At 68.3% G+C, this 54,163-nt stretch carries 58 protein-coding genes and 1 pseudogene (1 of these 59 cut by a window edge); 35 read left to right on the top strand and 24 right to left on the bottom strand.

The features are described 5' to 3' along the window. A protein-coding gene (locus ACSVC7_RS26805; protein ID WP_483508864.1) for a diacylglycerol/lipid kinase family protein crosses the window boundary here: on the bottom strand, window positions 1-234 show its beginning. 708 nt of this gene lie to the left of the window's left edge; the window shows 234 of its 942 coding nt (coding positions 1-234); the start codon lies at window positions 232-234; its stop codon lies off the left edge, out of view. Window positions 235-450: 216 nt separating this feature from the next. On the opposite strand from ACSVC7_RS26805, the gene ACSVC7_RS26800 reads away from it, so the two are divergent. The 12 genes from ACSVC7_RS26800 (at window position 451) to ACSVC7_RS26745 (ending at window position 8,988) form a co-directional block, all read left to right on the top strand. Further along, window positions 451-1,260: a UDP-2,3-diacylglucosamine diphosphatase gene (locus tag ACSVC7_RS26800; protein ID WP_448207618.1), complete on the top strand. Its 810-nt coding sequence runs from the start codon at window positions 451-453 to the stop codon at window positions 1,258-1,260. Then, window positions 1,257-2,255: a glycosyltransferase family 4 protein gene (locus ACSVC7_RS26795; RefSeq protein WP_448207619.1), complete on the top strand. Its 999-nt coding sequence runs from the start codon at window positions 1,257-1,259 to the stop codon at window positions 2,253-2,255. The genes ACSVC7_RS26800 and ACSVC7_RS26795 overlap by 4 nt, the downstream gene beginning before the upstream one ends. 127 nt (window positions 2,256-2,382) lie before the next feature. After that, entirely contained in the window at window positions 2,383-3,666 is a 1,284-nt protein-coding gene (locus ACSVC7_RS26790) for a 3-deoxy-D-manno-octulosonic acid transferase (protein ID WP_448207620.1), read from the top strand. Next, window positions 3,663-4,652, top strand: a complete 990-nt coding sequence (gene lpxK, locus ACSVC7_RS26785; protein ID WP_448207621.1) for a tetraacyldisaccharide 4'-kinase — start codon at window positions 3,663-3,665, stop codon at window positions 4,650-4,652. Before ACSVC7_RS26790 ends, lpxK begins: the two co-directional genes overlap by 4 nt. Then, window positions 4,645-5,544, top strand: coding sequence for an LpxL/LpxP family acyltransferase (locus tag ACSVC7_RS26780; protein ID WP_448207622.1), 900 nt, complete (start codon window positions 4,645-4,647; stop codon window positions 5,542-5,544). Before lpxK ends, ACSVC7_RS26780 begins: the two co-directional genes overlap by 8 nt. Window positions 5,545-5,582: 38 nt before the next feature. Next, window positions 5,583-6,254 carry a LysE family translocator gene (locus tag ACSVC7_RS26775; RefSeq protein ID WP_448207623.1) on the top strand — a complete coding sequence of 224 codons (672 nt, stop codon included), beginning with the start codon at window positions 5,583-5,585 and terminating at the stop codon, window positions 6,252-6,254. 126 nt (window positions 6,255-6,380) lie between these two features. Continuing rightward, complete coding sequence (locus ACSVC7_RS26770; RefSeq protein ID WP_448207624.1) at window positions 6,381-6,773, top strand: NADH:ubiquinone oxidoreductase subunit NDUFA12; 393 nt, start codon at window positions 6,381-6,383, stop codon at window positions 6,771-6,773. Window positions 6,774-6,804: 31 nt separating this feature from the next. Beyond that, entirely contained in the window at window positions 6,805-7,293 is a 489-nt protein-coding gene (gene mlaD, locus ACSVC7_RS26765; protein ID WP_448207625.1) for an outer membrane lipid asymmetry maintenance protein MlaD, read from the top strand. A 128-nt stretch (window positions 7,294-7,421) separates the two neighbouring features. After that, complete coding sequence (locus ACSVC7_RS26760; RefSeq protein WP_448207626.1) at window positions 7,422-7,592, top strand: hypothetical protein; 171 nt, start codon at window positions 7,422-7,424, stop codon at window positions 7,590-7,592. 19 nt (window positions 7,593-7,611) lie between these two features. Then, window positions 7,612-7,884 carry a type II toxin-antitoxin system RelE/ParE family toxin gene (locus ACSVC7_RS26755; protein ID WP_448207627.1) on the top strand — a complete coding sequence of 91 codons (273 nt, stop codon included), beginning with the start codon at window positions 7,612-7,614 and terminating at the stop codon, window positions 7,882-7,884. Window positions 7,885-7,989: 105 nt separating this feature from the next. Beyond that, on the top strand, window positions 7,990-8,499 hold the full coding sequence (locus tag ACSVC7_RS26750; protein ID WP_448207628.1) for a hypothetical protein: 510 nt from the start codon (window positions 7,990-7,992) through the stop codon (window positions 8,497-8,499). Between the two features lie 75 nt (window positions 8,500-8,574). After that, entirely contained in the window at window positions 8,575-8,988 is a 414-nt protein-coding gene (locus ACSVC7_RS26745) for a DUF2155 domain-containing protein (RefSeq protein WP_448207629.1), read from the top strand. Between the two features lie 198 nt (window positions 8,989-9,186). On the opposite strand, the gene aat is transcribed toward ACSVC7_RS26745, so the two are convergent. Next, complete coding sequence (gene aat, locus ACSVC7_RS26740) at window positions 9,187-9,837, bottom strand: leucyl/phenylalanyl-tRNA--protein transferase (protein ID WP_448207630.1); 651 nt, start codon at window positions 9,835-9,837, stop codon at window positions 9,187-9,189. A gap of 138 nt (window positions 9,838-9,975) precedes the next feature. On the opposite strand from aat, the gene ACSVC7_RS26735 reads away from it, so the two are divergent. From ACSVC7_RS26735 to ACSVC7_RS26725, 3 genes are all read left to right on the top strand, one after another. Then, on the top strand, window positions 9,976-10,629 hold the full coding sequence (locus tag ACSVC7_RS26735) for a ribonuclease T2 family protein (protein ID WP_448207631.1): 654 nt from the start codon (window positions 9,976-9,978) through the stop codon (window positions 10,627-10,629). A 120-nt stretch (window positions 10,630-10,749) separates the two neighbouring features. Then, window positions 10,750-11,736, top strand: coding sequence for an SRPBCC family protein (locus ACSVC7_RS26730; RefSeq protein WP_448207632.1), 987 nt, complete (start codon window positions 10,750-10,752; stop codon window positions 11,734-11,736). A 16-nt stretch (window positions 11,737-11,752) separates the two neighbouring features. Beyond that, window positions 11,753-12,922: a zinc-dependent alcohol dehydrogenase gene (locus ACSVC7_RS26725; RefSeq protein ID WP_448207633.1), complete on the top strand. Its 1,170-nt coding sequence runs from the start codon at window positions 11,753-11,755 to the stop codon at window positions 12,920-12,922. A 106-nt stretch (window positions 12,923-13,028) separates the two neighbouring features. Here ACSVC7_RS26725 and accC read toward each other — a convergent pair whose 3' ends face one another. From accC to ACSVC7_RS26700, 5 genes are all read right to left on the bottom strand, one after another. After that, entirely contained in the window at window positions 13,029-14,369 is a 1,341-nt protein-coding gene (gene accC, locus ACSVC7_RS26720; protein ID WP_448207634.1) for an acetyl-CoA carboxylase biotin carboxylase subunit, read from the bottom strand. Between the two features lie 20 nt (window positions 14,370-14,389). Continuing rightward, entirely contained in the window at window positions 14,390-14,836 is a 447-nt protein-coding gene (accB, locus tag ACSVC7_RS26715; RefSeq protein ID WP_448207635.1) for an acetyl-CoA carboxylase biotin carboxyl carrier protein, read from the bottom strand. Between the two features lie 23 nt (window positions 14,837-14,859). Next, entirely contained in the window at window positions 14,860-15,309 is a 450-nt protein-coding gene (gene aroQ / locus ACSVC7_RS26710; RefSeq protein WP_448207636.1) for a type II 3-dehydroquinate dehydratase, read from the bottom strand. A gap of 136 nt (window positions 15,310-15,445) precedes the next feature. Next, window positions 15,446-16,225: a substrate-binding periplasmic protein gene (locus tag ACSVC7_RS26705; protein ID WP_448207637.1), complete on the bottom strand. Its 780-nt coding sequence runs from the start codon at window positions 16,223-16,225 to the stop codon at window positions 15,446-15,448. A 126-nt stretch (window positions 16,226-16,351) separates the two neighbouring features. After that, entirely contained in the window at window positions 16,352-17,833 is a 1,482-nt protein-coding gene (locus ACSVC7_RS26700; RefSeq protein WP_448207638.1) for a dynamin family protein, read from the bottom strand. A gap of 130 nt (window positions 17,834-17,963) precedes the next feature. Here ACSVC7_RS26700 and ACSVC7_RS26695 point away from each other — a divergent pair, with 130 nt between their 5' ends. Next, a complete protein-coding gene (locus ACSVC7_RS26695) occupies window positions 17,964-18,548 on the top strand; it encodes a hypothetical protein (protein WP_448207639.1) in 585 nt (194 codons plus the stop codon). A gap of 318 nt (window positions 18,549-18,866) precedes the next feature. On the opposite strand, the gene ACSVC7_RS26690 is transcribed toward ACSVC7_RS26695, so the two are convergent. Beyond that, window positions 18,867-19,178, bottom strand: coding sequence for a hypothetical protein (locus ACSVC7_RS26690; RefSeq protein ID WP_448207640.1), 312 nt, complete (start codon window positions 19,176-19,178; stop codon window positions 18,867-18,869). Window positions 19,179-19,298: 120 nt separating this feature from the next. Beyond that, a complete protein-coding gene (locus ACSVC7_RS26685) occupies window positions 19,299-21,686 on the bottom strand; it encodes a methyl-accepting chemotaxis protein (protein ID WP_448207641.1) in 2,388 nt (795 codons plus the stop codon). Window positions 21,687-22,195: 509 nt separating this feature from the next. On the opposite strand from ACSVC7_RS26685, the pseudogene ACSVC7_RS26680 reads away from it, so the two are divergent. The 3 genes and pseudogenes from ACSVC7_RS26680 to ACSVC7_RS26670 form a co-directional block, all read left to right on the top strand. Beyond that, window positions 22,196-22,454 (top strand): annotated as a pseudogene (locus ACSVC7_RS26680) (helix-turn-helix domain-containing protein); the annotation flags it as partial. A 540-nt stretch (window positions 22,455-22,994) separates the two neighbouring features. Then, window positions 22,995-23,267: a ribbon-helix-helix domain-containing protein gene (locus ACSVC7_RS26675; protein WP_448207642.1), complete on the top strand. Its 273-nt coding sequence runs from the start codon at window positions 22,995-22,997 to the stop codon at window positions 23,265-23,267. Then, entirely contained in the window at window positions 23,254-23,601 is a 348-nt protein-coding gene (locus ACSVC7_RS26670; RefSeq protein WP_448207643.1) for a hypothetical protein, read from the top strand. The genes ACSVC7_RS26675 and ACSVC7_RS26670 overlap by 14 nt, the downstream gene beginning before the upstream one ends. 94 nt (window positions 23,602-23,695) lie before the next feature. On the opposite strand, the gene ACSVC7_RS26665 is transcribed toward ACSVC7_RS26670, so the two are convergent. Together ACSVC7_RS26665 and mepK are read right to left on the bottom strand one after the other, a co-directional pair. Continuing rightward, complete coding sequence (locus ACSVC7_RS26665; protein WP_448207644.1) at window positions 23,696-24,874, bottom strand: baeRF3 domain-containing protein; 1,179 nt, start codon at window positions 24,872-24,874, stop codon at window positions 23,696-23,698. A 165-nt stretch (window positions 24,875-25,039) separates the two neighbouring features. Further along, a complete protein-coding gene (gene mepK / locus ACSVC7_RS26660) occupies window positions 25,040-25,630 on the bottom strand; it encodes a peptidoglycan L,D-endopeptidase MepK (RefSeq protein WP_448207645.1) in 591 nt (196 codons plus the stop codon). 351 nt (window positions 25,631-25,981) lie between these two features. Here mepK and ACSVC7_RS26655 point away from each other — a divergent pair, with 351 nt between their 5' ends. Continuing rightward, the gene (locus ACSVC7_RS26655) at window positions 25,982-27,169 is read left to right on the top strand and encodes a L,D-transpeptidase family protein (protein WP_448207646.1); all 1,188 of its coding nucleotides are present in this window, start codon (window positions 25,982-25,984) and stop codon (window positions 27,167-27,169) included. Window positions 27,170-27,401: 232 nt separating this feature from the next. On the opposite strand, the gene ACSVC7_RS26650 is transcribed toward ACSVC7_RS26655, so the two are convergent. Next, on the bottom strand, window positions 27,402-27,986 hold the full coding sequence (locus ACSVC7_RS26650; RefSeq protein ID WP_448207647.1) for an HPF/RaiA family ribosome-associated protein: 585 nt from the start codon (window positions 27,984-27,986) through the stop codon (window positions 27,402-27,404). Window positions 27,987-28,069: 83 nt separating this feature from the next. Continuing rightward, window positions 28,070-28,447, bottom strand: a complete 378-nt coding sequence (locus ACSVC7_RS26645; protein ID WP_448207648.1) for a DUF2934 domain-containing protein — start codon at window positions 28,445-28,447, stop codon at window positions 28,070-28,072. Window positions 28,448-28,661: 214 nt separating this feature from the next. Between ACSVC7_RS26645 and ACSVC7_RS26640 the strand changes: the two genes are divergently transcribed. Together ACSVC7_RS26640 and ACSVC7_RS26635 are read left to right on the top strand one after the other, a co-directional pair. Beyond that, window positions 28,662-29,837: a bacteriohemerythrin gene (locus tag ACSVC7_RS26640; protein WP_448207649.1), complete on the top strand. Its 1,176-nt coding sequence runs from the start codon at window positions 28,662-28,664 to the stop codon at window positions 29,835-29,837. Window positions 29,838-29,953: 116 nt separating this feature from the next. Continuing rightward, a complete protein-coding gene (locus tag ACSVC7_RS26635; RefSeq protein WP_448207650.1) occupies window positions 29,954-31,264 on the top strand; it encodes a polysaccharide deacetylase family protein in 1,311 nt (436 codons plus the stop codon). Between the two features lie 51 nt (window positions 31,265-31,315). On the opposite strand, the gene ACSVC7_RS26630 is transcribed toward ACSVC7_RS26635, so the two are convergent. The 5 genes from ACSVC7_RS26630 to treZ form a co-directional block, all read right to left on the bottom strand. Then, window positions 31,316-31,669 (bottom strand): hypothetical protein, encoded by a 354-nt coding sequence (locus ACSVC7_RS26630; RefSeq protein WP_448207651.1) that lies wholly within the window; start codon window positions 31,667-31,669, stop codon window positions 31,316-31,318. Window positions 31,670-31,772: 103 nt separating this feature from the next. Then, a complete protein-coding gene (locus tag ACSVC7_RS26625; RefSeq protein WP_448207652.1) occupies window positions 31,773-32,102 on the bottom strand; it encodes a hypothetical protein in 330 nt (109 codons plus the stop codon). A gap of 581 nt (window positions 32,103-32,683) precedes the next feature. Further along, on the bottom strand, window positions 32,684-33,862 hold the full coding sequence (locus tag ACSVC7_RS26620) for a sensor histidine kinase (RefSeq protein ID WP_448207653.1): 1,179 nt from the start codon (window positions 33,860-33,862) through the stop codon (window positions 32,684-32,686). Window positions 33,863-34,120: 258 nt separating this feature from the next. Further along, entirely contained in the window at window positions 34,121-36,166 is a 2,046-nt protein-coding gene (locus ACSVC7_RS26615; RefSeq protein ID WP_448207654.1) for an amylo-alpha-1,6-glucosidase, read from the bottom strand. Continuing rightward, window positions 36,159-38,126: a malto-oligosyltrehalose trehalohydrolase gene (gene treZ, locus ACSVC7_RS26610; RefSeq protein ID WP_448207655.1), complete on the bottom strand. Its 1,968-nt coding sequence runs from the start codon at window positions 38,124-38,126 to the stop codon at window positions 36,159-36,161. Before treZ ends, ACSVC7_RS26615 begins: the two co-directional genes overlap by 8 nt. 204 nt (window positions 38,127-38,330) lie before the next feature. On the opposite strand from treZ, the gene ACSVC7_RS26605 reads away from it, so the two are divergent. After that, window positions 38,331-39,053: a ThuA domain-containing protein gene (locus ACSVC7_RS26605; protein ID WP_448207656.1), complete on the top strand. Its 723-nt coding sequence runs from the start codon at window positions 38,331-38,333 to the stop codon at window positions 39,051-39,053. A gap of 176 nt (window positions 39,054-39,229) precedes the next feature. Here the strand turns inward: ACSVC7_RS26605 and ACSVC7_RS26600 are convergent, their stop codons facing one another. From ACSVC7_RS26600 to ACSVC7_RS26580, 5 genes are all read right to left on the bottom strand, one after another. Further along, entirely contained in the window at window positions 39,230-39,481 is a 252-nt protein-coding gene (locus ACSVC7_RS26600; RefSeq protein WP_448207657.1) for a hypothetical protein, read from the bottom strand. A gap of 15 nt (window positions 39,482-39,496) precedes the next feature. After that, window positions 39,497-40,672, bottom strand: coding sequence for a zinc-dependent alcohol dehydrogenase (locus tag ACSVC7_RS26595; protein WP_448207658.1), 1,176 nt, complete (start codon window positions 40,670-40,672; stop codon window positions 39,497-39,499). Beyond that, window positions 40,669-41,466 carry an SRPBCC family protein gene (locus ACSVC7_RS26590; RefSeq protein WP_448207659.1) on the bottom strand — a complete coding sequence of 266 codons (798 nt, stop codon included), beginning with the start codon at window positions 41,464-41,466 and terminating at the stop codon, window positions 40,669-40,671. Before ACSVC7_RS26590 ends, ACSVC7_RS26595 begins: the two co-directional genes overlap by 4 nt. Then, window positions 41,466-41,894, bottom strand: coding sequence for a DUF3775 domain-containing protein (locus tag ACSVC7_RS26585; RefSeq protein WP_448207660.1), 429 nt, complete (start codon window positions 41,892-41,894; stop codon window positions 41,466-41,468). The genes ACSVC7_RS26590 and ACSVC7_RS26585 overlap by 1 nt, the downstream gene beginning before the upstream one ends. Before the next feature lie 119 nt (window positions 41,895-42,013). After that, window positions 42,014-42,235 (bottom strand): hypothetical protein, encoded by a 222-nt coding sequence (locus ACSVC7_RS26580; RefSeq protein WP_448207661.1) that lies wholly within the window; start codon window positions 42,233-42,235, stop codon window positions 42,014-42,016. A gap of 122 nt (window positions 42,236-42,357) precedes the next feature. On the opposite strand from ACSVC7_RS26580, the gene ACSVC7_RS26575 reads away from it, so the two are divergent. From ACSVC7_RS26575 to ACSVC7_RS26530, 10 genes are all read left to right on the top strand, one after another. Beyond that, window positions 42,358-43,002: an alpha/beta hydrolase gene (locus ACSVC7_RS26575; protein WP_448207662.1), complete on the top strand. Its 645-nt coding sequence runs from the start codon at window positions 42,358-42,360 to the stop codon at window positions 43,000-43,002. Window positions 43,003-43,204: 202 nt separating this feature from the next. After that, entirely contained in the window at window positions 43,205-43,567 is a 363-nt protein-coding gene (locus ACSVC7_RS26570; protein ID WP_448207663.1) for a CidA/LrgA family protein, read from the top strand. Then, window positions 43,564-44,286 carry an LrgB family protein gene (locus ACSVC7_RS26565; protein ID WP_448207664.1) on the top strand — a complete coding sequence of 241 codons (723 nt, stop codon included), beginning with the start codon at window positions 43,564-43,566 and terminating at the stop codon, window positions 44,284-44,286. Before ACSVC7_RS26570 ends, ACSVC7_RS26565 begins: the two co-directional genes overlap by 4 nt. 339 nt (window positions 44,287-44,625) lie before the next feature. After that, the gene (leuA, locus tag ACSVC7_RS26560; protein ID WP_448207665.1) at window positions 44,626-46,332 is read left to right on the top strand and encodes a 2-isopropylmalate synthase; all 1,707 of its coding nucleotides are present in this window, start codon (window positions 44,626-44,628) and stop codon (window positions 46,330-46,332) included. Window positions 46,333-46,548: 216 nt separating this feature from the next. After that, the gene (rfaD, locus tag ACSVC7_RS26555; protein ID WP_448207666.1) at window positions 46,549-47,535 is read left to right on the top strand and encodes an ADP-glyceromanno-heptose 6-epimerase; all 987 of its coding nucleotides are present in this window, start codon (window positions 46,549-46,551) and stop codon (window positions 47,533-47,535) included. A gap of 155 nt (window positions 47,536-47,690) precedes the next feature. Then, complete coding sequence (lgt, locus tag ACSVC7_RS26550) at window positions 47,691-48,497, top strand: prolipoprotein diacylglyceryl transferase (protein WP_448207667.1); 807 nt, start codon at window positions 47,691-47,693, stop codon at window positions 48,495-48,497. A gap of 13 nt (window positions 48,498-48,510) precedes the next feature. Then, window positions 48,511-49,626 (top strand): class I SAM-dependent methyltransferase, encoded by a 1,116-nt coding sequence (locus tag ACSVC7_RS26545; protein WP_448207668.1) that lies wholly within the window; start codon window positions 48,511-48,513, stop codon window positions 49,624-49,626. 32 nt (window positions 49,627-49,658) lie between these two features. Beyond that, a complete protein-coding gene (pgeF, locus tag ACSVC7_RS26540; protein ID WP_448207669.1) occupies window positions 49,659-50,426 on the top strand; it encodes a peptidoglycan editing factor PgeF in 768 nt (255 codons plus the stop codon). A 125-nt stretch (window positions 50,427-50,551) separates the two neighbouring features. Further along, window positions 50,552-50,974: a bacteriohemerythrin gene (locus tag ACSVC7_RS26535; protein ID WP_448207670.1), complete on the top strand. Its 423-nt coding sequence runs from the start codon at window positions 50,552-50,554 to the stop codon at window positions 50,972-50,974. 222 nt (window positions 50,975-51,196) lie between these two features. Further along, window positions 51,197-52,132 (top strand): ribose-phosphate pyrophosphokinase, encoded by a 936-nt coding sequence (locus ACSVC7_RS26530; RefSeq protein ID WP_448207671.1) that lies wholly within the window; start codon window positions 51,197-51,199, stop codon window positions 52,130-52,132. Between the two features lie 157 nt (window positions 52,133-52,289). Here ACSVC7_RS26530 and ACSVC7_RS26525 read toward each other — a convergent pair whose 3' ends face one another. After that, a complete protein-coding gene (locus tag ACSVC7_RS26525; protein WP_448207672.1) occupies window positions 52,290-52,628 on the bottom strand; it encodes an endonuclease domain-containing protein in 339 nt (112 codons plus the stop codon). Between the two features lie 166 nt (window positions 52,629-52,794). Between ACSVC7_RS26525 and ACSVC7_RS26520 the strand changes: the two genes are divergently transcribed. Beyond that, a complete protein-coding gene (locus tag ACSVC7_RS26520; RefSeq protein WP_448207673.1) occupies window positions 52,795-53,403 on the top strand; it encodes a 50S ribosomal protein L25/general stress protein Ctc in 609 nt (202 codons plus the stop codon). A gap of 73 nt (window positions 53,404-53,476) precedes the next feature. Next, window positions 53,477-54,052 carry an aminoacyl-tRNA hydrolase gene (gene pth, locus ACSVC7_RS26515; RefSeq protein ID WP_448207674.1) on the top strand — a complete coding sequence of 192 codons (576 nt, stop codon included), beginning with the start codon at window positions 53,477-53,479 and terminating at the stop codon, window positions 54,050-54,052. The last annotated feature ends 111 nt before the right edge of the window (window positions 54,053-54,163 follow it).

Raw genomic sequence — 54,163 nt, 5'->3', positions numbered from 1 at the left:
CGCATCGACCGCACCGTCGACGACCGCGCGGGCGATGGATTCAGCGTCGCCCCGGCCGGTCGTCGCGCGGACGGTCACCTCAGTCCCGAAGCGCTGCTCCAGCACCTCCAGCACCGTGCGCAACCGCCGGGCCCGGCGCGCGCCGGCCACCGGGTTGTGGATCACCAGGAACCGCCGACGCGGGATCGCCGTCGGGTCGGTGTGGCCGAAGGGCTCGACGGGAATAGCCTGCAACAGTCATCCCTTTCCCTGAACGTCACGCTCATTGTTACGCCGACATGACAGATGTTATGCAGAAAACTTTCCGTATTATTTCAGCGACAAGAAGACTTACCAAAATCACCGCAACACACCACATGCGCCGCTCACAAAGCATTGTCAACACCAACAGCCATGGATATACGGACAACAGCTTGACTATCTCTTGTCTCAACGGCGATGGAGCGGGGCATGAGCGCCTCATCCGAGGTGAAGCGGTACCGCAGCATCTGGATCTCCGACGTTCACCTGGGAACCCGCGGGTGCAAGGCGGAGTTCCTGCTGGATTTCCTGAGGCACAACGAGTCCGAGCACTTGTACCTCGTCGGCGACATCGTCGACGGCTGGCGCCTGAAGAAGACCTGGTACTGGCCGCAAGCGCACAACGACGTGGTGCAGAAGATCCTGCGACGGGCGCGCAAGGGCGTGCAGGTCCACTACATCCCCGGCAACCATGACGAGGCCGCCCGCGACTACATCGGCCTGCAGTTCGGCGGGGTGAACGTCGTGGACGAACACATCCACGTCACCGCCGACGGCCGGCGCTTCCTGGTCACCCACGGCGACCGCTTCGACGTGGTGGTGAAATACGCCAAGTGGCTGGCCTTCGTGGGCGACAACGCCTATGTGGCGCTGCTCCACGCCAACACGCTGTTCAACTGGGTCCGGCGCAAGCTCGGCTTTGATTACTGGTCGCTGTCCGCCTTCCTGAAGCACAAGGCGAAGACAGCCGTCGACTTCATCGGCAGCTACGAGACCGCGCTGGGCGACGAGGCCCGGCGGCGGCGGGTGGACGGCATCATCTGCGGACACATCCACACCGCCGAGATGCGCGAACTGGAAGGGGTCCTCTATTGCAACGACGGCGACTGGGTCGAATCCTGCACCGCGTTGGTCGAGCACGCCTGCGGCCGGCTGGAAATCATCAACTGGGCGGAGGAAATCCGGCAGCGCTCGACGTTGCGCCTGACAGACAAAACGACGGCGAAGGCGGCGGCGTGAATATCCTGATCGTTTCCGACGCCTGGTTCCCGCAGATCAACGGCGTCGTCCGCACCATCAGCACCGTCCGTGCGGAGCTGGAGGCCATGGGTCACACGGTGGAGGTCATCGGCCCCGACCGCTTCCCCACCGTTCCCATGCCCACCTACCCCGAAATCCGGCTGGCGCTGGGGGCCGGGCGGCGCCTGTGGGCGATGATCGACGCCCTGCATCCCGACTGCATCCACATCGCGACGGAAGGGCCGCTGGGCTTCGCCGCCCGGCGCTACTGCCTGAAGCGCGGAAAGCCCTTCACCACCGCCTATCACACCCGCTTCCCCGAATATGTGCGCGACCGTGCGCCGGTGCCTCTGGCGCTCAGCTACGCGGTGGTGCGCCGCTTCCACAAGCCTTCCTCGGCGGTGATGGTCGCCACCCAGTCCATCGAGAACGACTTGACGGCGCGCGGCTTCACCAACATCAGGCGCTGGACGCGCGGCGTGGACACGGAGTTGTTCCGCCCCCGCGAGAAGGGTTTCCTGCGGCTGCCCCGCCCGATCTCCCTGTATGTCGGCCGCGTGGCGGTGGAGAAGAACCTGGAGGATTTCCTGAAGCTCGACCTGCCGGGCACCAAGGTCGTGGTCGGCGACGGCCCCGCCCGCGCCGAGCTTCAGCAGAAATACCCGAACGTCCATTGGGCCGGCGCCAAGCAGGGGGAGGAACTGGCCCAGCACTACGCCGCCGCCGACGTCTTCGTCTTCCCCTCGCGCACCGACACCTTCGGGCTGGTGCTTCTGGAAGCGCTGGCGTCCGGCGTACCGGTGGCCGCCTACCCGGTGCCCGGCCCGCTGGACGTGGTGAACGGCTCCGGCACCGGCTGCCTGGACGATGACCTGAAGCGCGCCGTCGAAAGCGCCCTGACCATTCTGCCAGACCGCTGCCGCGACTACGCCCTCACCCACTCCTGGCGCCGCTCGGCAGAACAGTTCCTCTCCAACCTGCGGCCGTTCGGTTGAGCGACGCTCACGCAAAGCCTTACCTCTGCCACAACCGCCCGTGCTAAAGTGGTGGGAACCGCGGCCGGGCGACCGGCCGCGTTGGTTTTGTTGGATGGCGGTTTTGTTGGATGGCGTTTCGACCCGAATGTTGCAGTCCCTCTACCGCGGCCTGACGTCCCTCGCCGGGCCGGCGGTGCGTCTCTACCTCGACCGACGCCGCGCCGCCGGCAAGGAAGACTCCGCCCGTCAGGCGGAGCGCTTCGGCATGGCCTCGCGCCCGCGCCCGGCCGGCCGGCTGGCCTGGATCCACGCGGCCAGCGTGGGGGAGGCGAACTCCGTCCTGGTGCTGGTGTCCCGGCTGCTGGAGGAAGCGCCGGACCTGACCGTGCTGATGACCACGGGCACCGTGACCTCGGCGGAGCTGATGGGCCGTCGCCTGCCGGAGCGCGCCATCCATCAATATGTGCCGGTGGACCTGCCGGGGGCGGTGAACCGCTTCCTCGACCACTGGCGCCCCGACCTCGTGCTGTGGACGGAATCGGAGATCTGGCCAAACCTGCTGGCCGCCGTCCGCGCGCGCGGCATCCCCGCCGCACTGGTCAACGCCCGCATGTCGGAACGGTCCTTCGCGCGCTGGCGCTATGCCTCCGGCCTGATCGAGCCGCTGCTGTCCACCTTCCAGGTCACGCTGGCCCAGACGGAGGGCGACGCCGACCGGCTGCGCCGGCTGGGTGCGCGCGGGGTCGCCAGCGTCGGCAACCTGAAATTCTCCGCCGAGCCGCCGCCGGCCCGCCCCGACCAGATCGCCGGACTGCACGCCGCCTGCGGCGACCGGCCGCGCTGGCTGTACGCCAGCACCCACCCCGGCGAGGACGAGATCGCGGCGGCCGTGCACGAGGCCTTGGCCCCGCGCCTGCCGGGCCTGCTGACCATCGTCGCCCCCCGCCACGCCCATCGGGGCGAGGCCATCGCCGCGCTGATGCGCGGGCGCGGCCTGACGGCCACCCGCCGCAGCGACGGCGACCAGCCCGGCCCTGACGATTCCATCCACGTCGCCGACACGATGGGGGAGCTTGGGCTGTTCTACCGCCTGTCGCCCGTCGTCTGCATGGGCGGCTCCTTCGTGCCACACGGCGGGCAGAACCCGGTGGAGCCGGCGCAGCTCGGCTGCGCGGTGCTGTACGGCCCGCACATGTGGAACTTCGACGAGATCACCCACCAGTTGGAGGACGCCGGCGGCGCCCTGCGCCTGACGGACGCCGCCGCGCTGGCCGAGACCGTCGGCCGCCTGCTGACCGACGCCGAGGCGCGCGCCCGCGTGGTCGCCGGGGCGGCCCGCGTCACCGACACCAACCGGCGCATCGTCGACCGCGCGCTGGAGGTTCTGTCCCCCGTGCTCGGCGCCGGCGGGGTCCGGCCCGCCGCATGAAGACGCCGGCCTTCTGGTACCGACCCGCCGGCCCGGCGGCCTGGGCGCTGAGCCCCCTCGGCGCGCTCTACGGCCTCGCCGGCCGGTTGCGCATGGCGCGCACCACCCCGGAACGGGCCGGCGCGCCGGTGCTTTGCGTCGGCAACCTCGTGGCCGGCGGGGCGGGCAAGACGCCGGTCTGCATCGCGCTGGCCGAGGCGTTGCGGGCGCGCGGCGTCGAGCCCGCCTTTCTGACGCGCGGCCACGGCGGGCGGGAACGCGGCCCCCTGCCGGTCGATCCGGACCGGCACGACTCCGCCGCCGTCGGCGACGAGGCGCTTCTGCTCGCCGCGCACGGCCCCTGCTTTGTGGCGCGCGACCGCGCCGCCGGGGCGCGGGCGGCGGTGGCGGCCGGGGCGCAGGCCCTGGTCATGGACGACGGCTTCCAGAACCCCGGCCTCGCGAAGGACCTGTCGCTCATCGTCGTGGATGGCGCCGCCGGCTTCGGCAACGGGCGCCTGATCCCCGCCGGCCCCCTGCGCGAACCGGTGGCACGCGGCTTGGCCCGCGCCGACGCGGTGGTCGTGATGGGCGAGGACCCCGCGGGGGTCGAGCGTCGCGTCGCCGGCGCCCTGCCCGTCCTGCACGCCCGCCTCGACCCCGCCGAGGACGCGAAGTCCCTCGCCGGACAGCCCGTCCTGGCCTTCGCCGGCATCGGCCGTCCGGAGAAGTTCTTCGCCACGCTCGACGCGTTGGGTGCCCGCGTGGTGGAGTGCGTCGGCTTCGCCGACCACCACCCCTACCGGCCGGAGGAGGTCATGGCGATCATCGACCGCGCCGGCATGCTGGGCGCCCAGCCCGTGACCACCGCCAAGGACGCCGTCCGCCTGCCGGAGCCCCTGCGGGCGTTGGTCCGCGTGGTGCCGGTGCGGGCCGTGTGGCGGGATGCCGGGGCGCTCGACCGCCTGCTTGACCGTCTTTTCGATCGCGGAGGGTTCCATGGGTAAGCCGCGCGGCCCCCTGGCGAAATGGTTCATCCGGCGGGTCGGCTACCCGATGGAGGCGGCCTTCGTCCACGGCATCGCCCGCCTGTTCCGCGCCTTGCCGCTCGACGCCGCCTCCGATCTCGGCGGGCGGATCGGCCGCACGGTCGGTCCGCTGCTGCCCAGCACGAAGACGGCTCGCCGCAACCTGGAACGCGCCTTTCCGGAAAAGTCGCGCGCCGAGATCGACGTCATTCTGCTGGGGATGTGGGACAATCTGGGCCGCGTCATCGCCGAATATCCCCACCTGCGGGACATCGTCCGGAACGGCCGCATCGAGGTCGTGGGGACCGAGCACATCGAGCACCTTCGCGAGGACGGCAAGGCCGGCATCCTCGTCTCCGGCCACCTCGCCAACTGGGAGATCTTGGGGATCGCCTCCCGGACGCTGGGGGTCGATCTGGCCGTGGTCTACCGGGCGCCCAACAACCCCTACGTCGACGCCCTGCTGACCGACCTGCGCGGCGCCGGCTCCGACCAGCAAATTCCCAAGGGGGCGGAGGGCGCGCGCAAACTGATCCGTCTCCTTGGCAAGGGCGCCCATGTCGGCCTGCTGATCGACCAGAAGATGAACGACGGCATCCCCGTCCCTTTTTTCGGCCGCGACGCCATGACCGCGCCGGCGGCGGCGCAGCTCGCCCTGCGCTTCGGCATTCCGCTGGTGCCGGCGCTGGGAGAGCGGCTGGGCGGAGCGCGCTTCCGCATCACCGTGCTGCCACCCGTCGAGCCGCCCTCCACCGGCGACCGCAACGCTGATGTGCGTGTTTTGATGGAGCATCTGAACCATCTGTTGGAGCAATGGATCCGGGAACGCCCCGCTGAATGGCTGTGGCTGCACCGGCGCTGGCCCAACTGATCCCGTCAAGAGAGCGATCCCCCACGAAGGCATTCCCGATGTCCCTGCCGTTCGATCCGCACCTCGTGCAGCTTTACCTCGTCGCCGCCACCGTGCTGGTGCTGGCGCCGGGTCCGGATTCGCTGCTGGTCCTGTCGCGCAGCGTCGCCGACGGGCGCAACGCGGGCGTCGTCGCGACGGCGGGCATCACCCTGGGCAACATGGTGCACGCCACGCTGGCCGCCGCCGGCATCTCCGCCCTGATCGCGGCCTCGCCGTCGCTGTTCGACCTGCTGCGCTACGCCGGCGGCGCCTACCTGGGCTGGATCGGCGCGCGGTCGCTGTGGAGCGCTCTTGCCGCCCGTCGGACTCCCGGCGAGGACCGCGAAGCGGCACCCGAGTCGGCCCCCGAACCAGCGCCAACCCGCGTCTTCGCGCAGGCGCTGCTGACCAACCTGCTGAATCCGAAGGTCATCCTCTTCTATCTGGCCTTCGTCCCGCAGTTCGTGGCTCCGGCGCTCGGCCATGTGGCGGTGCAGACCTTCGTGCTGGGCTCCATCTTCGCCGGACTCGGCTGCGTCTATCTGCTGGGAGTCGCGGCGCTCAGCGCCGGTGCCGCCCGCCGAATCCTGTCCAACGCGCGCGTCAAGGCGGCCTTGGACGGCGTGGCGGGCGTGCTGTTCCTGGGATTCGCCCTGCGCCTGCTGCTGACCGACCGCCGCATCGCCTGATAAGGCCTTCAAGGGACCGAAAGGCGTACAGAGTCTGTGGACGAGCGTGGTTTGCGGTGTCATAGTGCCGCCCGCGTTAGACCGGCCAATCCGAAAGGCCGAATGGCCCTCCGATCGCGAGCGACGATGAGCGAGAAGATCTCCCTGATCACCTGGATGGCGAACATCCACATCCGGTTTGTGACTTGGCGCCGGGGCGAAAAGGTCGGCACCGACCGCTTCGGCAACACCTATTACCGCTGCAAGAGCGCCCATCCCGGCGTGAAGGAACGCCGCTGGGTGATCTACGCCGGTGAGCCGGACGCCTCCAAGGTTCCGCCGGAATGGCACGCCTGGCTGCACCACACCACCAAGGCCCCGCTGCCGGAAGGGAACAGCGCGTTCCACAAGCCCTGGCAGAAGGAGCATCTCCCGAACCTGTCGGGCTCGCTCCAGGCCTACCGGCCGCCGGGGCACCAGTACGCCGGCGGGCAGCGCGTGCGCGCGACCGGCGATTACGAACCGTGGACGCCGAACTGAGACGCGGAAGGCGTTCGCTTAGGAAACACTCATGCGCCGCAACGTGATTGAAACCGTGCTCGGCGGGGTTGTCCTCGCCGTAGCCGGCGTTTTTCTCGCCTTCGCCTACACCAGCGCCGACCTGCGCAAGGTGGAGGGCTACGAGATCACCGCCAACTTCTCCAGCATCTCCGGCCTGCAAAGCGGCGCGGACGTGCGCATCAGCGGCGTGAAGGTGGGTTCGGTCACCGCACTGACGCTCGACCCGAAGAGCTATCAGGCGGTCGTGCACATGTCGATCCACCCGGACATCAAGCTGCCCAAGGACACCGCGGCGGTCATCGCCTCGGAAAGCCTGCTGGGCGGCAAGTTCCTCTCGCTGGAACCGGGCGGCGATCCGGATCAGATCAAGCCGAACGGCCGGGTCGAATACACCCAGAGCACGCCGGGCATCGAGCAGTTGCTGGGTCAGGTCATCTTCTCGCTCCAGAACATGAGCAAGAACGGCGGCCAGCAGGGCGGCGAAAACCCGAAGATGTAGCGCTCGCGCGCATCGAAAGGTCGATTGCGGAACGACGATGGAAGGGACCGACAGGTCCCTTTTTTCGTTTTGGACGGCGATTCGTCCGCGCCCTTGCCGAACATGCGCCCGCACCGTACATTCGCTTCATGAGCGAACCGGCAAACCTTTTCGACCAGGAAGACGAAGAGCTTGAGGAACAGGCTCTTGCCGAGGCCGAGGCCGAACTGGCCGCCGGCAAGGGCGTGCCGCACGACCGGGTTCGTTCCTGGCTGAAATCCCTGGCGGCCGGCCGTTACGAACCGCCCCCCGGCGCATGATCAGAATGCGCGGACTCCGATGCGCGTGATCTGGGCACCGTCTGCCCTGGGCGACATCGACCGCATTTACCGCTACGTCGACTCCTTCAACCCTCGAGCCGCGGCGCATCTGGCCGAGCGCCTTTTGGGAACCGGCGACCGCCTGTCGGCTTTCCCCGAACGGGGGCGTCCCATCGGCAACGGGCGCCGCGAACTGGTCGTGGTCTGGCCGTACATCATCCGCTATCGGATCGCGGGCGACGAAGTCCGCATCATGCGTGTTCGCCACGGCTACCGAAAGCCACTGCCGTAAGCGGATTTGCACACCGCGCAACGAACGGCATCCCGTGGGTTGCGCCGGAACCAAACCGCCACGCTGACGTTCCCTCCGCAATTTTCGCAAAACAGGAGCGATGCGATGAGGGCGCGTGTTTTGGCGGTGCTCGGCCTGGGGCTGCTCGTGACGGCGTGCGGCAACTCCATGGAGGAAAAGGCCGGGAGCGGCGCGCTGGGCGGTGCGGCGGCGGGCGCCCTGGTCGGCGGCCCGGTCGGCGCGGTGGTCGGCGGCGCGGCCGGGGCCGGCGCGGGCGCTGCGACCGAGAAGATTGAGGAGAACCGCAACGGCGCGGGCACCGGCGCCTCCGACAGCGTGAAGCTCCGCCGCCCGGACACCCGCACGCAGCAGACCACGACGCGGCAGACCACCACCCGCAACGAGCGCACCGGCCCGACCAAGACCAACACGACCACGACCACGACCAACACGGCCACGACGAACCGCACCACGACCACCAACACCACCCTGCCGCCGGACGACATGCCCCCGGCGGGCACGGCCGGCAGCGCCACCGGCGGCAACGGGCCGACCGGCTCCGGCGCGGGCACCGTCAACCCGAACAACCCCAGCGTCGGCGCCGGCGCCCAGTAGACGGCGCGCCCGCTTCCGGGCTAGAAGGCGTTGGGGATCATCCCCGCGCCGTTCGACACCACGGAAGCATCCGACGTGACGACAAGAACACGCCAGTTCGGCACTGTCCTCTTCGGCGCGGCCCTCGCGGCCGCGCTTTTCTGCGCCCCGGTCCAGCCGGGCGCCGCCCCGGTCCCGGACCAGATGGTGAACCGCTCCGGTGCCAAGCTCCAGGGCCTGGACAAGATCACCGCCCGAACCCAAACCTTCAGCATCGGGGTCGGCGAGACCAAGCTGCTCGGCAGCCTGCGCATCACGCTGCGCGCCTGCAAGGAGAACCCCCCGATCGAACCGCCGGAGGCCGCCGCCTTCCTGGAGGTGGTCGAGAACAAGCCCGGCGAGCAGGCCGAGCCGGTCTTCAGCGGCTGGATGTTCGCCTCCAGCCCCGCCCTCTCCGCCATGGAGCACCCGATCTACGACGTCTGGGTCCTGTCCTGCACGGGTGAGTGATCGCGATAATCACCCTCGCCCGCCTCCGGCGGGAGAGGGAGGGCCCCACCGCGAAGCGGTGGGAGGGTGAGGGCAAGGTTTTCCCGAGAATCCCTGGCCCGCATTCTCTGGACTCTTGGAACAACCTTGCCCTCACCCTTCCCACTGCGTGGGCCCCTTCCCTCTCCCATCGGGGATGGGAGAGGGGACTCGAGGCCGCTATCGCGCACCGTCGTCGCCGCCCAGCAAATCCGCCACCGCCCGCACCTGATCCACATGGCGGAATTCCGCCTGCACCGGCAGGGCGGCGGCGAGGCGGCGGCGGTATTCGTTGCGGGGGATTTCCAGCGCGCCGAACTGGCTCAGATGCTCGGTCACGAACTGGGCGTCCAGCAGCGTGTAGCCGCCGGCCCGCAGCCGCGCCACCAGATGCACCAGCGCCACCTTGCTGGCGTCGGTCACGCGGCTGAACATGCTCTCGCCGAAGAAGGCGCCGCCCAGCGACACGCCGTAGAGCCCGCCGACCAGCCGCCCCTCGGCCCAGCATTCCACGCTGTGGGCGAAGCCGTTCTCGTGCAGTTCGGTGTAGAGCCGCAGGATGTCGGCGTTGATCCAGGTCTTGGGCCGGTCCGGGGTCGGTTCCGCGCAGGCCTCGATCACCGTGCGGAAGGCCGTGTCGAAGCGCAGCTCGAAGGGGCCGCGCCGCACCGCCTTGCGCAGCTTGCGCGGCACGTGGAAGCCTTCCAGCGGCAGGATGCCGCGGCGTTCCGGGTCGAACCAGTAAAGCTCCTCCGAGTCGGCGCTCTCGGCCATCGGAAAGATGCCGGAGGCGTAGGCGCGCAGGAGCAGCGGTGCGGACAGTTCGATCATCACCGTCACTATATCCGCTCGACCCCGGGCGACGGCAACCGCGATAAGGCGCCTCTCCCGAAGTCCCACTTCCGCGCGACAGACGCAGCCCACCATGGTATGCAACGCTGGATCGCGCACTTTGGGGGAAATCACGTGATGCGGAAGGTTCTCTCGGCCATCGCCGTCGCGGCGGTTGCGTTCCTGGCGGCGACCGGCACGTCCTGGGCGCAGCGCAGGGCGGAACCCGGCCATTTCGACTACTACGTCCTGACGCTGTCCTGGGCGCCGACCTACTGCGCCAAGACGAAGGGGGAGACCGACCCCGACCAGTGCGGGACGGAGCGCCGGCACGGCTTCGTCGTCCACGGCCTCTGGCCGCAGAACAGCGACGGCACCTATCCCGCGACCTGCACGCGCGACCGCACGGTGCCCAAGGCGGTGCTGGACCAGACCATGCCCATCATGCCCAGCGTCGGGCTGATCGTGCACGAATGGACCAAGCACGGCACCTGCAGCGGCCTGAACGCCACCGACTATTTCGCCCGCCTCCGCGAGGCCTACGGCAAGGTGAAGATTCCCGACGCCCTGCAGAACCCCGCCGACGGCCTGTCGGTCCCGGCCAATCAGGTGGAGCGCCTGTTCGTCCAGGCCAATCCGGGCCTGGATCCGGAGGGGATCGCCGTCGTCTGTTCCAAGCGCGACGTGGCGGATGTGCGGGTCTGCCTGAACAAGGATCTTGGCTTCGTTCCCTGCGGCGCCAAGATCGTGGACCGCTGCCGGCGCGAGGCGGTGCTGTCGGCTGCGCGCTGACGTCCCCCACTGACGTCCCCCACTGAGGTCCCCCACTGAGGTCCAAGGAACGCCACAGGCCTCCGGCGGTTGAGCCGTTGATCGGGTTTGCCGATCACGACCGGTTCGATGGAGGCCAAGATGGCAACGCAGGACGCACGGCATGCCCGCGGGATGGAGCGCGGGCAGCGGCCGGGCAGCAGTGACCACAGCAGGGACGAACGCCTCTCGCGCGCGTTGGGCTGGTTCAGCGTCGGGCTTGGGCTGGCGGAGATCGCCGCACCCAACGCCCTGGCGCGGATGATCGGCGTCCCCGACGACGACGCCAACCGCCGCATGCTGCGGGCCTTCGGCCTGCGCGAGATGGCGAACGGCATCGGCATCCTGGCCCAGCCGCAGGAATCCGGCTGGATGTGGGCGCGGGTCGGCGGCGACCTGCTCGACCTCGCCTTCCTCGGCAACAACCTGCGCTCCCACGACGTGCAGCCGACCCGCCTCGCCGCCGCCGCGGCGGCCGTGGCCGGGGTGACCGCGCTCGACGTGCTGTGCGGCCAACGGCTCTCCCAGGAGGGCGGTACGGGCGCCGGCGGCATGGCCCGCCTGTGGGACCGCAACATCCATGTGCGCCAGACCGTGGCGATCAACCGCGCGCCGGAGGAGATCTACGGCTTCTGGCGCGACTTCCGGAACCTGCCGCAGTTCATGAGCCACCTGGAGCGGGTGGACGTGTCCGGCGACCGCCGCTCCCACTGGGTCGCCAACGCCCCGGCCGGCAGTTCGGTCGAATGGGACGCCGAGGTCACCGAGGACCGTCCCAACGAGCGGCTCGCCTGGCGCTCCCTGGAAGGCGCCGACGTGGACAACAGCGGCGAGGTGCGGTTCGAACGCGCGCCGGGCGGGCGCGGCACCATCGTCCGGGTCGAGATGAACTACACCCCGCCCGGCGGCATGCTGGGCGCCATGGCTGCCAAGCTGTTCGGCGAGGAGCCGCAGATGCAGGTGCGCGACGACCTGCGCCGCCTGAAGCAGGTGCTGGAGACCGGCGAGGTCACGCTGGCCGAAGGCTCCATGGCGCTGACGCACCCCGGCCAGCCCTGGCCGGCGGACACCCCCGGCTCAAACCGCTGATACGCAAGGACCGACCATGAAAGCGAATTGCTGGCACGGCAAGAAGGACATGCGGGTTGAGCAGGTGCCGGACCCCAAGATCCTCAACGCGCACGACTGCATCGTCCGCATCACGAGCACGGCGATCTGCGGATCCGACCTGCACCTCTACAACGGCTTCAACCCGGCCATGCAGCCCGGCGACATCGTCGGGCACGAGTTCATGGGCGAAGTCGTGGAGGTCGGCAAGGGCGTGCAGAAGCTGAAGGTCGGCGACCGTGTCGCCGTGCCCTTCCCCATCTCCTGCGGAAGCTGCCTGTCCTGCCAACGCAACCTGTTTTCCGTCTGCGAGAACTCCAACCCCAACGCCGGCATGGCGGAGGAGCTGTGGGGCCACTCGCCCGCCGGCCTGTTCGGCTACTCGCATCTGCTCGGCGGCTACCCCGGCGGTCAGGCGGAATACGCGCGCGTGCCCTACGCCGACGTCGGCCCGATGAAGGTGCCCGACGGCATGGAGGACGAGCAGGTGCTGTTCCTGACCGACATCCTGCCGACCGGCTACATGGCGGCGGAGCAGTGCAACATCCAGCCGGGCGACACCGTCGCGGTGTGGGGCTGCGGCCCGGTCGGGCAGTTCGCCATCGTCAGCGCCTTCCTGCTGGGGGCGGAGCGCGTCATCGCCATCGACCGCTTCCCCTACCGCCTGCGCATGGCCAAGGAAAAGGCCAAGGCGGAAACGCTGAACTACGCAGAGGCCGACGTCCACCACGCGCTGATGGAAATGACCGGCGGGCGCGGCCCCGACCACGTCATCGACGCCACGGGCATGGAATCGCACGGATTCGGCGTCGCCGGGGCCTATGACCGGGCGAAGCAGGCGATGATGCTGGAAACCGACCGCACCGTGGCTCTGCGGCAGGCGATCATGGCCGTCGCCAACGGCGGCACCGTTTCGGTTCCGGCCGTCTACAGCGGCTTCGTGGACAAGTTCCCGCTGGGATCGGTGATGAACCGTTCGCTGACCATCAAGACCGGCCAGACCCACGTCCAACGCTACATGCGCCCGCTGCTGGAGCGCATCCAGAAGGGCGAGATCGACCCGACCTTCATCATCACCCACCGCATGAAACTCGACGACACGCCGACCGGCTACGCCATCTTCAACGACAAGCAGGACGAGTGCATGAAGGTGGTGCTGAAGCCGTAATTCACAAGAAAATGTAGGTTGGGTTGAGCGCACGCGAAACCCAACAGGCCGCGCGACGCAACTCTGTTGGGTTTCGGCTGCGCCTCAACCCAACCTACGCATTCCCTCACTTCTTCGACATCAGCTGCTCAAGCCAGTGGATGTCGTAGTTGCCGTCGATGAAGTCCTGCTGCGCGATGATGCGCTGGTGCAGCGGCAGCGTCGTGTCCACGCCGCCGATCACATACTCCTCGATCGACCGGCGCAGGCGCATCAGGCACTCGTTGCGGGTCGTGCCGTGGACGACCAGCTTGGCGATCAGGCTGTCGTAGTGCGGCGGAATGCGGTAGCCGTCGTACAGCGCGGAATCGACGCGCACGCCCAGGCCGCCCGGCGCGTGATAGCCATCGATCTTGCCCGGCGAGGGCAGGAAGGTGTCCGGATTCTCCGCGTTCACGCGGCACTCGATGGAGTGGCCCTGGAAGCGGATGTCGTCCTGCCCGTAGCCGAGCGGGGCGCCCGTCGCCACGCGGATCTGCTCGCGCACCAGATCGATGCCGGTGATCATCTCGGTGATCGTGTGCTCGACCTGAAGGCGGGTGTTCATCTCGATGAAGTAGAACTGCCCGTCCTCGAACAGGAACTCCATCGTTCCGACGCCGCGATAGCCAATGGCCGCCGTGGTCTTGGCCGCGAGGTTGCCGATGAAGGCGCGCTGCTCGGCGTTCAGGGCCGGCGACGGGGCTTCCTCGATCACCTTCTGGTGGCGGCGCTGCACGGAGCAGTCGCGCTCGCCGAAATGCACGCAGTTGCCGTGCTCGTCGCCGAGGAGCTGGATCTCGATGTGCCGGGGCTTGCCCAGGTACTTCTCGATATAGACCTCGTCGTTGCCGAAGGCGGCGCGCGCCTCGCCGCGGGCGAGCTGGTAGGCTTCCTTCAGCTGGTCCGGGTTGCGGGCCACCTTCATGCCCTTGCCGCCGCCGCCGGCCGCCGCCTTGATGAGGATCGGGTAGCCGATCTCGCGGCCGACCTTCTCCGCCTCTTCCAGCGTCGGGACCGGGCCGTCGGAACCGGGAACGACCGGCAGGCCCTGCTCCATCACCGTCTTCTTGGCGGTGACCTTGTCGCCCATGATGCGGATGTGGTCCGCCGTCGGGCCGATGAAGGTGAAGCCGTGCTCCTCCACCATCTCCGCGAACTGGGCGTTCTCGGCCAGGAAGCCGATGCCGGGGTGGATGGCGTCCGCCCCGGTGATCGCCGCGGCCGACAGGATGGCCGGAATGTTCAGGTAGCTTTCGCGCGCGGACGCGGGGCCGATGCACACGCTTTCGTCCGCAAGGCGGACGTGCATGGCGTCGGCGTCGGCGGTGGAATGCACCGCCACGGTCTGGATGCCCATCTCGCGGCAGGCGCGGTGGATGCGCAGCGCGATCTCACCACGGTTCGCGATCAGGACCTTCTCGAACATCGCCAAGGGATGGTCCCCGCTCACTCGATGATCATCAGGACTTCGCCGAACTCCACCGGCTGGCTGTCGGAGATCAGGACCTCCGTCACCGTGCCGCCCCGCGGGGCCTTGATGGGGTTCATGACCTTCATCGCCTCGATGATGAGGACGGTCTGGCCGGCCTTCACCGTGTCGCCGACGCGCACGAAGGGGGGCGCGCCGGGCTCGGGTGCGGCGTAGGCGGTGCCGACCATCGGCGAGGTGACGGCGCCCGGATGGCTGACGGGCTTGCCCGCAGCGGGGGCGGCGGCCGGAGCCGGGGCCGGAGCGGCGGCGACCGGAGCGTGCACGACGGCCTGAGCGGCGGTCGGGCGGGTGACGCGGATCCGCTTCTCGCCCTCGGCAAACTCGATCTCGCTCAAGCCCGTCTCACGCAGGAGGTCCGCCAGCTTGCGGACCAGATCGCCGTCGATGTCGAAGCTTGCCATGGTGTTCGTGGTTCCCGTGTTCCTTAGTCGCGTTCGAGGATATTCGCCATGGCGTCCAGCGCCAGCAGATACCCGTGCGGACCGAAGCCGCAGATCATCCCCTTGGCCACCGCCGAAATGTGCGAGTGGTGGCGGATGGCCTCACGCTTGTAGATGTTGGAGAGATGCACCTCGACGATCGGCAGCTCGGACAGGATCAGCGCGTCCATGATGGCGACGGAGGTGTGGCTGTAGGCCCCGGCGTTGATGACGATGCCGTCATGCTCCGTGCGGGCCTGCTGGATCCAGGAAACGAGTTCGCCCTCGTGGTTCGACTGCCGGAAATCGACGACCAGCCCGAGCTGCTCGGCGCGCTCCTGGCAGGACGCTTCCAGATCGTCAAGCGTCATCGAGCCGTAAATGTGCGGTTCGCGCACACCCAGCATGTTCAGGTTCGGTCCGTTGAGGACCAGAACGGACGCGTCGATGGCCACGGGCCACGCCCCTTTTCCAAGATCGAGACCGCGCGTTTATAGCACTTTGCGTCGCACAGGCAATGCCGATGGGCCGTCGGTCCGACCATTTGCGGCCTTTGTCCTCATCGGCGGCTTTTTCCGTACGGATTGGGCGTCAGGGCGCCGCGGCGTATCCGTCCGCGAGGTGGCGCCTGACGATCGCGTCGAAGGCTCCGGAATCCTTGATTTTTTTCAGTCCGGAATTGAAGGCGGCCAGCACGGCAGGCGCTTCCGGGTTGCCGCGGGAGACGATCAGATGCTGCCCGGCGCGGGCGTAGGGTTGCGCGGAGATGCGGATGTCCTTGTCCGCCATGGTCCTGGACACCGCGGCCTGCCCTGTGAATTCGTCGATGATGAAGGCGTCGGCGCGGCCCGAGGCGACCATCCGCACGCAGGCCGGCAGGTCGGCCGGGCTTTCGCGGATCAGTTCACCCGTGGCGAACAGCGCGGTCAGTTCCGGCGGCAGCGCATAGCCGACCGGCGCGCAGATCGACCGCCCCTTGAAATCCTCCGGCCTGCGGAACTCCATCGGGCTGCGGGTGGACAGGTAGACGAATTGCCGCACCTCCATGAGCGGATCGGAGTAGAGCACCTCCCCCTCCCGCTCCGGCGAGCGCACGTAGGGGAAGCTGCCCAGATACTTGCCCGTCACGACCCCGTCATAGCCGCGCTTCCACGGCATGAAGCGCACGTCGTAGCTGAGCCCCACCGCCTTGAAGGCCTGCTGCACCACCTCGGTCAGCATGCCGCCCTGCGGCAACTCCTCTCCGGTGAAGGGGGCGAAGTCGTTGCCCGTGACAAGATCCAGGGTGGAGTCGAGCGCCGCCGCGCGGCCGTTTCCGGCCGTCGCCAAAAGCACCATCACCGCCAGAATCGCCCGCCTGACGATCGTCACCCCGGAGTCCCTTCCCCCTTCGCCGCCCCCACGGCCTCTCAAGCGACGTGTAGCTGGACAACCCCGGCCTGTAAAGCCGTTTCGACTGCACGCTCATACGCTTATATGCGTTGCGTCATCAACGGCTTACTGGGCGGTGGCGGGGGCCTTTCCCGCCGCTTTGGCGCGCTTGCCGGCGGGGTCGGTGAACAGGTCGTTGATGCGCTGGACATGCTCCGCCACCGCCTCGCGGATCGCGAAGATGCGCTTCTCGGCGCGGGCGTTCCAGCCGACCGGGTGCTTGCGGAAGAGCGAGCGGAAGAAGCGCGTGTTGCGCAGGAAGCCGTCCCGCAGGTTCAGGTCCACGTCGCCGAACCGCTCCGGCAGGGTCCGGGCGACGCGGCGGGCGGCGAAGGCGCGCAGCCAGAAGTGCCCGGCGGCGAACAGCCCGCCGGCCACCGCCGCCGCGACCACGGCGCGCACCGGCAAGCCGCCGGCCCAGCCCGGCCGCGCCTCGCCCAGCCAGTCGAGGAAGGCCGGGATGGTCCCCGCCCCGCCCAGGCTGGCGATGCCGCCGAACAGGCCGGCCAGCAGCACGAGCCACAGCGCGTCCCCGGCCAGCACCAGCCGGCGCCAGCGCTTGATGGCCGACTCCAGCAGCGGCACGATCTCGCCGCGCAGTTCCTTCACCAGACTGTCGATCATGCCGACGATGCGGTAGGCGCGGGCGACCTCCACCTCGTTGATGCGGACCTGCAGTTCCGCCAGATCGGCGTCGCGCCGCGCCTCGTAGCGGGTGCGCACCGCCTCGTCCTCGATGGCGACGGCGGACTTGCCGTCGTAGATGGCGTAGAAACGCCCGGACACCAGCCCGGCCTGCGCGATGGCCCGCTGCCACGCGCCGAACACGGCCTCCAGATTGTCTTCCTTCGCCGTCGTGTCGATCTGGTTCAGGATGTAGCAGACCTTGCGCGCGTCGGCGCGGTCCACCGTCTTGGACACCAGATGCTTCAGCGTGTCCTGCATGGCGCCCGGCTCCGGGTGCCGGCCGTCGAAGAAGACCAGCACGAGGTCCGACAGCTCGACGATGTGGTCCACCAGGCGCAGGACGGAGCGGCGCTGGTCGTCGGCGTCGAAGCCCGGCGAGTCGATGAAGATCTTGCCGCGCGCCCGCTCCCCGGCCAGCGTCTTCAGCTGCAGGTAGTTGTCGATCCGCTTGCCCTCGCCGGCCGCGACCTTCTCGATCTCGTCGGCGATCCGGTAGAAGGGGAAGCGCGGGTCGGCGTTCAGCGCGGTTCCGGGCAGCGCCTCGCGCCGCGTCTCCGGCCCGTGGCAGATGACCGTGAACTTGTCATCCACCGCCTGGTTGCCGGTGTTCTGCAGCGGCGCGCCCAGATAGCCGTTCAGGAAGGTCGACTTGCCGGCCGAGAAGGTGCCGAGCACCGCGATCATCGGCCACCAGGGGATGCGCGTGGTCAGCGACTCGTGCTTGCCCAGCACGCCCAGCCCGACCAGAAGCCGGTCGAAGTCCCGGAAGGTCGGGATGACCGGCAGAAGGTTCGGGTTCTCCGCGCGGAGGTGCGCGTCCAGAGCCGCGAGGCGCTGCTGGAGGGCTTGCCTGGGGGTCATGACCGGCGGTGTCCCGTGTGCTGTGGAAAGGGGGGTGTTCCTGACGGGGGCACTGTCTAGCACGAGCCCACGCCCCATTGGAGAAGGAATTCTGGGAGAACGTCGGGACGCTTCCGGCGTTGTTCCCGGCATGGCTTCCCCACAAGACCGCGACCCGGATTCGCAGGAGGACCCCGACCTGCTTCGCCTGACGGCGGAGGAGCTGGCCTTCCTGCTCGGCGATCCGGCGGGGCGGGCGCGGCGCGACGAGCGCAACGCCAAATCCAACCGCGCGCGCACCGAACGCCGCCGCAGCGACCCGTCCTACGCCGAGTCCCTGCGCGCCGCCGACCGCGAGCGCCAGCGCCGCCGCCGCGCCAGGGCCTCCATTGGCCGCCCGGAGCCTGCCCCCGCTCCGCCCGCCGCCCTTCCCGCCCTGTCGGCGGAGGACGCCTTGCTGCGCCTGACCGCCTTCCTCGACCGCGAGACCGGACCGCAGGCCGCCCAGCTGCGCCACAAGCCCGACGCGCTCCGCCGCTCCGTCCAGGCCTTCCTGGTCTACCGCGCCCTGTCCGCCGGCGGAGACCGCCCGACGCGCGGCTCCATCGCCGCCGCCTTCCAGGCGCGCTTCGGCGTTTCCCTGACGCCATCCCAAGTCCAAAAACTGCGCGACCGCGTCGAGTCCTTCGCCCAGCCCGGCGGCCCCTGGCACACCGGCCCCTGGCACACCGGCTGACGCCCGATACACCCGGTCACGCAGCGCAGGCGGATTCCGGCGTTCCGGGCCGCAAAACGCGGTTAACGGGCGCTTAATGTTTTCCTTAACGATCCATTAAGACGATTCGCGCGCCTCACGGGGGTAAGCGATCCGAGGCGGTCCGCTGCGTGACGGGGTGTATCGGGCTGCGAAATGGTCACACGTTGCCCCCACCCTTCCCATGCTTCGCACGGGCCCCTTCCCTCCCCCGCTTCGCAGGAGAGGGAGCTAAATCCCCTCCCCTGCGTTAGCGGGGGAGGGTTAGGGAGGGGGCAACACGCTGCGAAAAGCTCCCCCTCACAAATCCGTCGCCGCCCCCGGCGTGCTGTGCCCCGGCCCGTCCGGCGCGCCCTGCCCGCCCGGCGGAGCCGGGCGGTTCTTGTCCAGCCGCCTTATGATGATGTCGCCCTCCGGCGTCACCTCCGGCGGGGCGTAGAGCGGCATCTGCCGCACCCATCCCTCCAGCGCCTTCATGAGCAGGTCGAGCCCCTGGCGCGCCTGATCCCCCGGCGTGCCGGGTGCCGGCGGTGGCGTCGCCGGGGTGTCGGCGGCGAACGCCGGAGCCGTCCAGGCCAGACTGGCGGCGAGGAGAACGGTGACGCTGCGCATGGCTCGCTCCTTCCAGGCGGATGGGGCCGCCTTACAATCATCGTAGGGCAAGGCCCAAAAAGCGAAAGCCCCTCGTCCACGGGGGACAAGGGGCTTTCGTCGACTCACGAAGAATGGTGCTCAGAACTCCTGCCAATCCGCCTCGTCGGCCGAGGCGCGCTGGAGCGTCGCTGCCTTGACGGCGGGAGCGGCCTTGCGCACGGCCGGCTTGGTCGCGGCGATGGTCCGCCGCAGCACCGGGGCCGACGCCGCGGCGGCCGACGCCTGGGGCACCGAGTCCAGCTTGAAGAAGCTGACGAGCGAGCGCAGGTCCGTCGCCTGATTGGCGAGCGACTGGGCGGCGGCCGTGGTTTCCTCCACGAGCGCGGCGTTCTTCTGGGTCATCTCGTCCATCTGGGCGACGGTGGCGTTGATCTCGTCCAGCGCCGACGCCTGCTCGCTGGAGGCGGACGCCATCTCGGCGATCAGGCCGGCGACCTGCTGGACGCCGGAGACGATGCCGCCCAGCGCGTCGCCGGCCTTCTTCACCAGATCCACGCCGTCGCGCACTTGGCTGTCGCTGTCCAGGATCAGGCTCTTGATCTCCTTCGACGCCTGGGCGGAGCGCTGGGCGAGGTTGCGCACCTCCTGCGCCACCACCGCGAAGCCGCGCCCGGCATCGCCGGCCCGCGCCGCCTCCACCGCCGCGTTCAGCGCCAGCAGGTTGGTCTGGAAGGCGATCTCGTCGATCACCCCGATGATGTCGGTGATCTTGCGGCTGGCGTCCTCGATCCGCTTCATCGCCTCGATCGCCGAGCCCGCCACAGCACCGCCCGATTCGGCGGAGGAGCGCGCATCGGCGGCCATGCCGTTCGCGCGGTGGGCGTTGTCGGCGTTGGAGCGGACGGTGGCGCCCAGCTCCTCCATGCTCGCCGCCGTCTCTTCCAGCGAGGACGCCTGCTGCTCCGTCCGTTCCGCAAGGTCGCTGGAGCCCAGCGACACTTCGGACGCGGCGCCGGAGATGGCGTCGGTGGCGCGCAGGATCTGCCCGACGATTTCGGAGAGCTTGGTGGAGGTGGCGTTGACGTCGGTCTTGAGGGTCTGGAAAGCGCCCTGGTAATCGCGCTCGACGCGCTTGTTGAGGTCGCCCTGGGCGAGCGCGCTGAGCACGGTGCCGAGGTCGGCGATGACGCTTTCCACCGTGTCGGTCAGGCGGTTGATGCCCGCCGACATGGTCTTGTAGAAGCCCTCCTTGTCCGCCAGATCGAGGCGGCGCGACAGGTCGCCCTTGGACACCGCGTCGATCAGCGTGGCGATCTCCTCGCCGATGGCCTTCTCGCGGGCGCGCTGGGCTTCCTCCTCGCGGCGTTCGGCCTCCAGCCGTTCGCGCTCGGCCTCGTCCATGCGCTTCTTCTCGATGGCGTTGTCCTTGAAGACCTGGACCGCCTGCGCCATCTGGCCGATTTCGTCCTGATTGGACAGTGCCGGGATGGACACCGTCAGGTCGCCGGCCGCCAGATTGGTCATCGTTCCGGTCATCGCCACCACCGGCTTCACGATCGACCGCGCCACCAGCCAGGCCAGCAGCAGGCCCAGCGCGAAGGCGCCGCCCGCGATGGTCATGTTGGCCGAGAAGGTGCGGCTCAGGCTCGCCTCGGTGTCGGACAGCACCTGCTCGCGGTCCTTGGTCTCGCCCTCGACCGTGCGGTCGGACAACTCGGCGAACTCCACGCCGCGCCCGGCCATGGTGTCGATCAGCTTGGCGTTCTCCACCACGGCGGCGGCCGTCTCGCGGAAGATGTCGACGTAGCGGTCGGACAGCTGGTCGGCCTCCTGCGCCAAGCGCTTGCGCGCCGGGTTGGTCAGGCGGTCGCCCAGCTTGCGGATCACGTCGTTGAAGGCGTCGTTGCGCGCCGACACCTCGGCGGCCGCCTTGTCGCTGGGGCTGGTGAAGAAGCGCGACGCGGCCAGCCGGGCCATCAGCAGCTTTTCCTGGGCGACGCCGGCCAGCGCCGCCGATTCCATCTCGCCGTCGGCCAGCAGGCCGGCGACGAGCTGCGCCATCGTCTCGCGCGCCTTCTCGCCCGCCGGGACGAGCTGGTCGTCATACAGCCGGTCGCGGCGCTGGCGCAGTTCCACCACCTTGCCGAAGTCGGCCACGTAGGCGTCGAAGAGCTGGTTCATCCGCTCCAGGTCGGCGCGGCGCGCGCCGGTCGTCCCCTCCAGCGTGGAACGCAGCTGCTTGGCGAGGCCCGCCTGCACCTTGCGGACCTGCTCGGCCACCTTCATGTCGCCGGAATTGTTGAAGTTGATGACCAGCCGGCGCATCTGCGCCACGCTGCCGTCGATGTCCATGACCTGGATGGAATGGCTGCTCACCGCCGCGTAGGAGCGGAAACCATCGCGCGCCGCACCCAGGCCGCCCACGCCGACGGCGACCACCACCGCAAGCAGGAGCAACACCACAAGGAACCCGAAATAGATGCGGGTCCCGACCTTGAAGCGCCCCGCCAGACTGCTTGCCTGCATCGACCTGATCCTCTGCCTGCGAACCGGCCGCGAACCCGAGTCACGCCGCCGGACGATGCGCCGGGCGCCCGAAGGGCCCCCAGCTCACCATATCTAAAATGCGGTCTATCCCGATTTGATTATCAAAGCGTTTCCACGCCGGTAACGCGGGCAAGATGACACCCCAAATTGCAATTAAAATTCGCCCCGCTCCCTGAAGGCATTCCGATCCTTCCTGCACCGCGGCAATCCAGTCGAAAAAGCACCGTCAAATAGTTGTTCGCCCAATCCTGACACGATAGATGATTATGTCTTTTTTCAACCACCGCGAGACAAGCGCGATTCGGAGCGGGGTGACCAAAGTCCCTGCGGTAACTTCTCGACCATATTCGGTTATGTGCTACGGAAGCCCCGAATACACTTAGTAATTTCAAAGATTTCGCTTGCCTCGCCGCAAGGGGTGTGTGAACAATGCGCCGAACATTGACAAGACCATTGCATTGGTTAGTAAGCATTGGAGTGCCGGGGCAATGAGTGAACCAGCGGCGCGCAAAAGGGGTCGGCGTGGATCCCCCGAATCCTGGTCTGTCGATGCGCATGTCGGTCAGCGCGTGCGCATGCGCAGAACCCTTCTGGGAATGAGCCAGGAAAAATTGGGCGAGGCGATCGGCCTGACATTTCAACAGGTTCAGAAGTACGAGCGCGGCTCGAACCGGATTTCCGCCGGAACGCTTTACCGCCTCGGACAAGTGCTTGACGTTCCGGTAAGCTTCTTTTTCGACTGCTACGACGACCCGCGAATCCCCGGCGGCAAGGCGCGCACGGCCGAGTCCTCCACGACGACGGCCAGCGTCATCAGCCGGCGGGAAGCGCGCCTGCTGCGGCTCTGGCGCGAGGCGCCGGAGTCGGTGGCCGATGAATTGCTGTCGCTCCTCGGTTCCCTGTCGCCCCACCTGCGCGAGGCCCGCGAGGACGAGGACGACGCGTCAGCGGACGAGCCGTCGGCGGGCGCAGCACCGGCCGCGGAGCCTCCTCCGGTCAAGCGCCCGGCTGCGTCGCGCGTGAAGGTCGAAGCCGCAGGCTCCGGCAAGGCCCGGCGGCGCCATGGCGCGGTCTGGGACCCGACGGACATCTACCGCGCCACCAAGGCGTCGAAGACACCCACCTGACGCCCTTCTCTACGCAGAGGCATTGCGCTGCCAGCTATCCGGCAGCGCAACATGCATGCGAATTCCGACGGCCGTCCTCGGCGATGGGTCCCGCTCCTTGAAGCCGGTACTACTGAGTAGTATATGCTTGAGCCGTATACGGTGGGTGAGGAGGCGAACCATGACCGTGAAGACCTCGATCTCGCTGACGGACGAACAGGAAGCCTATGCACGCGGTCTTATCGAAACCGGACAGTATCCAAGCCTCAGCGCGGTTCTCCAGCGCGGCCTCGACATGCTTCGGCGCGACAACGAGAAGCGCGATGCGGAGGTTGATGCATTGCGGATTCTGATCGATCAGCGACGCGCTGGTGCTTTCATCGATCTCGACGAGGGCGAGGCGGAAACCCACGCGATGCTGGAGCGGAAGAGGAAAGCGCGTGGGGCTCTATAGGGTCCGCCGCGCGGCTTCCGTCACCCGCGACCTCGACCTCATCGAGAGCCACCTTGTCCAGGTCTACCAGGATCTCGGCGACGATGAGGAGAGCGCGACGGAGCGGGCGGCCATGCGCATTGTCGCGGCACTCGCCTACATGCGGTCGTTCGAATCACGTCCGCACCGTGGCACGGAGCATCCGGACATTCGGCCCGGCGTTCGCACCGTGACGAGCAGAAAGTTCGTCTTCTACTTCGAGATTGACGAGTCCTTGGCCGAAGTCAGGATTCTCGCCGTCTTCTTCGGAGGCGCAAACCACAGCCAGCAGATCTTGGACAGGCTGCGTCTGTGAATCTGCGGCGATGGCCAAGCCCCTGCAAGGCATTCGGTGCCCTGCAGGGGCTTGGTGCCGTGGACGAACCCCAGTTCGTTTCTGGAAAAATCGGTCAGAACCGAAGAATCGCCGCCGTGGAGGCTCCGGACGGCAGTTCGGCCTTCGCCACCACATGGACCTCGCCGCCGCGCAGCAGGGTCTCCGTCGTCGCATGCTCCACAAGGTCGATGGCACCGTCGGTTTCCCGATGATGCGGGAAGGCGCGGTGGTAGTCTTCGCGGTAGTGGCCCCAGACCTTGTCGTTCTCGGCCACCAGCAGCACGCCGACCCGCCCTTCGCGGGCGGCCACCATCACGTCCTCGGCGCGCGTCGTGGTGCGCTCGGCGGTGGCGCGGTCGCCGTGCAGGGCGTTGAAATGCTCCAGCGCGGCGCGGCGGGATTGCTCGAACATCGGCTTCACCACCTCGTAGGCGCGACGGTGGATCTCCTCCGGTTCCAGCGCGTCGGGGTTGGCGACGACTCCCTGCCCGATCAGCGCGCGCGGGTGCGTGTCCTTGCGGACATGGCCCTGGATCTCGTCCTCCGCGACCAGCACGAGCGGCCCGTGGAACAGCTTCAGGTGATCCTGCACCTTGCCGCAGACGCGTCCGACATAGGAGATCAGGTGGGCCTTGCGCAGCTCCTCCGGATCCTCGCCGAAGTTGTGCGTCTTCACCATGGCGATGCTGCCCCGGTCGGTGCGGTCGCCGTGGCGGGCCGGCGGGGCGGAGTTCAGGTTATTCTCGTCATAGTCGGTCTCGGCGTGGATTTCCGCCACGCCGTGCGGCAGTTCCACGTCCTCCTCCGCGATGCCGTGCCGCGTTGCGGAGAACAGGCGCGCCCGGCCGGCGGTGATCGCCAGGATCATGAAGTTGCCGTCATCCGCCAGCAGCGGCAGCAGGGGCCGCAGCGTGAAGCGGGAATTGACGGTGACCTCCTCCGGCGTCTCGACCGGGACGCGGTGGATCGCGCTCACGCCCTTCGCCAGGTACACCGCCAGTCCACGGTCCATGTGGCGCCAGAATTCGCCCTGGTCGAGAAGGTCGGCGGCGGGCTTCATGAAAGCCTCCGCGTCCGGACGGCGCATGTTGTGCTTTTCGCACAACTCGTCCTGAGCCTTGGCGACCAGGTTCCTCAGCCGGATCACGTCCTGACGGATCTCGCGGCCGGCGATGTGGGTGGGCATGAAGATGGACACCGCCGGGGCGGTATCGACGGCCATAAGCCGCTCCAGATCGTTTTTGCTGAACATCGCCTTCACGTCGCTTGTTCGGTGGTGCCTGTCGGCAGCAACCGGCGCGTCGGCGTATGGTTCCTGGCCCCTATCGACAGGGCAGGAACGGGGTAAAGGGCGCCTATGACCTTTCCCGGTCCAGAAAAATCAGGGAATTACCAGCCCCTGATCACCAGCCCCTGATCACCAACTCCGGACTGGGCCGACGTCCAGATGCACGAAACCGCTGCGCGGGTAATAGCCGACGCCGCCAGCCTCCAGTTCCAAGGCGGCCTCGGCGATGGACTTCAACCCGACGTCGGGCAGCATGATGTCCACCGCCATGCCGCGGGTGTGATAGCTCTCCTTCGCGACCCCGCGGGAGCGGCGGCGCGCCATGGCGTTGGTCCGGCGGGAGCGGTAGCCGCAGATCACCCGGAACGGCTCGTCGGACTCCACGCTCTGGTGCACGCGCGCCAGCAGGTCGAACAGGCGTGGGTCGAACTTGCAGACCTGCTTGGCGCGATGATCGCGCAGCAGCACGTCCAGCCTCTTCAGCGCGTCGGCCTTGTAGGCGCCGTCGGCCCAATAGACGCCGCTGAAGCGCTCGTTCGTGTTCACATTGTGCAGAGAGATGCGGCGCACGCCTCCGACCAGCGGAGCCGCCTGCGCGGGCGCGGCCGGAACCAGGGCCGGAACGGCCAGCGCGGTCAGGGTCGCGGCGGCGAAGGTCAGAAACCCACGGCGGCCAGTCTCGCGTCCATTCAGCGGCGCGATACGGTCGTCAGTCCCCAAAAGGCATCCCTCCCCACAGGCGTTTGCGGGCGGGCCGCGCCGTTCCATCGCCGGACGGCCCCTCTGGCTGGATCGACCCCAGCCCTAGCGTGGGGCGATCCAAAATCTTGTGGTCATACTGAACGCTTATCCCTATAGGCGAGGGATAGCCGACGATCAACCCTTTTTTGTTAGAAAAAGGTCACAGTCTCGCCAAATCGGTTGCACCTTTCGTCAAGGCCCTTGCGCAAAGGCCACATCTCCCCTGAGGAATCGCCGGGACGGCGAACCACGCCTCGAAGCCGGGGCATGGACATACTACATTCACGACCAACGGACCGCCGTCGTGACGCCGAAAGCGAGGGGAAAACCATGCACGCAACCGACACGCATCCTGCCAGGCGTGTTCTCGCCACTCTGGCACTGGCGGTTTCCGTGCTGGTGGGCTCGGCTGCATCCGACTCCGGCGTGGCCCGCGCCGCGTCCTACCGGGATTCCCTGACCGCCTGGGCGGACCGGCTGGACGCTGCCGCGGCCGAGCTGGACACCGCCCCCGGCGGGTCGGTCACCCGCGTCGGGCCGGGTCCGCTGCTGAAGAAAGGTGTTTCCGGGGAACGCGTGGCCCTGCTGACGCAGCGTCTGGTCGAGCTGGGCTTCCTCACCGAATCGCAGCGCACCGACCAGTTCACGGAGACGGTGGACACCGCCGTGCGCGCCTATCAGGTGGCGCAGGGGCTGCGGCCCGACGGGCTGGTCGGCGGCGGCACGCGCGTGGCGCTCGACCGCACGGCCCAGGAATCGGCGGCGCAGATGCGGCGCAGCGCCGCCTCCATGCGCACGGTCCGCGACACGGCCCCCGACACCATCATCCTGGTCAACCTGCCGAGCCAGACCACCACGCTGGTCCGCGACGGGCAGGAGGCGATGACCATGCGCTCCATCGTCGGCCGCCCCTCGCGCGAGACGCCGATGCTGGAGGACCGCGTCACCCACGTCATCGTGAACCCGACCTGGACCGTGCCGCCGACGGTGCTGAAGGAGGACAAGATGCCGCTGCTGCGGGCCAAGGGCTCGCCCGGCATCCAGAACGCGGTCGTCTACCTGGACGGCGCCCCGGTGGAGCCCGCCATCGTGGACTGGAGCAGCGTGTCGCCCAACCGCGTGCGCATCGTGCAGCAGCCGGGCGACCATAACGCGCTGGGCCGGTTCCGCTTCAACCTGACCAACCCCTACAACATCTACCTGCACGGCACGAACGAGCCGAAGCTGTTCGACAAGGAGATCCGCACGGTCAGCTCCGGCTGCGTGCGGCTGGAGGACGCGCGTGGCATGGCCGAACTGCTTCTGGCGGACGAGCATATCGGCCCCGAGCGGCTGACCCGCATGCTCAACCGGCCGGAACCGCAGTGGGTGAAGCTGTCCCGCCCGGTGCCGGTGCGCTTCGTCTACTGGACCGCCACGGTCGAGGACGGCGGCCGCGTCCACCTGCACCCGGACATCTACGACCTGAGCGACGACACCGCGGACTCCCCGCACCCCGCGCCGCCGCAGCGGGCGTAAGGGCGCATCCCTTACAGATTTTCCAGCGTACTAAGTGACTGATCCGATGCTTAAAAGCCCCTCTCCCTTGAGGGGAGAGGGGTTGGGGTGAGGGTGGCAGCCGGCGTATGTCGGCCGGAAATTCTGATTTCCGCCCTGCCGGGCGTAACGACCCCTCATCCCAACCCTTCTCCCCCAAGGGGAGAAGGGTTTTTTTTATTTCCAGATCAGCCGCTCGCCACGGTGCAAACCATCACGACGCGTGCAGCTCCGTGTCGGAGCCCGCCGCGCGCCAGACTTTGGAGGCGGTGGGGCCGGTGTCGCCGGTCGTCTCCACATACTTCACGGGATCGCCGGTCTTCAGGTCGTTCAGGTCCACATTGAGGCAGCTGTTGCGGTGGAAATAGAGCTGCGTCCCCGTGTTGGTCAGGATGAAGCCGTGGTCCTCGTTAGGGTAGAGCTGGGCGACGCGGCCCGGCTGTTCCGGCTCGTGGGTCTTCACGTCGCGGCGCTGCTTGTCCTTGTATTCCTTCAACTGGCGCTCGGCGGCCTCGAAGGCGTCGCGGATCGAGGTGCGGGCGTCCGGGTTGGCGTAGCGTTCCTTCGCCTTGTTCGGCTTGCGGCTGACCACGATGTCGTTGCCGGGCACCATCAGCTCGATATGGACGTCGTAGACGTTGCCGGTCTTGTGCTGGCGGTGCTGGAACTCCACGGCGACGCGCATGCCGACCAGCCGGTCGTACAGCTTCTCCAGCTTTTCCGCCCGCTCGCGGATGTAGGTCTCCAGCTCCGGCTGGCTGTCCATGTTGTGGAACGCGATTTCCAGGTTTGTGTCCATGGGGAGGTCCTCATAAGGCACGGAGGAAGGGCGCACGGAACAGCGGCGCGCGGCGTGAAAGGGCGGGTGCGACGAGCGGAGCGTCAGCCGCCGCCACGGCGCGGCCGGCGCGGCGCGCGCGGGCGCGACACGGCGTCTTCCGTACCGGCGCCGGCGTTCTCGGGCCAGGGCTCGCGGTCCCCGGCGCCGGGGATCTGGAACTCCTCGCCCTGATCGGCGACGCCCGGCATCTCGCCCTGGTTCGCCATGCTCAGCACCGGCTCGACCGGTTCCGTCCGTTCGGCCGTGTCGTCGGGACCGTGCGCCGGGTTGGGCAGCAAGGTGCCCCGGTAGTTGTCCTCTATGGCGATTTCTTCCCGGGCAAGCGTCCAATGGTCCTCGGCGCGGCCCTCCGGCCGGCCCTCGCGTTCCCAGATCTGGTAAGCGCGCTTTTCGATCCGGCTTTCCAAATCCTCGGCCATCCGGGCTGTCTCCTTCCTGCTTGCTGTGCGGCAACCTTAACCGCAAGGAAAGGCGGATGGTTCCACCCGCGGATCGCCCGAGGGTGGACACACGCCGACCGCGATTGTTGGATTCCCGCACAGCTGTGTACTTGCAATAATTGCCATACGGAGGCAATCATGCGAGCCGGCCGGTCCTGGAACGATCGGCGGATGCAGCGGTGCGGAGACAGCGATGGCGGAGACCGGGATCCGTGGGCCGAAACGACGCTACAGCGCGCGTCCGCGGCCGCTCGGACAGGCCGCCCCCGCCCGCCCCGCCCGGCGCCCGGCACCCAACCAGCCCATCCCTCCGGCGGCGGAGGACGCGGCGGAGCAGCGGCTGCGGCGCGTGCAGAAGGCCGCCGTCGTGGCCCTCGCCACGCTGGCCGAGCACAAGGACCCCTTCGCGTCCCAGCACATCCTGCGCGTCTCCCGCCTGACCGACGAGATCGCGCGGGTGCTCCAGCAGTCCGGCCCGTACCGCGACCAGATCGGCGCGCGCTTCCGGGAGGATCTGCGCGTCGCCTCCATGCTGCACGACGTGGGCAAGGTGACCATCCCCGACGGCGTCCTCCAGAAGCCCGGACGCCTCGACCCGCAGGAGCGGGCGCTGATGCAGAAGCACAGCCACAACGGACGCCGCATCCTCGCCCGCGCCGCCCGCCTGTCGGAGGCCGGCGGCTATCTGGAACTGGGGGCGGAGATCGCCGGCTATCACCACGAGAAGTTCGACGGGTCCGGCTATCCCTACGGCGTCAAGGGCACGGAGATCCCGCTGGCGGCGCGCATCGTCTCGGTCGCCGACGTGTTCGACGCGCTGACCCACCGCCGCTCCTACAAGGACGCTTGGCCGGTGGAGGAGGCGGTGGCCTATGTCCGCGACCGCGCGGGCGTTGAGTTCGACCCGGTGGTGGTCGATGCCTTCCTGACCGCGCTGGAGGCGCGCGCGGCGGTCACCATCATCCAGTGGACCGACGACATGAGCGTCGGGGTCGACGATCTCGACAACGACCACCGCGTGCTGATCGACCTGATGAACCAGCTGGCCAGCGCCGACGCGCGGCACGACCACATCACGCTGGAAGCGGTGCTGGACGAGCTGGTGGACTACACGGTCTTCCATTTCGAGCGCGAGGAACAGTATCTGGAACAGGCTGGCTATCCCGCCCTGGCCGGGCACCGGCGCGTGCACGCGGACCTGACCGGACAGGTGATGGCGATCCGGCGCAGGCTGGTCTCCTCCGCCCGCAACGAGTTGGGGGACGAAGTCCTCGCCTTCCTGAGCTCCTGGCTGCAAGAGCACATCCTGAAGACCGACGCGCTCTACATGCCCTTCCTCGTCCCGCAGGCGCGGGCGGAAAGCGCGTGACTTCGCATCACTTTGGGGGCGTTGCCGTTTGAATTACCACCTAAGGAGTGGTATTCGACGGAGACGGATGACCGGTCCCGCGTGACGCGGCTGGGCCAGCAGTCGGGACCCTGAATGTGAGCGCATTCCGCAGCACCGCCTTCGCCCTGGCCCTGTTCGGCTCCGCCCTCGCCCTGGCCCCCCTCGCCCTGCCCCGCCCCGCATCGGCGGGCACCACGGCCGATGGCCGCGCCCTGCTCCAGCTCGGCCTTTACCAGAAGGAAGGCGAGGCGCGCTGGGCCTGGGAAAGTCTGCAACGCAAATCGCCCGAACTGGCCGAGGGGCTGACGCCCAAGGTCGTCCCGCTCGACGCCAAGCGCCAGGGCGGCGGCGTGGCCCTGCGCGCGACCGCCCCGGCCGGGCTGGACGTCCAGTCGCTGTGCCGGCGCATGGTCGGGGCCGGCTTCGGCTGTCTGGTTCTGGACGCGCCGGCCGCTCCCCCCTCCACCTCGGCCGCCGTTCCGACTCCGCCGCCCGCCGCCGCTCCGCCGCCCCTACAGCCGGCGACGGCACCGGCGTCGTCCTCCACGCCCCCCCTTCAGCCGGCGGCAGCCCCGCCGCCCGCCCCGCCTTCCATGCTCACCAACGCGGCGCCCGCCGCCGAAGGCGCCTTCCACTATGGCCCGGACGACGCGCGGACCATGGCGGAGATCGAGAAGGCCGGCCGCCGCAAGGGCCGGCTGGGCGCGGTGATCCCCGACACCAAATGGGACGTCGCGCCGGCGACCCTGAAGCGGGAGAACTGGAACCTCTGCGCGCTGACCTTCGACGACGGCCCGCACCGGGTGGTGACGCGCCAGATCCTGGAGGTGCTGAACCGCGAGGGCATCCGCGCCACCTATTTCCCGGTCGCCAAGGTCGCCGCCACCCAGGGCGACGTGATCCGCGATTTCCTGGCCGCCGGACACGAGATCGGCAACCACAGCCTGACCCATTCCGACCTGCGGGTGATGTCGCCCGAGGACCAGCGCCACGAGATCGCCGAGGCCAACCGCATCCTGCGCACCTTCGGCGCCAACCCGGTGCTGTTCCGCCCGCCCTACGGGCGCTACACGCTTGACCTGCTGTCCATCGCCCGCGACGAGCGCATGAGCCCGGTGCTGTGGACCGTGGACACCCGCGACTGGCAGGTCCGCGACCCCGACAAGATCGTCCAGCATGTGAAGACCGAGGCGGGGACCGGCAGCGTGCTCCTGCTGCACTCCACCTACCCCTCCACCGTGACCGCCCTGCCCCGCGTCATCAAGGAGATGCGCGACAAGGGCTGCGAGTTCGTCACCCTGTCGGAATGGATCGACCGGATGCGCCTGCTGGCGAACCCCAGCGTCGTCAACGCCAGCGAACCCGTCGTCAGCGCCAGCGCCCCCACCGCGACGACCCGGAACTGAGGGCGCCAACATTGGCTCCCTCGCTCATCTCCGATGGGCGAGGGGGCTAATTCAACGCCCGGCCTTCTTGCGGGCCTGCGCGTATTTGCGGATGGCGGCGTCGACGTCGGCGGGCAGCACGGACCAGTTGCCGGCGACCTTGCCGTCCTTGACCTCGCTGATGCCGGCGGTGGTCTGGAAGGTAAAGTTGCCGAACTGATCGGCCACCCGCACGGTGATGCGCGCGTTCTGCCCCTTGATGAGCGAGCCGTCGAAGTTGGTCGCCACGAAGCCCTGCGTGTTGATCACGGCGAGCGGAAAACTCTTGCCGTCGAATTCGATGGCGCTGCCGGGTCCGCCGCGCTGAGCCGGCGCCGGCTTGCGCTTTTCTTGGACCGTAACTTTCAGGAAATCGAAAACGCCCATGTGAGCCCCCGCAGCACCGCAGGGCCGTCCGGCCCGGCAGCGCGATTTAAGCGCGAGGGCCCTCGGCGGGCAACCACTTCTGTGTGTCTCAGGGCCGTTCGCCCTACGACCGGCGCCCGGTGCGATCGACAGCCCGGCACCATGCGCCATGCGCCCGCCGGGCGCACAGCACGGTGAAGGGCGTCAGGGTGACCAGCACGGTGGCCATGCCGACGAACACCGACAGCGCTCCCGCCGCGTCGGATGCGCCCAGGTGGGACGCCAGCCGCGCCAGCAGGTGAAGCGTCAGCGTGGCCAGAACGGCGGCCGACAGGGCGTGCGGGAAGAAACCGTAGGACTTGGCGTCGCGCGCAGCGGCACGGCCTGCGTCGATCAGCGGCCGCTTCCAGCGCGGACGCGGTGGTGGGTAAGACGACCCGTAGACATCCAGCATGGGCACCTCCCCTTCGCCGCCCTTCCGATTCGACCGATCGGACCGGGGCACCACCACTATAACGGGGAAGCGGCGCGATTCCTAAAATACGATGTATTTAACTCCTTCGACCGAGTCGCCCTCCGAAGGTCATGGGGCAAAGGGGGAATGCACCTCCTGTGTACGCTCTCCACAGAGTCTGTGGATAACTGTGTTGACAAGGGACGGCAATTCCCGATTCGCACCAAGCGCCGCAAGGCCGCCGCCCGGTTTGCCTATTTTTTAATCAAACAATCCAAGCCATTGAAAGGTAAAGTTTTTCCTTTGATTGAGCACCACCGCGCCGCCCCAGCCTGTCAATCGGAATCTGACACCGGCCCTTCCGGATCGTGGATTCGCGCGGCGCTGTGCCCTGTTGACAACTGAATGTCTGGACTCCCCTCAAGGGGCACTCCCTTGTTCCTTCGATGGATGCCGGTGGTACGACTTTCGCGCCATCCGACGATCCCAGAAACCGGCAAGTGCAGACCCGAACAGCCGCCCACGGCCAGCGTTGCGGGCAAGACGACCGTCAAAACGACTCCGCTTCCGTTTCTGGATGATTACACGCCGCCGACCGAAATGCCTTCGGTCAGGGTGAGGGTGACGGCGGTGCCGCCGCCCGGCCGGCTGTACAGGCGGATGGTGCCGCCCATGCGCTCCACCAGGGACTTGGCGATCAGCAGGCCGAGGCCGCTGCCCAACTCTCCATCGGCGCCAGGGGAGGCGTGGTGGTGGTCGATGCGGAACAGGTAGGGCAGCACCTCTTCCGGGATGCCGAGCCCGTTGTCCTGCACGCGGACGGCCACCCGTCCATCCACCGCCGAGGCCGACAGCATGACGATGCTGCCCGACGGCGAGAAGCGCACCGCGTTCTCGATCAGGTGGCGCAGGGTCGTGGTCAGCCCGGTCAGGTCGCCCAGGACATGGGTGGTGAAGATGCGGTTCACGATCAGGATGTCGCGGGCGCGGGCGCGGGGCTCCATCTCCTCCAGGATGTCCTGGAGCAGCCCGCCCAGCTCGTACACCCGCAGTTCCATCGGCACCTGATTCAGTTGCAGGCGCGACCACAGCGACAGGTTTTCGATGGTGCGCATGATCTGCCGGCCGGCGTCGTTGCACAGGGCGGCGTAGGCGTGCAGGCTGCTGCCGGCCTTTCCGCGGCCCTCGGCGGCGCCGCCGTCAGCCGCGGCATTCGCCGCCGCATCGGCGCTGATCATCTGGGTGGCGCCGAGGATGGCGCTCAGCGGATCCTTCAGGTCCTGGCAGATCTGGCCCATGAAGCGGTTCAGCCGGGCGACCGTGTCGGCCAGTTGGGCGTGCTGGGCCTCGCGCTGCGTTTCCATCTCGTGCCGGCGCGAGATGTCGGTGACGAAGATGCAGGAGCCCAGCGCGATGCCCGCCTCGTCGTCCAGGCGCGAGGCGTTGAAGATCACATAGACCGGCAGCCCGTCCGCGCGCTTCAGCGTGACGTCGTAGCTGCGGTGCGGGGCGAGGTCGCGCATCACCACCTGCCGTTCCAGCACGTGCAGGCTTTCCTCCGCCACGTAGGTCAGCAGGTGGGAGCCGAGCAGCTCCCCCTCCCGGTAGCCCAGCAGGGCGCACAGCGCGGGGTTCACGTAGACGGTCACGAGGTCGCGGTCCACGACCCAGCATCCCTCCGACGTGTGCTCCAGAAGCGTGCGGTCGAGGTTGTCCCAAACCCCCTGTCGGCGCGTGGCTTTCGACAACAGCGTCAACATGGCCCCTCCTGAATCATTCAGCCCGGCAGCAAAACGCGAACCCAATCATACGAGTCCTTTCGATTCGCCCGACGCCCAATGATAGGCATGGGATATGCCGCACGGCAACATTCGTTGAGTGTCAATTCTGTTAAATCTCAGCCTCGATTCGCCCTTTTTCTGTCTGCGCCCTTTCATTTCTGAAATACGGCCGAATCGCATCGTGACTCGGTCCGCCTTACGTTGATGTGTATTGACGCTTTTTCCTTTCGAGTACGATCATTTCGGCGCCTGCGCCGTGGCCGCCCAGCAGCGCAGCACCTCCGCCACGCTCCAGGCCTGGGAGATGCAGCCGCGCGGCCGGAAGGGCGGTTCGGCGTCGAAGATTTCGGAGATCGTGCCGATGCCCGCCTCGTCCAGATGCGGCAGGAAGCCGTGCAGCAGTTCCCGCGCGCCGGCCTTGCCATCGGGGTGCAGCTTCAGCCAGGCGTCCACATAGGGGCCGATCAGCCAGCCCCAGACGGTGCCCTGGTGATAGGCGGCGTCGCGGGCGCGCAGGTCGCCGAAATACTTGGCCTTGTAGTCGCGGTTTCCCGGCGCGAGCGAGCGCAGGCCGACCGGCGTCAGCAGGCGCGTGCGCACCGTCTCCACCACCGGCTCCCACCGCTCGCGGTCCAGCACCGGGTTGTCGAGCGAGATGGCGAAGATCTGGTTGGGCCGGCAGGCGGCGTCGTCCCCCTGCTCCCCGTCCACCACGTCGTAGAGATGCCCGGCGTGCTCGCACCAGAAGCGCTCGTTGAAGGAGGTGCGGGCCTGCTCCGCCAGCTCCAGCAGCGGCCGGGCGGCGGCCTCGTCACCCTCCTCCGCGACCCAGCCGGCGGTCAGGCGCAGCGCGTTGTACCACAGCGCGTTGATCTCCACCGCCTTGCCCCGGCGCGGGGTGACCACCCAGTCCTCCACCTTCGCGTCCATCCAGGTGAGCTGGTAGCCGTCCTGTCCCTGGCGCAGCAGCCCGTCGCGGCTGTCCACCCCGATGCCGAACCGCGTGCCGCGCCGGTGGTGGTCGATCACGTCCAGCAGCTTGGGCAGTAGCAGTTGCAGCGTGTGCCGGTCGCCGGTGGCGCGCAGGTAGCGGTTCAGCGCGTGGAAGAACCACAGCGTCGCATCGGCGGTGTGGTACAGCCCCTCGTCCTTGCCGTCGGGGAACATGTTGGGGATCAGGCCATTGCGGATGTAGTGGGCGAAGGTCCGCAGGATCCAGCCCGCCTCCACATGACGGCCGGTGGTCAGCGTCAGCCCCTCCAGGCTGATCATCGTGTCGCGGCCCCAGTCGGTGAACCAGTGGTAGCCGGCGATCACCGTGCGCACCTCGTCGCCCTCCGCGCGGGCGCGCATCTGGTCGGCGACGCGGCCGGCGGGCACGAAGATGAAGCTGTCCGCCGACAGCACCAGCTCCGCCATCGCGCCTTCCCGCAGCGAGTCGTGCGCGGTGTGGACCAGCCGCCGGCGCCGCTCCGCCTCGAAGCGCAGCACGTCGTCGGGCGGAAGCGCCCAGATGCGCTGCCAGGATTCGGTGGAGGCGACGAAGCTGATGGTCTGCCCCTGCGACAGGTGCCCGCCGAAATAGCCGGGCGTCCAGAGCGAGCCGCGCGATTCGTACCCGCGCTCCGCCTCCACCGAATAGAAGACGTCGCGCCGCGCCCCGCCGTCCAGCGTCAGCGGCAGTTCCGCCCCCTCGATGGTCATGCGCAGCACCGGCAGCTCCGGCCCGGCCCAGACCTCGTACTCGTGGCCGCGAGCGGTGATGCGGTACTCGCGGGCCAGCGGCTCGTCCACCGAGGCCTCCAGCTTGCGGAAGGCCAGCACCGGGCGCAGCCGCAGGAAGATCGGCTCGGGCGCCTTCACCACGCGGTAGGTGACGTGCACGATGTTCTGCCGGTGCGGCATCACCACCTGCTTTTCGATCACCGCGTCGCCGATCTCGAACCGCCAGACCGGCAGGCCCGATTCCATGCGGAATTCGGCGAGCGTGGAGGGCGCGCCGTTGTGCCAGTGCTCGGGGTCGGGGTTGTGGCTGCTCAGCCGGCATTCGGTGCCGTCGGCGCGGATCACCACGTCGTTGACCTGGCTCAGCATCACCACGCGGCCGAGCGGTGCGGGCAGGGCCGCCACCAGCAGCCCGTGATAGCGGCGCGTCACCGCCCCCGACAGCGACGAGGACGCGTAGCCCCCCAGCCCGTTCGCGACCAGCCATTCGCGGGAAAGCGCGGCGTCCGGCGCGGATTGCAGGACGTCGCGCCCGATCTTGCGGACGAAATCAGCCATGAGCCTCCTGCGACGTTTCAGTGTCCGATATGAGAGTTTCCGTTGCGTCCTTCGGGGTCAGCACCACCGCCGCGTGACCGGGAACGCGCCAGACGTCGCGCACCTCCACCGGCGCGGTGCCGCAGCCGCCATAGCGGCTCGACTCGCTCGACCACAGCAGCGCCCACTCCTTGCCCATGGGCGGGGCGAGCAGCGGTTCGGGCACGATCTCCAGGTTCAGGTCGCGCCCCAGATTCACCAACAGCAGCCGATCATCCCCGTCCTCCCCGAAAAAGCGCAAAACGAACGCCTCCTCGGCCAGCACCGCCCCGTCCAGGCCGCCGACCCGCTGGGCGCTGAACACCGGGTCCTCCCGCCGCAAACGCAACAGGTCACGGTGCAGGGTCCACATCTCCGCGTGCTTTTCCCGCTCCGCATGGTCCAGCTTCGACCGCCGGAAGGTCTCCTCGTCGTGGGGCTTCTTCAGGCAGGCGCGCATTTCCGGCGTGGCGAGGCTGGGGAACTGCGACAGGAACTCCGCCCGTCCCTCCTCGACCTTCTCGGCCAGCCAGGGCTCGTGGTCGGCGAAGTAGTAGAAGGGCGTGCTGGCCGCGAACTCCTGCCCCTGGAACAGCATCGGCGTGCCGGGGCCGAGCAGCATCAGCGCGGTCATCGCCTTGTACCGCCCCGGCGAGGTCAGGGCGTGCGCCCGCAGCCCCTTGGCGGAGTTGGCGATCTGGTCGTGGTTCTGGATGAAGGTGACGAAGGCCGGCCGCGCCAGCCCCAAGGCCGGCATGCCGCGCCGCTTGCCCTGCCACCGGTACCACTGCCCCTGATAGAGAAAGCCGTGCTTCATGGCGGAGACGAACTCCTGCGGCGCCCCTTTGTAATCGGTGTAGTAGGCCTCGTTCCGGCCGGTCAGCGCGACCATGGCGGAGTGGTGGAAGTCGTCGTTCCAGATGGCGTTCAGCCCGCAGCCGCCCTCCTCCACCGGCCGGACCATGCTGGCGTGCTGGGGCTCGTTCTCGCCGACCAGGATGGTGGCGCGTCCCTTCGCCGCCGCGCAGACGGCCTTGCTGATCTCCTGGAGGATGTGCGGCTTGGACGAGTCGAAGATCTGCTGCGTGGCGTCCAGCCGCAGCCCGTCCAGATGGAACTCGTCGATCCAGCAGGTCGCGTTGGTGATGAAGAACTCGCGCACCGGCCCGGCGTCCGGCCCGTCGAAGTTCAGCGCGTCGCCCCACTCGTTGTCGTAGCGGTCGGTGACGTAGCTGTCGGAGAAGCAGGACAGGTAATTCCCGCTGGGGCCGAAATGGTTGTAGACCACGTCCAGAATGACCGCGAGGCCCAGCGCGTGCGCGCGGTCCACGAAGCGGCGCATGTCGTCGGGCGTGCCGTAGAGCCGCGTCGGCGCGAACAGGTCCACCCCGTCATATCCCCAGCCGAAGCGCCCGTCGAACTCCGCCACCGGCATCAGCTCCAGCACCGTGACGCCGACGTCCGCGAGGTGTGGCAACTCGCGCGTCGCCGCCTCCCAGGTGCCCTCCGGCGTGAAGGTGCCGATGTGCATCTCGTAGATTATTTGGCCCTTGATCGAGCGCCCCTTCCAGTCCCCGTCCGTCCACTTGAACCGCGCCGGATCGACGACCTGCGACGGTCCGTGCGGCCCGTCCGGCTGGAAGCGCGACACCGGGTCGGGGTACAGCTTCTCGCCGCCGTCCAGCCGGAACCGGTACAGGCTGCCGACCGGCATGCCCTCCACCAGGGCGGAGAAATAGCCGTTCTCCTCCGGCTCCATCTCGACGGAGCGCGCGTCGGGCTCGATCACCATCGAGACGCGGCGGCATTTCGGCGCCCACACCCGCGCGTGCACGCGCCCGCCGGGTAACGCCTCGACCCCCACCGGGCAGCGCCGGGCGGGCACTTCGCCGGCGGCGGGAACGAACGGAATGATGCGCGCGACGGTGCTGGCGGAGGACATGGCCCCTTGACCCTGGGTTGAGAACGATTCGACCATTGGATTCCCACAACAGGCGGCGGGCCGACTTGATCCCAAAGGACAGGGTTCGGCGCGCCTTTCGTTGACTTGCTGTTGGAACGAACACCACCCCGCCGGAAACCCATCCGGGCATAACCCCCGGCCATATTCCCAGGCCACAAACCCTCAAGCAGCGCCGGAACCGCCATGCGCATCCTGATCTGGAACGAATTCCGCCACGAACGCCGGGACGAGGCCGTGAAGGCCATATACCCGCAGGGCATCCACGAAACCCTCGCGGCACCCCTGCGCGCCGCCGGCCTGGAGGTCTCCACCGCCACCCTGGACGAGCCCGAACACGGCCTGACCGAGGAACGGCTGGCCGAAACCGACGCCATCGTCTGGTGGGGCCACCGCGCGCACGCCGAGGTTTCCGACGCGGTGGCGGAGCGGGTGAAGAAGCGCGTGACGGAGCACGGCATGGGGCTGGTGGCGCTGCATTCCAGCCACTTCTCCAAGCCCTTCGTGGCGCTGATGGGCACCGGCTGCTACCTGAAGCACCGGGTCGCCGCGGAGAAGGAGCGGCTGTGGGTCGTCGATCCCGGCCACCCCGTCGCGGCCGGCATCTCCGACGCCATCGAACTGGCGCACGAGGAAATGTACGGGGAGCCCTTCGACGTGCCCCCGCCCGACGACCTCGTCTTCATCAGCTGGTTCAAGGGCGGAGAGGTCTTCCGCAGCGGCTGCGGCTGGCGCCGGGGCCTGGGCCGCGTCTTCTACTTCCGCCCCGGCCACGAGACCTACCCCACCTACCACCACCCGCAGATCCAGCGCGTGATTTTGAACGCGGTGCGCTGGGCCGCAAGGCCGGAGGGGTTGATGGCGCCGGTGCGGGGAAAGCGGCAAACACCGTTGGAGCCGCTGGACTAATCCCCCTCTCCCCTCCGGGGAGAGGGAAGGGGTGAGGGGGATTGCGGGGGACCGAAAGTGCAGGCAATGCGCACCCCCTCACCCTAACCCTCTCCCCGCTTTCGGCGGACCAAAGGTCCGCCTGTCGCGTCAGCGCAAACTTCGTTTGCGCGTGAGCGGAGGGGAGAGGGAAGGGGTTACACCCGCTCCCCAAAACTCTCCTTCGCGGCGTCAATCACCGCCGGGTGCGCGCGCAGGCAGTTCAGCGCCGTGTCACAGTGCTCCTCCACCTCCAGCGTCACGAGCACATCCGTCGCGCCGCCGCGCTCGGCGTCGCGCTCCTCGCGGGCGGTCTGGACGACGTGGCCGCAACGGTCGCGCAGACTGCCGACGATCTCCGCCTCGACCCCGCGCCCCTTTTCGGCCGGATAGGCGTACACGAGCTTCATGAGGTCAGCCTCCCGTCACGGCGTGAAGACGACGCGCATGCAGTCGTCGATCTTTTCCTTGAACATCCGGTAGCCGCGAGGACCGTCGTCCAGCGACCACCTGTGGGTCAGCAGGTAGGACGGGTCCAGCTCGCCCTTCTCGATGTGCTCGAACAGGCGCTTGACGTAGCGCTGGCCGTGCTGCTGCCCCATGCGGAAGGTCAGGCCCTTGTTCATCGCCGCCCCCATGGGGAACTTGTCGATGACGCCGCCGTAGACGCCGACGATGGACAGCGTGCCGCCCTTGCGGCAGCACTGGATCATCTGGCGCAGCACGGCCGGGCGGTCGTTCTCCAGCCCGACGGCCTGCTTGGTGCGGTCGTACCAGTACTCGATGCCGGTGTCGAAGCCGTCGGCCTCCATGCCCACGGCGTCGATGCAGACGTCCGGGCCGCGCCCGCCGGTCATCGCCAGCAGCGCGTCGTAGACGTCCACCCGCGTGTAGTCCAGCGGCTCCGCCCCCGCCTTCATCTGCGCGGCCTGGAGCCGGTACGGATATCGGTCGATGCCGATCACCCGCTCCGCCCCCATCAGGTAGGCGCTGCGGATGGCCATCTGCCCGACGCCGCCGCAGCCCCAGACGGCCACCATGTCGCCCTTTTTGATGCCGCCCATGTCGGCGGCCATGTAGCCGGTGGGCACGGCGTCCGACACGAACACGGCCTTCTCGTCGCTCACCCCTTCCGGCACGCGGAAGCAGTTGGTGTCGGCGAAGGGCACCCGGATGTACTCGGCGTGGCTTCCCGCGTAGCCCCCGAAGGCGTGGCTGTAGCCGAAGATGCCCGAGGTGCAATGGCCGTAGGCCATCTCCTCATACTCCGGCTTGGGGTTGGAGTTGTCGCAGAGCGAGAATTCCTCGTGCTGGCAGTGCCAGCATTTGCCGCAGCCGATGATCGACACGGTGATGACCCGGTCGCCCCGGTTCAGCCGCAGCACCTCCGGCCCCTTCTCCACCACCTCGCCCAGGAACTCGTGGCCGATGATGTCGCCGGCCCGCATGGTGGGGACGTAGCCGTCGATCAGGTGAAGGTCCGACCCGCAGACCGACGACAGGTTGACCTTGATGATGGCGTCGTGCGGGCCGAGGATCGTCGGGTCCGGCACCCGCTCCACCCGCAGGTCGTTCACGCCGTTCCAGCAGAGCGCCCTCATTCCATCCCCTCCCGCATCCTACCCCGGCTGCCTTGCGGCTGCCCTTCCACCGTGGGCAGCTCGCCCGCCTCCATGACGCGCTTCAGGCGGCGCAGCGCCTCGCGCGCCTGCTGTTCGGGGGCGTTGCCGAACAGGCGGCTGACGAAGCGCCCGCCCTGCCCGCCGGGCGGCCGGTAGACCAGCGTCAGCCGCACCTCCGTCCCCCGGTCGCCCGGCGCCGGCTTGAACATGACGGAGCCCTGGTGGGGAAGCTCCGACCCATCCATCGTGTGCCAGGTGATCAGCTCGTTCTCCCGCACCTTGTCGAGCGTGCTGTGCCAGACCACCTCGACCCCGCCGGGGCCGCGCGCCTTCCAGCGGCTTTCGGTGTCGGACAGCACCTCCACAGCCTCCAGATGGGGGAACAGGTCGGTCAGGTTGCGGAAGTTGCGCCAGTGGCGGAACAGCTTGTCCGGCGGGGCGGCGATGGTGACGTTGGCCTGGGTGGTGGTCGGCTCCCGATCCCCAGCGGGCATAATGCTGGGCAGCAGCCCCGCCACATCCGGCAGTCCGCCTTCCCGCACGCGCCGGGCCACCGGCTCGGCCAGCGGCAGGCCCGCCGCCCCGGCGAGGAACAGCCCGCCGCCGAGTGCGGCCAGCGCCCAGCTTCCCCGCCGCAGGCCCGCCAGCCCCAGCGCCGTGCCGCCCATCATGGCGACCCAGCGCTCCGTCGTTCCCGCGTGACCCTGCGGCGCTACGTCCCGCCACCGGTCAGGCAGGTGCGAGGCGGCCTCCGTCACCCTGTCCAGCGTCATCACCCCTCCTTCTTGAGCAGGTCCAGCCCGTACAGGCCCTTCATCAGGTAGTCGTGCAGGTCGATGCGCTCGGCGATGTCGTCGTAGTGCGAGGCGTCGGGCGCGCGGCCCGCCTCGTCCAGCGCGCGGTCCCACTGGTTGCCGGCGAAGTCGCCGCGCCCGACCATCATGATGGCGCGCAGTTCCACCCGCTGCTCCGGCGTCAGCCCCTCCAGCATCTGGCGCAGCTTGTCCAGCGCCTCGCTGGCGTCGGTGGACATGATGTTCAGCGCATCCAGGTCGGTCGGATTGCGCGAGCCGCGCTCGGCGTCCTGTTCGCCCAGGTCGATGTTGCGCATGCCGGCCAGGAAACGCTGGCGGTCGGCCACGGCCTCGAAGGCGAGGTCGGCGGCCTGCTTCACGGTGTCGAGCGAAATCTGCTTGAGCATGGCTGTGCACTTCTTGCGAGTTGTTTTACGGCTTGGAAGTCTGTGCCCCTGCCCGACGCCAACAGCCGGGCTGTGGGTTCGTCGCGGCGCGGGAACCGGAGCGCTATTGGACCGGAGCGCTAACCGTTCCGGTTCCGCTGCTCTTCCGAGGCGCCGCGCGACCCGCCGGAGCCCGAGCCGCGCTCCCGCCCCTGCGATCCGGACTGGTTCTGGCCGGGCTTGTTGCCGACGGCCTTATCAGCATCGGTCTTGTCGGGATCGGTGTGGCCGGCCTTCGCCGCCTTGCCGGGACCGCCGGACTGGTGCTTTTCCTGCTCCGCGTCGCGGTTGCTGCGGGTCATTGCGAATCTCCCGAGATGGTTGCTCTCGCCCCCAACCGCCGATCCGACGACGAGGTTCCGGAGCAACGCCAGACCGCAACCCGGTGTTGTCACTGCAAAGAGTCCAAATCAGGAGTGATCCCATGCCGCTTCTGTCGGCGCAGATCGGCGACACCGTGGAGGAGGGTTTCCGCCCCGTTCGCCTGGACAGCGACCGGGGCGCGATCGAGGCGCGCTATTATCCGGTCCCCAACGGACGATTCGGTGCTGTCTGGGTCGGCGGAATCGGTGGCGGCTTCGACACGCCCGCGCGCGGCCTCTACCCGCGCCTGGCGAGCGACCTGACCGCCGACGGCATCGCCTCGCTGCGCCTGCGCTTCCGCAACCCCCACGCCTTGGAGGAGGCCGTCCACGACCTGCTCTGCGCCCTGACCTTCCTCGGCCAGCAGGGCATCCACCACATCGCGCTGATCGGCCATTCCTTCGGCGGCGCGGTGGTGATCCAGGCGGCGGCCTCCAACCGGGGGGCGGTCTGCACGGTGGTGACGCTGGCGACCCAGGGCTACGGCGCCGACCCGGCGAAGGATCTCGCCTGCCCCATCCTGCTGATCCACGGCGAGGCGGACGAGGTGCTGACGCCCATGTGCTCCATCCACGTCCACCGCTTGGCGCGCGAGCCGAAAAAGCTCGTCCTCATGCCCGGCGCCAGCCACTGTCTGGACGAAACATCCGAGGCCGTCTGCCGCGAAGTCCGCGACTGGCTGAAGGAAAAGCTGCTGGCGACCTAAACTCACTTTCCGTCGCTGGGGCTTCGCAGAACACCCCCACTGACCGTCATCCCCGCGAAGGCGGGGATCCAGGGCATTTCAGGCGCTTCCTCGCGGAGTTTTCTGGATCCCCGCCTGCGCGGGGATGACGGGAGGATCAGGGGCATATATTTTCGCACCCCCTCACCTCGGGAGAGGGATTTCACCATCCCCGGAGCCCCGCATGCTCGGCACCCTGACCGTCCTCCTCCTCTGCCAACTGGCGGGCGAGCTGATCGCGCGCCTGCTGCATCTGCCCATTCCTGGGCCGGTGATCGGCATGGTCCTGCTGTTCCTGGGCCTTCTGGTCCGGGGCGGCGTGCCGATGCCCTTGCAGGAGACGGCGGGCGGCATCCTGCGCCACCTGTCGCTGCTGTTCGTGCCGGCGGGCGTCGGCGTCATGGCGCACCTGCACCGGCTGGGGACCGAAGCCGTGCCCATCGCCGCAGCCCTGTTCGGCAGCACCCTGTTCGGCGTGGCCCTGACCGCCTGGGTGATGAGCGCCCTGTCGCGCCGCTCCGCCGCCAGCCAGGGGGACGCGCCGTGAGCCCCGACCTGCACGAGATCTGGGTCTACCTCTCCGCCAGCCCGCTGGCCGGCCTGACCCTGACGCTGGTGGCCTACCAGTGCGGCCTGTGGGTGTTCGAGCGGTTCGGCCGCCGCCCCGTCCTGAACCCGGTGCTGATCGCCGTCCTGATCGTCGCCGGCCTGCTGACCGCGACGGGCGTGGAGTACCGCACCTATTTCGACGGCGCGCAGTTCGTGCATTTCCTGCTCGGCCCCGCGACGGTGGCGCTGGCCGTGCCGCTCTACAAGCAGTTCCATCAGGTCCGCCGCTCCGCCCTTGCCATGACCGTGGCGCTGCTGACCGGCTCCGCGGGCTCGGCGTTGAGCGCCGTCGCCATTGCCTGGGCCTTGGGCGCGTCGGAGCGCACCTTGCTGTCGCTGGCGCCGAAGTCGGTGACCTCCCCCATCGCCATGGGCGTGTCGGAGCAGATCGGCGGCCTGCCCTCCCTGACCGCCGTTTTCGTCATCCTGACGGGAATCATCGCAGCGTCTTTGGGCACCTGGGTGTTGAATCTGGTGCGGGTGAAGGACTGGAAGGCGCGCGGCTTCGGGATGGGGGTCGCGGCGCACGGGATCGGCACCGCCCGCGCCTTGCAGGTGAACGAGGTGGCGGGCGCCTTCGCCGGGCTGGGCATGGGGCTGAACGGCCTCGCCACGGCGGTCCTGCTGCCGGTCCTCTACCATCTGTTGTTCGGATAATCGCAATGCATCAAGGGTTGACAGGAGGGAGGCACCTGCGCATGGTACGGCCCATGACTTTCTTCGACCACACGAACGCCCTTCTGCGACTTATCAACCCGGCGCTTTGAGCGTCCGGGTCGTCTGCGTTCGTCTGCTGTTTCAACGGTCGAAGTGTCCGTCTCCCATGAGCACCCAGTGCAGCAAGCGTGTCTCCCGGCCGGGGCCGGGGCTGCGACTTACCATCGGTCGCCGAGCCCGCCCGGCAGCTTGGCGACCGTAGTCCCGCCGGTCACCACCAGACTTGAGACAACGCCCCGCGTCGAACGAATCCGGGGCTCCTGAGGGATCGAAAGCGTCATGAACCACGTTGCCACGCCGGCCGCCCAGACCACGACCGCCGCCAACCGCCACGAGAAGTACACCCCCTTCGAGCCCGTCCGGCTGACCGACCGCCAGTGGCCGAACCGCGTGCTGGACAAGGCGCCGATGTGGTGCTCGGTCGACCTGCGCGACGGCAACCAGGCGCTGATCGAGCCGATGGGTCCGGACCGCAAGCGCGCGATGTTCGACGTGCTGCTGCGCATGGGCTTCAAGGAGATCGAGGTGGGCTTCCCCGCCGCCTCGCAGACCGACTTCGACTTCTGCCGCGAGATCATCGACGGCGGCAAGATCCCCGACGGCGTCACCATCCAGGTGCTGACCCAGTCGCGTGAGGAGCTGATCCGCCGCACCTTCGAGGGCATCAAGGGCTCCAAGCGCGCCGTCGTGCACCTGTACAACTCCACCTCCGAGTTGCAGCGCCGCGTCGTCTTCGGCATGGACCGCCAGGGCATCAAGGACATCGCCGTCGCCGGCACGAAGCTGATCAAGCAGCTGGCCGCCGAGCATCCGGAGACCGAAATCGTCCTGCAATATTCGCCGGAAAGCTTCACCGGGACGGAGCTGGACTTCGCCCTGGAGATCTGCGAGGCGGTGATGGAGACCTGGGGCGCCAGCCCGACCAACAAGGTCATCCTGAACCTGCCGGCGACGGTGGAGATGTCCACCCCGAACATCCACGCCGATCAGATCGAGTGGTTCTGCCGGAACATGAAGAACCGCGACCACGCGATCATCTCCCTGCACCCGCACAACGACCGCGGCACCGCCGTGGCGGCGGCCGAGCTGGGCATGATGGCCGGCGCCGACCGCGTGGAAGGCACCCTGTTCGGCAACGGCGAGCGCACCGGCAACGTGGACGTGGTGACTCTGGCGATGAACCTGTTCACCCAGGGCGTCGATCCGGAACTGAACATCGACGACATCAACGAGATCGTGCGCGTGTCGGAATACTGCACGCAGTTGCCGGTCCACCCGCGCCACCCCTACGCCGGTGAACTGGTCTTCACGGCCTTCTCCGGCTCGCACCAGGACGCCATCAACAAGGGCCTGAAGGCGCTGTCCAAGTCCAACCACGGCAAGTGGGAGGTCCCCTACCTGCCCATCGACCCGCAGGACCTGGGCCGCAGCTACGAGGCGGTGATCCGCATCAACAGCCAGTCCGGCAAGGGCGGCATCGCCTACGTCCTGGAAAAGGACTACGGCATCCAGGTCCCGCGCCGCTTGCAGATCGAGTTCTCCAAGATCGTGCAGCGCATCGCCGACGAGACCGGCAAGGAGCTGGCCCCGACCGACATCTACAACGCCTTCAAGGCCGAGTATCTGGACGTCGAGGAGCCGCTGGCCCTGGTCGAGCACGGCACGGAGCCGCGCGGCCCCAACTCCGGCCCGCGCACCCTGACGGCGGTGGTCAAGCGCAACGACTCGGTCGCGACCATCAAGGGCCGCGGCAACGGCCCCATCGACGCCTTCCTGGACGCCCTGCGCCAGGGCTGCGGCATGGACCTGCACGTCATCGACTACCGCGAGCACGCCGTCGGCACCGGTGAGGACGCCCAGGCCGCCGCCTACGTCGAGGTCAAGACCGCCGACGACCGCACCCTGTTCGGCGTCGGCGTGGACGCGGACATCGTGACGGCCTCCCTGCGCGCGCTGGTGAGCGCGGCGAACCGCGCGTCGAAGTAAGGGGGGCGGGCGCCCCCTCCCCAACCCTCCCCCGCTTCGCGGGAGAGGGGGCTAGTCTACCCTCTCCCGCGAAGCGGGGGAGGGAGGGACCCACGGCGAAGCCGTGGGAGGGAGGGGGCAAGCGCCGCACCCACGCCACCCCACCTTGCACCCCCGCCCCCCGCCCCCTATAAGGACGGACACCCTTCCTTCTGACGCGGCGGTACGGGAATCAGCATGATCGTGGTCACCGGTGGGGCCGGCTTCATCGGCTCGAACCTCGTGGCGGCCCTGGCCGCGCGCGGCATCACCAACGTCGCGGTGATCGACCGCTTCGGCACCGACGAGAAGTGGCAGAACCTCGCCAAGCGCGAACTCGCCACGCTTGTGCCGCCGGAAAACACGCTGGCCTTCCTCGACCAGTATGCCGCCGAGATCGACGTGGTCTTCCACCTCGGCGCCATCTCCGCGACGACCGAGCGCGACGTGGACAAGATCGTCGCCAACAACGTCGCGCTGACGCAGGATCTCTGGCGCTGGTGCTCCTGGCGCGGGGCGCGCTTCATCTACGCCTCGTCCGCCGCGACCTACGGCGACGGCTCTGCCGGCTTCGACGACGACGGCTCGCCGGACGCGCTGGCAACGCTCCGCCCGCTGAACGCCTACGGCTGGTCCAAGCACCTGATCGACCGCCGCGTCGCCCGCGTGGTGGCCGAGGGCGACATCGCCCCGCCGCAGTGGGCCGGGCTGAAGTTCTTCAACGTCTACGGCCCGAACGAGCAGCACAAGGACGACATGATGAGCGTCGTCGCCAAGCTGTTCCCCACGCTGAAGGCCGGCGAGCCCGCGCGCCTGTTCAAGTCGCACCGCCCCGATTTCGAGGACGGCGGCCAGCTCCGCGACTTCATTTACGTGGACGACTGCGTGGCCGTGATGCTGTGGCTGTACGACAACCCGCAGGTCAACGGCCTGTTCAACGTCGGCACCGGCAAGGCCCGCAGCTTCAAGGATCTGGCGCTCGCCACCTTCGCCGCCCTGGGGCTGGAGCCGCGCGTCGAGTATTTCGACATGCCGGAGCACCTGCGCGGCAAGTACCAGTATTTCACCGAGGCCAAGACCGAACGCCTGCGCGCCGCCGGCTTCACCCAGCCCTTCACCGAGCTGGAGGAAGGCGTGCGCCGCTACGTCCAGGACTACCTGTCCCAGCCCGACCCGTACCGCTGAGCCCCCCGTCCATTAATCCCCTCTCCCCTCCGGGGAGAGGGTTAGGGTGAGGGGGTCCCGCCACGCCGGTACGTACGGCAACCGCGCCCCCTCCCCAACCCTCCCCCGCTGTCGCGGGAGAGGGAGCAAACAACAACAAGAGGCCGTGACCGCGCATGCTCGCCCTCGCCTTTCCCGCCCTCGACCCGGTCGCCTTCGAAATCGGGCCGGTCGTCATCCGCTGGTACGCGCTGGCCTATCTGGCGGGCTTCGTGCTGGGCTGGCGCTACTGCCTCAATCTGGCGCGCGCCAATCCCGGCCGGCCATCGGCGGAGGACTATGACGACTTCCTGACCTGGGCGGTGGTCGGCGTCATCCTCGGCGGGCGCATCGGCTACGTGCTGTTCTACAACCTGCCCTTCTACCTCCAGAACCCACTGGACGCGCTGATGGTCTGGCACGGCGGCATGTCGTTCCACGGCGGATTGCTGGGCGTCGTCCTGGTGATTGTCCTGTTCTGCATGAAACGGGGCATCTCCATGCTCGCGTTCGGCGACCTGATCGCCGCCGCGGCGCCCATCGGGCTGTTCTTCGGCCGCATCGCCAACTTCATCAACGGCGAGCTGTACGGCCGCGCGGCCCCAGACGTGCCGTGGGCGATGGTCTTCCCCCGCGATCCGCTCCAGGTGCCCCGCCACCCGAGCCAGCTCTACGAGTCCTTCCTGGAGGGCGCGGTGCTGTTCGTCGTTCTCGCCATCGCGGTCCGGATGCCGGGGGTGCGCCAGCGGCCGGGCACGGTGGCCGGCCTGTTCTTCATCGGCTACGGCCTGTCCCGCATCATCGTGGAGTTCTTCCGGGAGCCGGACGCCCAACTCGGCTTCCTGTTCGCCGGAGCCACCATGGGCCAGCTTCTGTCCCTGCCGATGGTCCTGTTCGGGCTGGCCCTGGTCCTCCACGCGCGCCGCCGCCCCGCAACCGCCTAAGACACAGCGCCCCATGACCGAAACCGCCGACAGCCTCGCCCACCACCTCGCCCGCCGCATCCTGCTGGACGGCCCGCTGTCGGTCGCGGCCTTCATGGGGGAGGCGCTGGGCCACCCGCGCTTCGGCTACTACATGCGCCAGGACCCGTTCGGCGCGACCGGCGACTTCGTCACCGCCCCGGAAATCAGCCAGATGTTCGGGGAGCTGGTCGGGCTGTGGTGCGTGGACACTTGGGCGCGGCTGGGCGGACCCACCCCGTTCAACCTCGTGGAACTCGGCCCCGGACGCGGCACGCTGATGCAGGACGCGCTGCGCGCAGCATCCGTCGTGCCCGCCTTCACCCAGGCCGCCCAGGTCCACCTTGTCGAGACCAGCCCCACCCTGCGCGCCCGCCAGCGCGAAACGCTGAAGGGCCGAGCCGTCTCCTGGCACGACCGCCTCGACGACGTGCCCGAAGGCCCGACCCTGATCGTCGCCAACGAGTTCTTCGACGCCCTGCCCATCCGCCAGATCCAGAAGACCAGCCATGGCTGGTTCGAGCGCCTGATCGACCTCGACCCCGACTCCCCGCCCGACGCCCCCCGCTTCCGCTTCGTGCTGGAGGCGTTCGGCAGTTCCGGCGCCCGCCTGATCCCGGAGTCGCTGCGCGACGCGCCCGAGGGCAGCGTCGTGGAGGTCTCCCCCGCCTCGCAGGCCGTGGCTCGCCTGATCGGCGAACGCCTTGCCGCCGCCCCCGGCGCCGCGCTGGCCATCGACTACGGCTACGCCCAGGGCCCGGCGGTCGGCGACACGCTCCAGGCCCTGCGCCGCCACGCCTTCGCCCCGGTGCTCGACGCGCCGGGCGAGGCCGACCTGACGGCCCATGTGGACTTCGCGTCCATCGCCGCCGCAGCCCGCGAGGGCGGTGCGGAAAGCTTCGGCCCGGTGGACCAGGGGGAGTGGCTGACGCGGCTCGGCATCCGGCCGCGGGCATCCGCGCTGAAGCGGACGGCCACGCCGAAACAGGCCGCCGACATCGACTCGGCACTCAACCGCTTGATCGCACAGGATCAAATGGGCACCTTGTTCAAGGTCCTCGCGCTCGCCACCCCCGGACTCGGGGCTCCGGCCGGGTTCGAGGCCCCATAACAAAGAGACCGGGACAGCAAAGGGACGGGTCCGTGATCACGCTTGGCGCGCTGAACGACATCACCCACATCCGCCACGCCTTCTTCACCCGCACGGGCGGGGTTTCCACGGGGCTCTACGCCTCGCTCAACGTCGGCTTCGGGTCCGGCGACGCGCCGGCCGCCGTGGCGGAGAACCGGGCGCGCGCCGCCGCGCGACTCGACGTGGCGCCGGACCGGCTGGTCACCTGCTATCAGGTGCACAGCCCGACCTGCGTCGCGGTGACCGAGCCCTGGACGCAGGACAAGGCCCCGCAGGCCGACGCCATGGCGACCAACGTGCCGGGCATCGCGCTGGGCATCCTCACCGCCGACTGCGCGCCGGTGCTGTTCGCCGACGAGAAGGCCCGTGTGATCGGCGCCGCCCACGCCGGCTGGAAGGGCGCCAAGGGCGGCGTGCTGGAGGCGACCATCGCCCGCATGGTGGAATTGGGCGCCAAGCCGTCGCGCATCGTCGCGGCCATCGGCCCCTGCATCGCCCAGCGCTCCTACGAGGTCGGGCCGGAGTTCCCCGCCCCCTTCCTGGAGGAGAAAGCCGCCAACCGCGACTTCTTCGCGCCCGCGCGCAAGCCGGACCATTTCCTGTTCGACCTGTCGGGCTACGTCACCCGCCGCCTGGGCGAGGCCGGGGTGGAGGTGATCCAGCGCTGCCCCAACGACACGGTGGTGGAGGAGGACCGCTTCTTCAGCTACCGCCGCTCCTGCCTGCGCGGCGAGAAGGATTACGGCCGCGGCCTTTCGGCGATCGTCCTTCAGGGCTAAGCGCCGGGCGGACCGTCGGCGGGGCTACCCGCTCCGATTTAGATGGCATCACTGATTGATTGCAGTCGAACCCAATTCGGGTGAGAATGCGATCCCGGTGAGGACGTTTCGGAAGGGAGGCCGCGATGACGATCGATTGGCGCGACGAAATGGATCTCGACAAGGGCGGTCTCGACACCGACCACAGGCTCCAGCACGAGTTGATCCACCGCTTCGTCCGGCTGCCCGCGGACGAGGACCAGCGCGACCGCGCGCTGGATGTTCTGGAAGAGCTGCGCACCGTCTCCTCCCGCCATTTCCAGCGGGAGGAGCGCATCCAGGCCTCCATCCGGTACCCGCATCTGGCCGAACACCGGGCTCAGCACCGCCGGCTGTCCGAACTGCTGGACGACATCATCGCCCAGATCGACGCCGGCGAGTCGGCCTTCGCCTACGCATTTGTGAAGGAGAAGGCGGACGAGTTGATGCAGTTCTGGTTCTTCGACCATTTCGCGAAGGCCGACCTGCGCCTCAAGCCGCACCTCGCGAAATACGTCGTGCGCGCGTGAAACGATCTCCCGACCCGTGCCCGAACCCGCCATGCGGGAATCGCCCCACCCGCCATGCGGGAATCATAGGGCCGGGCGTCTGCGACCTTCTGGAGCGCCCGTCATGGAACGTTTACATAGGCACGCCCCTTTGTTATGGTCCCGCGCGTTTTCAAGGGGCGGCGTCGGCATAGGCCTGACGGACGCGCCCGAACCTATTCCCTGCAGAGAGAGCCGACTGCGATGAAGGTGCTTGCCGGCAACAGCAACCGTCCGCTGGCCGAGGCCATCTCCACCTGTCTCGGCGTGCCGCTGACCAAAGCGAGCATCCGCCGGTTTTCGGACATGGAGGTGTTCGTCGAAATCCTGGAGAACGTGCGCGGCGAAGACGTGTTCGTGGTCCAGTCGACGTCGTTCCCGGCCAACGACAACCTGATGGAGCTGCTGGTCACCATCGACGCCCTGCGTCGCGGGTCGGCCCGGCGCGTCACGGCGGTCCTCCCCTACTACGGCTACGCCCGCCAGGATCGCAAGACCGGCCCGCGCACGCCGATCTCGGCCAAGCTGGTCGCCAACCTGATCACCCAGGCGGGCGCCAACCGCGTGCTGACGATGGACCTGCACGCCGGCCAGATCCAGGGCTTCTTCGACATCCCGACCGACAACCTGATGGCCGCCCCGGTGTTCGAAAAGGACATCCGCGCGACCTTCGAGAACATCGGCGAAGTCACGATGGTGTCGCCGGACGTCGGCGGCGTGGTCCGCGCCCGCTCGCTGGCCAAGCGCCTGGACGCCGACCTCGCCATCATCGACAAGCGGCGCGAGCGCGCCGGCGTGTCGGAGGTGATGAACATCATCGGCGACGTGAAGAACCGCCGCTGCATCCTGCTGGACGACATCGTCGACTCCGGCGGCACGCTGTGCAACGCCGCGGTCGCGCTGATGGACGCGGGTGCGAAGTCGGTGCACGCCTACTGCACCCACGGCGTCCTGTCCGGCGGCGCCGTCGCCCGCGTGGCCGTGTCGCCGCTGGAACAGCTCGTCACCACCGACAGCATCCAGGCGACCGAGGCCGTGCGCGTGTCCCGCAACATCCGCCAGCTGACCATCGCCCCCCTGCTCGCCGACGCCATCACCCGCATCAGCGAGGAGCGCTCGGTGTCGAGCCTGTTCTCGTAACAGCACAATAAGAAAAGCCCTTCTCCCCTTGGGGGAGAAGGGTTGGGATGAGGGGTCGTTACGCCCGAAAGGGCGAAAAAAAGCATAGATTTCCTGCCGGCATTCGCCGGCTGCCACCCTCACCCCAACCCCTCTCCCCTCAAGGGAGAGGGGAATTTTATTGGTCAAGCCTCCCCTCTGCGGCTGCAAGAATCGTTTCCAGAACGCATTCCAAATTGGCCAGCACATCCGGATTCCAAAAACGCAGCACTTGGAAACCTTCCGCCACCAGAAACGCTGTGCGTTCAGCATCCGCAACCGGCGTGTGCTGGCTTCCATCGACCTCAACGATCAGCTTTCGCTCCAGACAGACGAAGTCCGCGACGTAGCGCCCACCCGCGATGGGCTGCTGACGCCGAAATTTCAGGCCGCCAAGCCGCCGATCACGCAAGCCGTGCCAAAGCGTCTTTTCGGCTTCCGTTGCCGAACGCCGCAACGATTGCGCTAATTCGGACATACCGTCGCCCTCCACAAAAGCGTGCAATTCTACCAATGCGCACACGCCAGAAAAGGAGTTTCTGGCACGCAAGGCTTGACGCGGGCGCCCTTATCCCTTAATCACCGCGCCCATGCGTCAGCACCCCTGGAGGCTGGCGCTTTTTTCTGTTTTAAGGAGCATTCCTATGACTCAGATCGTTCCGCTCAGCGCCGAAGCGCGCGACCGGGCCGGCAAGGGGACCGCCCGCCAGACCCGTCGTGATGGCCGTATCCCGGCCGTGATCTACGGTGGCAAGCAGGCCCCGCTCATGATCTCGCTGGACAAGTTCGCGTTCACCCGCGTCCTGCACCAGCCGGGCTTCTTCACCCACCTGTTCGACGTCACGGTCGACGGCGCCACGCACCGCGTTCTGCCGCGCGACGTGCAGTTCCACCCGGTGACCGACGTTCCGCTGCACGTGGACTTCCTGCGCGTCTCGGCCGAGACCCGCATCCACGTCCAGGTTCCGATCGAGTTCGTCGACCAGGACAAGTCGCCGGGCCTGAAGCGCGGCGGCGTGCTGAACATCGTCCGCCACGAGCTGGACGTGACCTGCGCGGCGGACAACATCCCCGAGCACATCACCATCTCGACCGAGGGCTTCGACGTCGGCGCGTCGATCCACATCTCCGCGGTGAAGCTGCCGGAGGGTGTGACCTCGACCATCACCGACCGCGATTTCACGATCGCCACCATCGTCGCTCCGTCGGGCCTGAAGTCCGAGGAAGCCGAGGGTGCCGCTGCCACCGCCTGATCGGCGGCAGCGTGACGGTTACGGCAGGGGGCTTCGGCCCCCTGTTTCGTTTGTAGAATATGGAGGTTTTGCCATGCTGCTGCTGGTGGGATTGGGCAACCCCGGCGCGGAATACGCGCGCAACCGGCACAACATCGGCTTCATGGCGGTCGAGGAGATCGCCCGCCGTCACAATTTCAGCCCCTGGCGCAAGCGCTTCCAGGGCCAGACCGCCGAGGGCACCGTCGCCGGCGACAAGGTGCTGGCGCTGGAGCCGCTGACCTACATGAACGTGTCCGGCCAGTCGGTCGTCGCGGCCCTGCAATTCTTCAAGCTGAAGCCCGAAAACGTCGTCGTCATCCACGACGAGCTGGACTTGCCCCCCGGCAAGATCCGCGTCAAAAAGGGCGGCGGCCACGGCGGGCACAACGGCCTGCGCTCCATCGACAGCCACATCGGCAAGGAATACTGGCGCATCCGGCTGGGCATCGGCCATCCCGGCAACAAGGATTTGGTCAGCGGCTACGTCCTGCACGACTTCGCCAAGGCCGACCAGACTTGGCTCGACCCGCTGATCGACGCCGTCGCCGACGCCTTCCCCCTGATGGCGAAGGGACAGGCCGAGAATTTCATGAACAAGGTCACGCTGGCGACCAGCCCCGGAAAATAGAGGGTTGGGATGTCTGCGCAGAATATAGCTTCATGCCGGATAAAATACCGTCATACTGCGTAAATTAGTCTCATACCGGGGAAGCTTCCTTGCGCGTCTCGGGGAATCGTC

The organism is Azospirillum mesophilum (assembly GCF_053470405.2).
The sequence above is the reverse complement of the archived record's forward strand: the minus strand, read 5'-3'. Positions and strand labels throughout refer to the sequence as shown.

Excerpts from the sequence above, each read along its gene's own strand:
- ACSVC7_RS26800 (WP_448207618.1), top strand. The coding sequence starts at position 451 with ATGAGCGCCTCATCCGAGGTGAAGCGGTACCGCAGCATCTGGATCTCC.
- ACSVC7_RS26790 (WP_448207620.1), top strand. The coding sequence starts at position 2,383 with ATGTTGCAGTCCCTCTACCGCGGCCTGACGTCCCTCGCCGGGCCGGCG.
- lpxK (WP_448207621.1), top strand. The coding sequence starts at position 3,663 with ATGAAGACGCCGGCCTTCTGGTACCGACCCGCCGGCCCGGCGGCCTGG.
- ACSVC7_RS26780 (WP_448207622.1), top strand. The coding sequence starts at position 4,645 with ATGGGTAAGCCGCGCGGCCCCCTGGCGAAATGGTTCATCCGGCGGGTC.
- ACSVC7_RS26775 (WP_448207623.1), top strand. The coding sequence starts at position 5,583 with ATGTCCCTGCCGTTCGATCCGCACCTCGTGCAGCTTTACCTCGTCGCC.
- ACSVC7_RS26770 (WP_448207624.1), top strand. The coding sequence starts at position 6,381 with ATGAGCGAGAAGATCTCCCTGATCACCTGGATGGCGAACATCCACATC.
- mlaD (WP_448207625.1), top strand. The coding sequence starts at position 6,805 with ATGCGCCGCAACGTGATTGAAACCGTGCTCGGCGGGGTTGTCCTCGCC.
- ACSVC7_RS26760 (WP_448207626.1), top strand. The coding sequence starts at position 7,422 with ATGAGCGAACCGGCAAACCTTTTCGACCAGGAAGACGAAGAGCTTGAG.
- ACSVC7_RS26755 (WP_448207627.1), top strand. The coding sequence starts at position 7,612 with ATGCGCGTGATCTGGGCACCGTCTGCCCTGGGCGACATCGACCGCATT.
- ACSVC7_RS26750 (WP_448207628.1), top strand. The coding sequence starts at position 7,990 with ATGAGGGCGCGTGTTTTGGCGGTGCTCGGCCTGGGGCTGCTCGTGACG.
- aat (WP_448207630.1), bottom strand. The coding sequence starts at position 9,837 with ATGATCGAACTGTCCGCACCGCTGCTCCTGCGCGCCTACGCCTCCGGC.
- ACSVC7_RS26735 (WP_448207631.1), top strand. The coding sequence starts at position 9,976 with ATGCGGAAGGTTCTCTCGGCCATCGCCGTCGCGGCGGTTGCGTTCCTG.
- ACSVC7_RS26730 (WP_448207632.1), top strand. The coding sequence starts at position 10,750 with ATGGCAACGCAGGACGCACGGCATGCCCGCGGGATGGAGCGCGGGCAG.
- ACSVC7_RS26725 (WP_448207633.1), top strand. The coding sequence starts at position 11,753 with ATGAAAGCGAATTGCTGGCACGGCAAGAAGGACATGCGGGTTGAGCAG.
- accC (WP_448207634.1), bottom strand. The coding sequence starts at position 14,369 with ATGTTCGAGAAGGTCCTGATCGCGAACCGTGGTGAGATCGCGCTGCGC.
- accB (WP_448207635.1), bottom strand. The coding sequence starts at position 14,836 with ATGGCAAGCTTCGACATCGACGGCGATCTGGTCCGCAAGCTGGCGGAC.
- ACSVC7_RS26700 (WP_448207638.1), bottom strand. The coding sequence starts at position 17,833 with ATGACCCCCAGGCAAGCCCTCCAGCAGCGCCTCGCGGCTCTGGACGCG.
- ACSVC7_RS26695 (WP_448207639.1), top strand. The coding sequence starts at position 17,964 with ATGGCTTCCCCACAAGACCGCGACCCGGATTCGCAGGAGGACCCCGAC.
- ACSVC7_RS26690 (WP_448207640.1), bottom strand. The coding sequence starts at position 19,178 with ATGCGCAGCGTCACCGTTCTCCTCGCCGCCAGTCTGGCCTGGACGGCT.
- ACSVC7_RS26685 (WP_448207641.1), bottom strand. The coding sequence starts at position 21,686 with ATGCAGGCAAGCAGTCTGGCGGGGCGCTTCAAGGTCGGGACCCGCATC.
- ACSVC7_RS26675 (WP_448207642.1), top strand. The coding sequence starts at position 22,995 with ATGACCGTGAAGACCTCGATCTCGCTGACGGACGAACAGGAAGCCTAT.
- ACSVC7_RS26665 (WP_448207644.1), bottom strand. The coding sequence starts at position 24,874 with ATGTTCAGCAAAAACGATCTGGAGCGGCTTATGGCCGTCGATACCGCC.
- ACSVC7_RS26655 (WP_448207646.1), top strand. The coding sequence starts at position 25,982 with ATGCACGCAACCGACACGCATCCTGCCAGGCGTGTTCTCGCCACTCTG.
- ACSVC7_RS26650 (WP_448207647.1), bottom strand. The coding sequence starts at position 27,986 with ATGGACACAAACCTGGAAATCGCGTTCCACAACATGGACAGCCAGCCG.
- ACSVC7_RS26645 (WP_448207648.1), bottom strand. The coding sequence starts at position 28,447 with ATGGCCGAGGATTTGGAAAGCCGGATCGAAAAGCGCGCTTACCAGATC.
- ACSVC7_RS26640 (WP_448207649.1), top strand. The coding sequence starts at position 28,662 with ATGGCGGAGACCGGGATCCGTGGGCCGAAACGACGCTACAGCGCGCGT.
- ACSVC7_RS26630 (WP_448207651.1), bottom strand. The coding sequence starts at position 31,669 with ATGGGCGTTTTCGATTTCCTGAAAGTTACGGTCCAAGAAAAGCGCAAG.
- ACSVC7_RS26625 (WP_448207652.1), bottom strand. The coding sequence starts at position 32,102 with ATGCTGGATGTCTACGGGTCGTCTTACCCACCACCGCGTCCGCGCTGG.
- ACSVC7_RS26620 (WP_448207653.1), bottom strand. The coding sequence starts at position 33,862 with ATGTTGACGCTGTTGTCGAAAGCCACGCGCCGACAGGGGGTTTGGGAC.
- ACSVC7_RS26615 (WP_448207654.1), bottom strand. The coding sequence starts at position 36,166 with ATGGCTGATTTCGTCCGCAAGATCGGGCGCGACGTCCTGCAATCCGCG.
- treZ (WP_448207655.1), bottom strand. The coding sequence starts at position 38,126 with ATGTCCTCCGCCAGCACCGTCGCGCGCATCATTCCGTTCGTTCCCGCC.
- ACSVC7_RS26605 (WP_448207656.1), top strand. The coding sequence starts at position 38,331 with ATGCGCATCCTGATCTGGAACGAATTCCGCCACGAACGCCGGGACGAG.
- ACSVC7_RS26600 (WP_448207657.1), bottom strand. The coding sequence starts at position 39,481 with ATGAAGCTCGTGTACGCCTATCCGGCCGAAAAGGGGCGCGGGGTCGAG.
- ACSVC7_RS26595 (WP_448207658.1), bottom strand. The coding sequence starts at position 40,672 with ATGAGGGCGCTCTGCTGGAACGGCGTGAACGACCTGCGGGTGGAGCGG.
- ACSVC7_RS26590 (WP_448207659.1), bottom strand. The coding sequence starts at position 41,466 with ATGACGCTGGACAGGGTGACGGAGGCCGCCTCGCACCTGCCTGACCGG.
- ACSVC7_RS26585 (WP_448207660.1), bottom strand. The coding sequence starts at position 41,894 with ATGCTCAAGCAGATTTCGCTCGACACCGTGAAGCAGGCCGCCGACCTC.
- ACSVC7_RS26580 (WP_448207661.1), bottom strand. The coding sequence starts at position 42,235 with ATGACCCGCAGCAACCGCGACGCGGAGCAGGAAAAGCACCAGTCCGGC.
- ACSVC7_RS26575 (WP_448207662.1), top strand. The coding sequence starts at position 42,358 with ATGCCGCTTCTGTCGGCGCAGATCGGCGACACCGTGGAGGAGGGTTTC.
- ACSVC7_RS26570 (WP_448207663.1), top strand. The coding sequence starts at position 43,205 with ATGCTCGGCACCCTGACCGTCCTCCTCCTCTGCCAACTGGCGGGCGAG.
- leuA (WP_448207665.1), top strand. The coding sequence starts at position 44,626 with ATGAACCACGTTGCCACGCCGGCCGCCCAGACCACGACCGCCGCCAAC.
- rfaD (WP_448207666.1), top strand. The coding sequence starts at position 46,549 with ATGATCGTGGTCACCGGTGGGGCCGGCTTCATCGGCTCGAACCTCGTG.
- lgt (WP_448207667.1), top strand. The coding sequence starts at position 47,691 with ATGCTCGCCCTCGCCTTTCCCGCCCTCGACCCGGTCGCCTTCGAAATC.
- ACSVC7_RS26545 (WP_448207668.1), top strand. The coding sequence starts at position 48,511 with ATGACCGAAACCGCCGACAGCCTCGCCCACCACCTCGCCCGCCGCATC.
- ACSVC7_RS26535 (WP_448207670.1), top strand. The coding sequence starts at position 50,552 with ATGACGATCGATTGGCGCGACGAAATGGATCTCGACAAGGGCGGTCTC.
- ACSVC7_RS26530 (WP_448207671.1), top strand. The coding sequence starts at position 51,197 with ATGAAGGTGCTTGCCGGCAACAGCAACCGTCCGCTGGCCGAGGCCATC.
- ACSVC7_RS26525 (WP_448207672.1), bottom strand. The coding sequence starts at position 52,628 with ATGTCCGAATTAGCGCAATCGTTGCGGCGTTCGGCAACGGAAGCCGAA.
- ACSVC7_RS26520 (WP_448207673.1), top strand. The coding sequence starts at position 52,795 with ATGACTCAGATCGTTCCGCTCAGCGCCGAAGCGCGCGACCGGGCCGGC.
- pth (WP_448207674.1), top strand. The coding sequence starts at position 53,477 with ATGCTGCTGCTGGTGGGATTGGGCAACCCCGGCGCGGAATACGCGCGC.